This window comes from Microvirga sp. 3-52 (genome assembly GCF_018383585.1).
In the GTDB taxonomy this organism is placed as follows: domain Bacteria; phylum Pseudomonadota; class Alphaproteobacteria; order Rhizobiales; family Beijerinckiaceae; genus Microvirga.
In genome coordinates this window covers 57672-114784 of record NZ_JAHAMK010000016.1, presented here as the reverse complement: position 1 = coordinate 114784, position 57113 = coordinate 57672, and the positions used below count along the sequence as shown (strand labels likewise).

The window sequence follows — 57113 nt, the reverse complement described above, 5'->3', positions numbered from 1 at the left end:
CCTGCGGAGAACTCTTCGTCCGCGTCTCGACATTCTCTCTACGCCGCAAGCCGTTCGGACTCGAACGCATAGAAGCTGCAAAACGCTGCGGGTCGTCTCCGTGGCTCTCCCGCACTCCTTTCCATCTACCAAAGGCCCGCCTCACCTCCATGACCATCTCTCGAACTGCATTCCAAGGCATGTCAGTGCCCTATGCTGGCAGCTTCAGAAGCGCATCCTTCGATGCAGAAGCGTCGCAGCCGCGCCTCGCCCTTGCGGTAACCGCAATGTTTGCGCTGCTGCTGCTGGTGGCACTCGGCCCTTACGCGTCCGCCGACACGGTGCCCTCCGCAGGAGGCGGAAGCCTCCTGCGCCAGCTGAGTTATGGCATGGTCTTCATTGCTGCCGTGACGGCCATACGGGTCACGCATTATCCTCGACGTCTGCTGGCCATACCCGTCGGCGTGGCACTGACGCTCGGCTGGTGCTGGTTCAGCCTGACATGGGCGCTTGATCCGAGTGCCGCCGTGCGGCGCATCACGCTGACGACGCTGGTCATATGGACTATATTCATAGCCGTTCAGCAGCTGGGATACCAAAAGACGGTCAGCGTAATGCGTCGTGCGCTGCTTCTCGTTCTGATCGCCAATTATTGCGCCGTCATAACCTGGCCCAGCTTCGGCATCCATCAAGTCGCGCAGTTTGGAGATCCAGGGCTCGTCGGCAATTGGCGTGGCATCCTGATGCAAAAGAACTTCGCAGGCGCTATCTGTGCGTTTACCATCATCGCGTACGCATTCGATGCGCGAGGCATTCGTCCGATCCTGCGCTGGGCCGTCATCGCTGCGACCGCCTACTTCCTCTACATGACGAGTTCCAAGACTTCGATCCGTTTGACAGCGCTCGCCTTGGGGGCCGGCTATCTATATTCATTATATAATCCTCGTTACCTGCTGCCGCTGATCTGCGGCACCACGATGCTGAGCATCGTCCTCCTGGCACTTGGAGTGAGCTACTGGGAAGAACTGCTCGCACCGTTCGAGCGCCAGGAAGCCCTGACGGGACGAGGCGGCATCTGGTCGGTTCTGTTGTCCTATGCGAAGGACCACTGGCTGCTCGGCGCCGGTTATGGATCCTTCTGGAACATCGGTCCTGTTGGACCAGTCTATCGGTATGCCAACGACTGGGTCGTCGAGGTCGGCAACGGCCACAATGGATATCTCGACCTGCTCGTTCAGATCGGGGTGCCTGGCCTTATGCTCGCCATCGCGACCCTGATCGTGTGGCCGATCCTGAAGCTGGCGGCAGGAACGGCTACGCGGACGCGCGGCTCCATGCTCATGGCGTTCATGCTTTTCTGCGCCGGGCATAATATGACGGAAAGCAGTCTTCTGGACCGGGACAGCATTGTTCAAGTTTTCCTCGTCTTGACTATCGCTCTGATCGGGATGGAAACATCCCCACAGCCCGAATCTCCATCGCTGTCGCACGAGGTTCGTCATGGCTGAGGCACTGAACCTCGAAGTCAGGCACACTGACCTTCGCGGCCTTGCGCCGAGGATCGTTCGCTATGCGCTGGCGACAATCGGCCCTGTGGGAGCGGCCGGGACACAGTTCGTCTTGTCGCTCCAGCTGCTGCATCTTCTATCGCCGGCTTCGTTCGGGAGCTTCTCCTTCCTCCTCGTCATATCCCAGTTCAGTACAGGTCTCTGGAGCGCACTCTTCTGCGCCCCTCTGCCTATTGTGATGGCGCAGGACGAGAAAAGCGGCCAAGGACTGGTCAGCAGCCTTTTCGCCGTCAACCTGGTCCTTTCGTTGCTGGCATTCGGCGCATTCCTCATCCTGGGAGTGAGTCTGAAGGTGCCCGTCGCCGCAGCGGCACTGTTCGCAGGATACGCAGCCGTTGCGCTATTGCGCTGGGTTGCTCGTGCTCACGCCTATGCCTTAGGAGCGGGCCATCGGACTGTTGCCTCCGACCTCGTTTACAGCGCCGGGTTGCTGATAGGAATCGGGCTGGTTTCCATCCTCGGCGCGCACTCGCCGGATCTGCCGTATGGGGCGCTGCTGATCAGCGCTGCCATAAGCCTGCTGCCATTCGGGCGGCAATACTTTCTCACGCAGTTCGTTCGCGTCCGATTGTATCAGCTGCCGCGCTACGTCCATGTCTGGCGGCAGCATTCACGCTGGTCTCTCGTCGGCGTCATCACGACAGAGGCCACCGTCAACGCTCATGCCTATATCGTGACGCTGATCAGCGGTCCGCTGGCGTTTGCCCCGATCGCTGCCAGTGCCTTGATCATTCGTCCCATAAGCGTTGTGATAAACGCCCTGACCGAGTTCGAGCGTCCTCAAATGGCGCGGCAGATCGCGCGGAGAGATACCGCTTCAGTTCAACGCTCCGCTGGCACGTTCCTTCTTGTGCTGATTTTGACATGGGCGATGACCGTCGCGGCTGCTGTGCTGCTCATGGCGTATGATCCGGGAGCGATCTTTCCGAGCCATTATTCGCAGGCCTCGCTGGCTTTGGGCATGACCCTCTGGCTGGCCGTAATCCTCATGAGAATCCTGCGGACGCCTGACAGTGTCCTGCTTCAGGCAGCAGGAATGTTTCGATGGCTGGCTCATGCAAGCATCATCTCGTCAGTCGTATCGGTCGCCGCGGTAACCATGCTGCTCGTCCTAGGCGGCCCCCTGTGGTCCCTTGGAGGCGTATTGCTGGGTGAAGCCATATTCGCCGCTTGGACTTGGTACCAGGCAAGACGTTGGCGCGCGGCGGCTCGAGCGGTTCCTTCCCTCATGAGTAACGAGACACAGACATGATAGTGACGATTGGGATGAAGGCTTTCAACGAAGAGAAGCACATCGCCGCCGCTCTCTCGAGCGCGATCAAAGCGGTTCAACCCTTTGGCGGGGACGTTGTTCTCGCAGACAGCGGCTCGACCGATCGGACTATCGAAATCGCCAGGAATTTCCCTGTTCGGATTGTTCAGCTGGCGAATCCGTCCGAGCGCTCTTGCGGAGCGGGCGCTCAACTCGCCTTCCAGCATGCACGAGGGAAATACTTCTATCTCATGGACGGTGATATGGTCATCGATCCTGGCTTCTTTCCCGCGGCCATCGCCTTCCTTGACGCTCATCCCGAGATTGCCGGGGTTGGCGGTGAAGTTCGGGACGTGAACGTCTCCAATCAAGAGTTCGAGATTCGCGCGAACGAGATGCTCAAAGACAAGGCTTGGCGCCCTGGCATCGTCGATCGGTTGGATTGCGGCGGTCTCTACCGGGTGTCCGCTCTGCAGGAGATCGGCTATTTCGCGGATCGCAACCTGCATGCATTCGAGGAGTTCGACCTCGCTGCCCGGCTTCAGAGCCGGGGCTGGAAGCTGGCTCGTATCGATCGGCTCGCTGTGGAACACTACGGCCACCGAACCGACGGATATAAGTTGCTCTGGCGTCGGATCAGGACCGGCTATTCCGGTGGAGCAGGCGAGGTTCTAAGAGGAGCCGTCGGGCGTGATCATCTGCCGATCGTTCTGCGCAGGCTCGGCCATGTTCGCAATGGGCTCGCCGTGATGGCTTGGTGGGCGATGTTGCTTGTCTTGCCCTTCCTGGCGCTGTCAGGGCCCGCAAAGGCAGGATTGTTCCTGGTACTCCTGCTCGGACCGGTGGCGGCGCTTGCCGTTAGACGGTCATCACTCAATCTGGGCTTCTACTCGTTCGTCAGCTGGAATGCTCTTGCCCTGGGACTGGTGACGGGGTTCTTCCGGAAACGTGTTTCACCTGAGCAACCGCTGGCAGCCTTGATCCTGTCCAGTCCCGATGAACTCAAATCGCCGGCTTGATCCGCCGCATTTCCAGCAGGACCTGCGGGTCGACGGTACCGAGTAAAAGCCAGGACCTCGACCGTCCGACAGCCTTCGAATTCGATGCGAAACGTTACGTTAATGCCATTCCGCCCCCTTTGGCGAGGCTCGATGGCCGAAAGGTAGTTGTGAGATGAACATACATCATAAGGATCTTCTCGCTTCGTCGCGGGATGCTTGGGACGATGCGCCCCAAGTCTCGCCGAAGCATCTTCTCACCCTTGCCTGGAAGTGGAAGGGGACGTTGCTGGCTTCGTTCGTCGCCAGCAATGTGGCGGCTTGGGCAATATTCACCTCGATCACCCCGACATACGAAACGTCGTCATTCCTGATCGCACAGGCTGACCGTCGGCCGCAGATCGGGGACAGCAGCCAGAGCCAGTCCATTCTGCGCCAGGATCAGTTCCTGAACACGCAGGCGGAGATCATTCAGAGTGAGACTGTCCTCCGTGACTCGATCAAGCAGCTCGGAGCGGAAAGATTGTACGGTGCTTCCGAACCGCCGACGAGCGTGGTCGACCTGCTCACCGTAGCGAGCAATGCCGTAAACACCTGGCTCAAGACGTCGGAGAGGCCGAAGAGCCCGGCGGATCAGGCCTATGAGAGAGCGGCGAAGTCGATCTCCGTGAGGGTTGAGCCTCTGACAGATCTCATCCGCATCTCGTTTCGGCACCGGGACCCGAAGGTGGCTGCGGAGTTCGTGCAACAGGTCGTGAACAGCTTTCTGTCCAGGCAATCGCAACTGGCCGCGAGTTCCAGCGCCATGAAGTTCGTCGAAACACGGAAGCAGCGTTACAGTGGAGAGTTCGAGCGCGCCTCCGCGGAACTGAGCGATTACAGCCGCCGTAATGCAGTCTTCTCGATTGATAAGCAGAGGGATCTTCTCCTGAGCCAGCGCAGCAACCTGCTCACGTCTCTGGCTTCGACTCGAGGACAGATCTCCGAGAAGGAGGCCCAGGTCCGGGAGCTGGCCAAACAGCTGACGACCTTGAAGCTGACCAACATATCGCCTCAGATTGCAGCGCTTGCCAAGGAATCCCAGTCCTCGCGCGGGCAGGGCGACCAGAAGGACGCTACCTCCGACGTCAAGAACAGCGATCCACCATTGCTGCTGGTGCGTGTCTATCAGGATACGGTCCAGATGCTGGTTCGGACCAATGTTGATCTGGCAGGCCTGAACTCGCTGAGCGTGAGGCAGCAGGCTGAATTGGAAACGATCGGACGTGATCTGGAGAACCTCTCCGCCAAGGAAACTGAGTATTTGCGGCTGAAGCAGAACCTGGATGTTGCAAGTCACAGTTCCGAGCTGTTCGCGCGAAAGGCCGTTGAGCAGGAAGTGGACGCGGCTGCATTGAGTGCCCAGCAGTTCTCGAGGCTTCAAGTCGCACAGGAGGCCACCGTTCCTACGCGACCGAGTTCTCCGAAAGCCATCGTCTATTTGGCCGTGGGCGTCCTTGCCGGGTTGTTTTCGATCAGCGCGGTAATGCTGCTTCTGACGAGCCTCTCTACTCGCCGTCGAGTGGGGCTGGGCAATCACAGCGCGGAACTGATGCGGCGCGGTGGCGGCATGAGAGGCGCTGCGTAGTCAGATACGCAGAATAGGGGACCAGCCGGGATGCGGGAGCCGCATGTCACCCGGCATGGTTGCGGGACGATGATCGAGGGGCGATCCTGATGCATGAAGAAGGTTTGTTTTCGGAAAGGGCATATTCCCTGAAAGCTCCTCGCGCCGAACAGGTGAGGATGGAGGTTTTCGGCGTGCCGGTCGATGCCTATGCGAGCTTGGGTTCGTTCATATCGATGGTTCGGCTGAAGATCCGGTCCGGGGAGACATTCCTGACGACGTTCGTCAATCCAAGCTCGATCAAGCTGGCACGGCACAATCCCTCATTTGCGCAAGCGCTGGATCGTTTCGACGCCGTACTGCCCGATGGTGTCGGGGTTTCCCGTGCAATCGAGAAGCTTCAGAAGCGCGAGGCCTGCCGGATCAGTTTCGACAGCACGTCTGCGGCCCTGCCCATTTTCGAGCTTGCCAGCGATCTTGATCTCGGTGTCGCACTTGTCGGCGGGGGCGAGGGGGTTGCTGCACGGGCCGCATCTCAGCTTCAGCGTCACTTCCCGAAGCTGCGCATCGTTGCAGCGATGAGCGGCTATGGCGATCTTGAGGCGAAAAGAGAACACCTGTTGAGGGCCAACCCAGGCATCGTCGTGTGTGGAATGGGAAGCATCGCCCAAGAGGACTTCCTGATCTCGCTTGCTGATCAGGGATGGCGGGGGTGCGGCTTCACCTGTGGCGGGTATCTCGACCAACTCGATGGTGGATTGCAGTATTACCCGGGATGGGTGGACAGCCTCAACATACGGTTTGCGTATCGGATCTTCCGAGAGCCCCACCGGTTGTGGCGGCGCTATCTCGTCGACTACCGGGAGTTCTGTATTCTTTACCTCAAGGCGGCGCTGTTCGGGCTCCCCTCTCCGGCCACCTCTCTGGAGGACGGTGGAGGGCGGGAAAGCAAACCGGTTTGATCTTGTTGCAAGCATGCTGAACCGCTTGCCCCTTTGAGGATCAACCGGCACGGTTGCCGCAGGCTTACCAACCGGGCCGTTGGATTTTGCTCACTTGAACGGGTTCTTTTGGAACGTGGAGTTCGGCATGCTGAAAGGTGGGAAATCGATCGGCGTCCGAGCATGGGCGCTTGCTGTCCTTGGTCTTGCCTTCGGCAGCCTGCTTGCCGTCCTCATCCGTCTAGAGCCGACCAAGCCGGACGTTCTCGCCTCTTCGATCCAAGAGGTCGAGACGGTCCCACAGGCGAGCGCCGCCGCGGGAGGGGAGACTTATGCGTGGAAGCGCGTCGCCGTCGGGGGAGGCGGCTTCATCACAGGATATGACTCCGATCCGGCCGGAAGGACACGTGTGGTGCGCGCCGACGTGTACGGCGCTTATATCTGGCGTTCCGATCTGGATCGCTGGGTACAACTGGTCACCAGTTCGACAATGCCCGCGGAGTACCGCTCACAGAACGGGATGAACGAAGGCGTATTTGAGATCGTCACCTCGCCAACAAGGCCCGACCGGATCTATATGGCCGCCAAGGGCTGGGTGTTTCGATCCGACAATCAGGGCCGCAGCTTCGTTGATGCCTCCCGTTCGCTACCGACTCCTCTGATCTTTGACCCTAATAGCGACTTTCGGAATTTCGGGCCCTACATGGCGGTCAGTCCTGCGGATCCGGACCATATCCTGTTCGGAACACCCAATGACGGTTTATGGCGCTCGACCGATGCCGGCGAGACATGGGGCAGGGTCCCGTCGGTGCCCGCCTCCGCCGATCTTCAGCCGGAACCTGGCGTGCAGAGCCCAGGAACCATCATCTGGTTCGAGCCACGCGAAGGGCACCCGACCAAGCGAATCTGGGCCATGTCCCCGGGTCACGGCGTGTATGTATCGAGTGACAACGGGGACAGCTTCGAACCGCTTGTAGGGACCGGCGAGCCTCAACCCAGGCTCATCACTCAAGGGGCTTTCGCTCCCGACGGAACATTCTTCGCAGTCGATCGGGAAAGCCGCAGCTTGTGGCGGTTTCGAACCGGAACATGGACGAATCTGACGGAGCATTCCTGGACTTTGACGGGACGCTTCGTTGCCGTCGCGGTCAATCCGGCAACGTCGGACATCTTCGTTTTCGACGAGGGCGGTCGTGTCTACCGCTCGAGCAACGGCGGTGAGAACTGGTGGCCGCTGCTGCATCACTCCCGGGTCGGTGAGGGAGATCCGCCCTGGCTGCGCGTGAGCAACACGTCCTATTTCGCGATGGGCAGGGTTCAGTTCGATCCGGTGACGCCGAACCGTCTGTGGGTCGGGGCGGGAACGGGTGTCTACTATGCCGACATCCCGGAGAGTGTATTCTCGATCACCTGGATCAGCCAAGCCCGCGGCATCGAGGAACTCGTCGCCAACGACGTCATTCAACCACGTGGGCGCTCGCCCCTATTCGCCGCTCTGGATTTCGGCATCCACGTCAAGGATGATCTCGACGCGTACTCGACAACCTACGGTCCTAAGGAGCGTGTTCTGATTGCAGCTCAGCAACTCGCCTGGAGCCCATCGAATCCTGATTTCGTCGTCACGAATGCTTCGGACACCCGCACGTTCTGCTGCTCGCAGGATGGCGATGCGGTTCTTGCCGGGTACAGCCTTGATGGCGGGCGCAGCTGGGTGAAGTTTGCAAGCCTCCCACAGCCGCCTGGAACAAAGGTTGATGATCCGTGGCGGATGTCATTCGGAACGATCGCCGTCTCGTCGGGCGACATCGACAACATCATCTGGGCATCTTCCTTCAACCGATCTCCCTATTATACGACCGACAGGGGCAAAACCTGGACCCGGGTCGCGTTGACGGGTGAACGACTGCCCGCGACGGGCTCGCACTCGAGCTTCTACATGCAGCGCAAGACGCTGGCGGCCGACAGGGTTCAAACAGGAGTCTTCTATCTCGTCCATAGTGGCGAGGCCGACAACGCGGGTCTCACAGGCCTGTGGCGCACGCGTGACGGCGGTGCTCATTGGGAGCATGCCTTCATGGGCGAGATCGCCCCGCAAAGTCAGTATGCAGCCAAGTTGCGTGCCGTGCCTGGTCATGAGGGACATCTCTTCTTCACCTCCGGGGTCGCCGAAGGATCCGACACCTCACTCAGGCGCAGCCGCGACGGAGGCAGCTCATGGAGCATCGTCCACGGAATCGATCACGTGGACGATGTCGCTTTCGGAAAACCCGCGCCGGGCTCGCCTTATCCAGCGATCTTCATCTCAGGGAGGGTGCTTGGCCACTATGGCGTCTGGCGCTCGACCGACGATGCCGTGACATGGAAGCGTGTTGGAACTTTTCCGCTGGGATCCCTTGATCAGGTGACTGTCCTCGGAGCCGACCCGGATCGGTTCGGTCGGGTCTATCTCGGCTATAAAGGATCCGGCTGGATCTACGGGGAGCCCGCGCGTTGCACGGTCGCTCCCCATCAATTTCCGAACGAGACGGAATGTGTCGGGGTGGATTGAGGTTTCGCCGGCAAATTTCGTCTATGCAGGTCTCGCAAGTTCCATCCCGGCCTGCTTCTGCCAACCGTTCAGGACACCACGCGGGCGGTTTGGGTAGGGGCGGGCGCCGGCAACGGCCGCCGCCGCTCGGGTGTTCACGCCGAAATAGCGAAAGATCGCCGCCATGTGGATCTTTACGGTTCCTTCGACAAGCTTGAGGGCGAGCGCGATTTCCTTGTTGGTCTTTCCCTGGACGAGAAGATCGAGAACCTCCCGCTGCCGTGCTGTCAGTAGGTGCACCGGGGCGGTGTGATGGGCGGTCTGCTGAGGGGGGGACACTTCGCTCCACTGTCGAACCGGCTCAGTCGGCTCGGGTGAAAGATCCGCAAGGCATGGAGGCACGTACACTCCGCCTTCGAGAATGGTCGCTAGGCCCTTCACCAGTTCTGCGACGGGGAGGTTCTTCAACATATATCCATGCACGCCTGCCTCTAAGGCCAGGAGGATGTCGCGCCGTGACGCCGACATGGAAACGGCAGCAATGCGTACGCTCGGGAAGGATTCCCGCATGGAGCGAAGATTGGTCGGAGTTTGCGCCCCTTGCATCGATAGGTCCAGCAGAGCGGCTCCGATTTGACAGTTCTCAGTCAACTGCTCCAACGCCTCGTCGAGTGACGACGCCTCCACGATCTCTGTGAAGCCGAAGTGTTGGGTGAGTATTGCAGACGCAGCAACACGGAAATATGAGTCCTTATCGGCAATGAGCCCCACGCGGCTGCCCGTACTCATTGTGATATGCCCCAGAATTTTCATCGTTGCCGTTACTTTATGGCGCCTCGATTAATTTTCTGTATTCGTCGAAAACCAATTCGTTGCAGGCAGTCATTCTTACGCTTTGATTTTAGATAACATTTCATTATTGTCAGGTGCTGTCGTTTATCGAAGCAGAATTACTTCAATCCTCGGTTTCATTCACCCTCATAGACAGAAGGGCACTCAACGGATCCAAAATCACGGCTGTCGGTTGTGCTCTGAGATCCCAATCGCGAGTGATGCTGACTGCTTATGGAGATCGTGTCCGCCTTCCAGGTCCTGTCCTCCGGCGACGACGAGAAGCCGGGTGCCTATGCGGTGTTTCCCTACGACCGTGACCTGGTGCGGCGGTTCCGCGACAGCTTTCCGCGGGCACGCTGGCGGGTCGGGGAGGAGCGGTGGTTCGTTCCGGGAACCACGGCCGTGCAGCGGCTCAACGCCTGGATGGCGCAGGAGCTGGAGACCCTCGATCGGCATGCGGACGCCAAGGGGCGGGACGCCTTCGTCTTCGAGCCGCTCGAAAGCCGCTATCTGACGGTCGCAGACGATCTGCAGGTGCGCACCCCCTATTCGCGGACCATCGTGGAGGCTCTGCGGTCGATCCCCTGGGCCCATTGGGATTCCGAGGAAAGAATCTGGCGGGTGCCCTTCCGCTCCTACGAGGAATTGAAGTCGCGCTGGACCGAAATCGAGGGCGCGGCGCGCCGCAACGAACCGGAGGCCCGCAGGAAGCGTCGGGAGGAGCAGAAGGCGCAAGCCCCGGAAGAGGCAAGTCGGATCCAGGCGGAGCGGCGCCGCAGCCGCTATCCCGTAACGGGCGGTGACCCGCCGCCTCTGGGGTTTCCGGTGTCGACGATCCGGTGGGGTGTCGTGGTGTTCGAGGCCGTCGACCTGGACCCCATCGATGAACCGTCGGCAGCGGCGCTTTACGCTCACGTGCAGGGTGACCCTTCACGCTATGTATGGGCTCACTGGCGGATGCCCACGCTGCAGGAAATCTACCGCACCAAGCCGGTGCAGGCCGAGGAGGTTCCGGAGGCCCGGTTCGCTCGAGGCTGGTGGTGGGCGAGCCGCGACGAACTGCGGGAGCGGGCACGAAAGCTGCGCGAGGTGGAGCGGGCCCAGCGCTCCCGGGAGCTGACACGGAAGGCGTCGGTCGGGCTTTGAGAAGCCACCCGTGCGCAAGTACAAAAAATCCGGGCATGAAGCCCGGATTCTGAAAGCATGGAATTGAACCGTCTTTTAGAACGGAATGTCGTCGTCGAAATCGCTGTGCCGGGAACCGCCGGCCGGCTCGGGCCTGCGTTCCATCGGTGACGATCGTCCGAAATCTCCGCCTCGGGCGATCTGTCCCGGCTCCTCGTCGCCGTACTCCGCCGCGCCGCCGCCCTGGCGGCTGTCCAGGATCGTCAGCTCGCCGCGGAAGCGCTGCAGCACCACCNGACGATCGTCCGAAATCTCCGCCTCGGGCGATCTGTCCCGGCTCCTCGTCGCCGTACTCCGCCGCGCCGCCGCCCTGGCGGCTGTCCAGGATCGTCAGCTCGCCGCGGAAGCGCTGCAGCACCACCTCGGTGGAATACTTCTCCTGGCCGGATTGATCGGTCCATTTGCGCGTCTGCAGCTGGCCCTCCACGTACACCTTCGAGCCCTTCTTCAGGTACTGCTCCGCCACCCGGGCCAGGTTCTCGTTGAAGATCACCACCGAGTGCCACTCGGTCTTCTCCTTGCGCTCGCCCGTGCCCTTGTCCTTCCAGGTCTCCGACGTGGCAAGGCGCAGGTTCACCACCGGCTCCCCGTTCGACAGACGCCGAACCTCCGGGTCCCGCCCCAGATTCCCAACCAATATCACCTTGTTCACACTGCCTGCCATNTGCCCTTGTCCTTCCAGGTCTCCGACGTGGCAAGGCGCAGGTTCACCACCGGCTCCCCGTTCGACAGACGCCGAACCTCCGGGTCCCGCCCCAGATTCCCAACCAATATCACCTTGTTCACACTGCCTGCCATGACAGCCTCTCCAATTCATCTCTCCTGAACGGCTGAAGCATCAGGGATGCCACACGTTTTCAGGTCGGTTGCACATTCCTGCCCGGTGAGTGGCATCACCTATTGTTCTATATTTGTTCCACGTGAAACACAAGAGGGGAGGCGGCAGAGGATCTGGCATCGCGAGCCCGCCGGTACGCCGGCATCTCTCCAGTTGCGAAGGGAAATCCCATGGCCTGTAATGCCGGAGCCCGAGCCTCAGGAGCCTGCCCTTGACCGACACGATCTTGGACGAAGCGGCTGTTGCCGCGGCATGGGACCGAAACGCGGAATTCTGGACCCAGGACGTCCGGAGCGGGTTCGATCTGTACCGTGAGCTCTATACGCTTCCCGCCTTCCTCAGCTTCATGCCTCCCATTGTAGGAAAGCGCGTCATCGATCTGGGGTGCGGCGAGGGCTCCAATACCCGTCGTTTTGCGCGGCTGGGTGGCTCGATGACGGGTCTTGATCTCTCACCTGAGATGATCAGGCGCGCGCGACAGGAGGAGAACAAGGAGCCTCTTGGGATCGCCTATGAGATCGGTTCCTTCGCTGAACTCTCGCCCTTCGCCGAGGAGGAGTTCGATTGCGCCTTGTCCACCATGGCGCTCATGGACGGACCGGACCTGCCGGCCGCGTTGCGGGCCACGTCGCGTGTGCTCAAGCCCGGCGGGACCTTGTGCTTCAGCATTCTGCATCCCTGCTTCATCACCCCGGCCGTTCAGTGGCTGACCGACGAAGCAGGCGCTCATCTCGGCCTTCGTGTTGGGCGCTATTTCGAACGAGCGCCCTTTGTCGATTACTGGCGCTTCCGCAGACGGCTGGAGAGGGGTGAATCGCAGGCCTGCGGGGAGCCCTTCGAGGTGCCGCGCTTTCCGCGAACTCTCTCGGATTACATCAACGCCGTTGTCGACGCGGGCTTTCGCATCATGAGGGTGGAGGAGCCCCGACCAAGCGACGAGATGGCACGGAACCACGAGTGGCTGAACCGCTGGTACCAGCATGCTCCGCTCGTCCTGTTCGTCTCGGCTGTCAAGGCATGAGCGTCATGAGCGTGCGGGCATGAAAAAAGCGGTGACCAGGTCACCGCTGTCGAGTGGTCTGGTTTACTCCGCCGCCTGGAGATAGACGACCCGCGATTGCTCGCCCTGAACCTCGCGCAGGGTGCGCGCCATATAGTTCAGTTGCTCGATGGCCTTGTTGAGGTCGAGCTTGGTGCCCTCCTCGAGATCGTAGGCCTGGCGCCCCCGATAGAGCCGGTTGACCTGGCTCTCCATCTCGGCGGCAGCCTCGCGGATGCGGTGGACGAGGTTATCGGCAATGACATTGGCGTTGTCATCGACAACGCAGAAGCCGACATCGCTTGCGCGGACCTTAGCCATGGGGTGATACCTCTTCTTGTTGTTTCGTCTTCAGGCAACGGCCCGCTGTGCATGCTCTGCGTAAACGCCGAGCCGGCGAGCCAGGGAATGTTTCGTCACGGGTCCCACCCAGGGCAGCGTCGCGAGAAAGCGCAGCTTGTCGGGACTCGCGTTGTACTCGTCGAACAGGCGCTCACGCTCGCTCCAGATCCTATCGATCGCCTCGGCCTTCGCGGGATGGCGGAACCCGATGCGAACCGTCGATCCCAGGCTGAGCGCGCGCATGCAGCGCTCGAAGGTGCGGCGCCCGACGCTCGGCGTCACGCTCGCATGGCAGACCGCCTCGATGACATGCTGCGCAAACTCATCGGGCATTACGGGAGATGTCGTCTCCGCTCCGGAGATATCTCCCTGAAAAGCATTCGCGCCATAACGCATCGCCTCTTCGAGTCCGAAGCTCGACATTCATCTCACCGTATGTTCCAGGCGGCCTGCAGCAGCCGAACGAGCTTTGTCCCTGTCTTGCGAATCCGGCGCTGCGCCCGCCATGGAAGGTCGGCTTCGCGCGCGAGGCTCGGGTGTTCGGGACGGTTACGCGGGTTCTTCAGAAACGGGCGCGCGCCCGTTTGAGGGCGTATGCGCCAGACATCGCCTGGGCTCCGAAAACCTTGACCATTCAACGGTTTCTCTGAAGAGCGCGGCTCGATTAAAATGGGGTTTGAGCCCTGCGGATGCAAGGTCCGTGGGATGAGCGGAACGGGGTTTGACCTCCGTTTGGCCTCCCTGGCAACCTTCGGCCAGGGCGAGATCTCGCAGCGCGCCATCCTGAAGGTTTGCGCCAGCTCCGCGCCTGTCGTGACCCCATAGACGGATGCCGCACAGGAGAAGGCTTCGGAGAAGGGCTGCATGGCACACCAGCTCTTCTCGGCCATGTGCAGCGGCCATGTCCACAGGCCGTCCTCCCGGCGCTGGCCGAGGCTCTCGCGGTCGATGAAATACCCGGTTCGCTTGTGCTCCAGTCCGCTTTCGATCACGAGCCATTCCTCGTTCTCGAAGATCGGGCGTTCGTCCGTCATGACGGTCATTGCAGGATCCTTTGCGGCGGTGAGGCGCAGCTGCCCTAATGGCGTCACATCCACGACGCATACAGAGGATGCGAACAAACCAAGAACATACTCCCGGCGGCCGCTGTGTCAAGCAAAGTCCGCAGTTTGGGACTGTAATCTTGGAGTAACCGATACTATGTGGAGGGTCCGGTGCCAGGATTGAAGAGATTGCGCTTGAACCCGCCGAAAAAGAGGCAAAGTCGTTGCGGCGAAATATCGCTGACGATACCTGAAGCTAGGCCATTTCATCGCAGCGGATTCGACACGCCATGACCAACCTGACCCGCCTTGAAACAGACCAGCTCCGGCGCTTGGAAGAGATGCGCAAGACCTTCGACAAGCTTCGGGCGGAGCGGATCCGCGCCGAGGGCGAGGTCGAACGCCTGACGCGCGAACTCGAAGAGGCGAGGGCACTGGCCTTGTCGGAACTGGGTACGGACGACGAGGGACGGATCCAGGCCCTGATCGAGCAGGCGCAGGCTAAGAATGCCAAGCTTGCCGACGAATTCGGCGCGTCGCTGCGCGAGGTCGAAACGCGTCTCAAGCAGCTTGGAGACGAGCGTTGACAGGGCATTCCATCGATCATGACGTCGCGCGCACGCAAGCGTCGCTTGCGCGCCTGGAGGGGCGGCGCGATGCCCTGCAGGTACGACGCGAGGAGCTGACGCGCGCGATCGAGCTCGCCAAAGGGCGCCTTGCCGTCAAGGACGAGGTGGAGGCCTTCATCGAAGCGGTACACGGCTCTGCCAGCCGCCGCAGCCTGTCTGCGTTCGAAACCCTTTTGACCGCATTGGTGCAGGAGGTTCTGCCGGGTGAGAAGCCTGTGGCCCTGGATCTCTCGACCGAGCGCGGTCTGGCCTCTCTTGACATCTGCGTGCGCCGTCAGGACGGCACGCTCGAGGACGTGCTGGAGGACAATGGCGGCGCGCTGACCAATGTGGTCGGCATGGCGCTGCGGCTGATCGCGGTGGTCAAGGCGGATGTCGCCCGGTTCCTCGCTCTCGACGAGGCGGATTGCTGGATCGCGCCGGATCGCGTCTCGTCCTTCTACAGGGTGCTGGAGGACGGCGCGGCGCGTCTTGGCGTGCAGTGCCTCGCCGTTTCGCACCACGACCTGTCCCAGTTCTCCGGCAAGTTCCACATCGCCCGCATTGCCGGTGAGCCTGTCTCCGGCGTCGACGTGCAGTCCTCCGACACCAGCGCCGCATGGGACGACGGACAACCGGGATTGCGCTTCATCCGCCTCGTCAATGTGCAGGCCTACAAGGACGCGACGCTTCCCTTGAGCCCGGGGGTGAATGCGCTGATCGGCCCGAACAACCGCGGCAAGTCCACTTTCATCCGGGCCTTGCGCGCCGTGTTCTATGGCGAGGCCCGCGACAGCCTCGTGCGGGCGGGCGCAAAGGCGGCCGGCATCGAGATCGGCGTTGCCGGCCGCCGGGTCTTGCGCTTCACGCGCCAGCCCCGCCGATCGCCCGTCAACATCTGGTCCCTGCACGAAGCGGACGGCTCCATCGTCGAGGAACAGGGCATGCGCTACGAGACAGGCGGGCGCACCGTGCCGGATTGGGTTACCGACCTCATCCGCATCCGCAAGGTGGAAGACCTCGACGTCCACATCGCGCATCAGAAGTTTCCCGTGTTCCTTCTCGGCGAGACGGCGTCCCGCCGCTCCGCCGTTCTGTCGATCGGTCAGGAGGCGGGCTACATCCGCGACATGCTCGTCATTCATCGCGAACGCTGCCGGCGGGACAACGATCTCGTGCGCAACGGCGAGCGGGAACTGATCGCGCTCGGCGAGACCCTTGAAGGGCTGAAGGATCTCGATGCTCTCAAGGACAAGCTGTCGACCATCCGCAGCCTGGGGGACAATCTCAAGGACACCTCGGCCCACCTGCAGAGACTGCAGCAGCGCGCGTCGCAGCTCGCCGATCTCACGCGCCGCTTGGAGAGGGCACAGGCGCGGGCCGCGATCACGGCAAAGCTACTCGAGGGCGAGCAGCTGACCCGGCTCACGCGCATGGTGGAGCGCTCCCGCGAGCGCGAGCGGCTGGGAGAACGCGTTGTCGGGCTCAGTCGCGGCCTTGCCCGGAGTAAGGCGCGGCTTGCGGCGCTGGAGAGCCTGCCTGCGGCTCTTCCAGCCCTTGAAAACATCGCGTCGGCACAAAACATCCTGAAGCGCATGAACGATCTTCGCTCTGCGGCTCTGATCGCGCAGAGCCGGATCGCACAGGTCGACGGTGGACTGACCTCCCTCCAGGCTGAAATGGCGCGCCTCGTCGAGGAGACAGGTGGGCTATGCCCCACCTGCGGCTCGCCGGTGAAGCCCGAGACCCTGCTGGACCATCACGCCCATTCCTCTCTTACCTCCACGCCGTCGGAGCGGCTGACCGCATGATCCTGTCCGGAGATCGTCTTCCCCCGATCGCCTGCAACGGTGTCCTCGTGATCGGGGATCCGCATGTGGGCTCAAGGCGCCCGGGACGGCGCAAGGATGTCGTCTGGCCGCAGGCCGTGCTCGGCAAGCTGGAGCGCTGTGTCGCTATAGCCAACGAGCGACAGCTTGCCGTCGTGATCCTGGGCGACCTGTTCGATCGGCCGGTCGAGACCGACGTGGCGCTCAAGAACCAGCTCGTCCGCGTTCTGAAGGGCTTCCGCCATCGTCCGATCGTCAATGTGGGCAATCACGACATCCAGCATACGACGCTCACGGACAGCGACTCGCTGGCGCTGCTGGGTTTGTGCGATGTGGTCGACGTGGTCGCCACGTCGGCGCCCGTGACCGAATTCCAGATCGGTGCGCGGCGGATCGGCGTCGGCATGACACCCTACGGTCAGGCGATTCCGACCGATGCGCGCGGCTCCTTCACGGGTGTCGATCTCCACGCATGGTTCACGCACCACGACATCGCCTTCGATGGCGGCTATCCGGGAGCGGTGCCGCCGTTTGCGGTCGAGGGATGCGATGTGCTCGTCAACGGCCACATCCACAAGACCCAGAAATCCGTTCTCGCCGGGCGGACGCGCTGGATGAATCCCGGCAATATCACCCGCCAGTCAGTCGATCTCGTGGATCATGTTCCCCGCGCCTGGATTCTGGATGGCAGCGGCGCGCTGGAGCCGCAGGCTCTGCCGTTCGAGAGCAATGTCTTCGATCTCACGGGACGCGTGGTCGACGCGGCCGACGGCGATGCTGTCGCCCGGCAGGTCGAGAGCGCTTTCGTCACGCTGCTGCAGGCTGAATCCTCGACCGAACTGAAGCGGAGCGGCGACGGGTCCATCATCCGAGACGAGATCGAAGCCAAGTTCACCGACGACGACACGTCGGAAGCCGTGCGCGCCATCGTTCGCTCGCTCCTCAGCGAGGCGGTGGAGCGCCACGCCGCCCAGTCTTAAAACGCGAACGGATCCGCGTAGGGCAGGCGGCGCCGTCGCACCTGCGTTTCCGGCAGGATCGGACGGCTGATGTCGACCGCGATCAGCCCCTCGCAGGCCAGCGCCAGAACGGCCGCCACGCCGTCCTGCGTGTTCATGACCGCACTGGCGCAGTCCACCAGCCGCATGGTGCCCATCTCGTCGAGCTGATGCAGGACCCGCACCCGATCTCCCGCGGTCACGGGAGTGCGCTTGCAGGCCAGGATGAGGCGCATGGTCGTGAATCGCGGCTCGGCCCGGATGCTGGCGGCCGTTTCGATCAGGAACGGGCGGCCATCCGATGAGGTGATGCCATGGATCGCCGCGGCACGCAGGGGATGCTTCAGCAGGTCGTCGTCGGTCACCACGTCGACCAGATAGGCGCCGCCATCCTTCACGATCTCGAAATCCGCCACGTGTGCGACGGTTTCGTCCCCAACGGCGAACTCGGCCGGGTCCGCCGGCGCGCGCAGGGACTCCACCTCCGCATCAAGCTCGCAGAGCGCCAGGTAGTCGGCGATCAGGGCATTGCGCGTGAGGGGCGCGGACGGACGCCTCTGGGTCCGGCGGGTTCCCGGGCGCCGGGTGGGACGCCGGTCCGAAAGGTCGAGGAGCGCTTGCGCGGACATCGGGGCCTCCAGCTAGGCTTTCAAAGGGATGGGCGGGCCGCTGGGCATCCCGGCAGCTCTTGAGCACGGTCGTATGACGAGAACATATATAGAACGCAATGATCCTGGTCAAACTTTCCGCGCTTACGGGAGAGGAGCCTCCTGAGGACGAGGTCAAGGCTGCCCCCTGCAAGCTTGAGACAAAATGGCACATGGAGTAAGTCTTTGATTTAAAAGCCGGTATTGGCTCATATCACGCAGCTGAAAGTGGACCGGAAGGTCAAAATTTGATATAGAACAAATAACGAACGCGCCCGCCGGGACAAGGCTGCGACAAGAGCGCGTGACCGACTTGCGGGCTCCTGAGAAAGTTAGGAACGAGGATGAATACGACGGACAAGAAGATTTCCGAGGTGCTCGCGAAATTCGGCGAGCCGATGGCCGGGAACGTCTGGCGCGTCCAGGGCACAGCCGTCATCTATCACAAGACCCTCGAGCGCATTGCCGCCCAGGCGAAGGTCGTCTTCGACGAACCCAAGATCATTCGCGCCGAGCGGGACGAGGCCGTCATCCAGGTGACCGGTCGCATGGGTGATCGTGTCGAGTGGTCGATCGGCGAGGCACTGATCGGCGTGAACTACCGCGTCTCCGGCAAGCAGGCGGCCTATGTCTACGCCATGGCGGAGAAGCGGGCGAAGGACCGCGTGATCCTCAAGCTGATCGAACTGCATGGCTACGTCTACTCCGAGGAGGAGGCCGACGAGTTCAAGCAGGGCCGGCCGGGCTATGCCGACCCGCACGTGGAGCTCGAGAAGACCGAGCCGCAGAAGGGCAAGGTCGAAGCGGCGGCGGCCGACGGCAAGATCGAGGACGATCTGAAGACGAAGATCAAGAAGGCCAAGACCATCAATGCGGTCACGGACCTGATGCTCCACGCCGACACGCAGAAGGTGCTCGCCGATCTGCCGGAAGGCATTCGCGACGAGATCCGCGACTTCGCCAAGGCCCGCCTCGTCGAACTCGGCTGGCCGACCAAGAAGGCAGCCTAAATTTCGCTGCGATCATGGACGAGACGGATTGATGCCGCCTCGTCCTTTTTTATTCTCAATGGCGTCCCGGCGCTCGTGGTCCCGCTGATTGATGCCGAAATCCTCCGCCGTCACTGCTTCCAGCCAGGACGCCCTGTCCCTCTCCGAACACCTCGTCGGCTCCATCGAGCGGGTGACGTTCCACAACGACGAGACCGGCTTCTGCGTGCTGCGCGTCAAGGCGCGGGGACACCGCAGGCCCGTTGCCGTCGTCGGCCATGCTCCATCGGTCGCCATCGGGGAAGTCGTCGAGGCGAGCGGTGAATGGCTGCACGATCGCAATCATGGGGTTCAGTTCCGGGCCGGTGAGCTGAAGACCTCGGCACCGACCACGGCGGAAGACCTGCAGCGCTTTCTCGGATCCGGGCTCCTGAAGGGCGTCGGTCCTGCCGTCGCGCAACGGCTCATCGCCTCCTTCGGATCGCGCATTCTAGACGTCATCGAAAGGAAGCCGCACGAGCTGACGCGCGTGCACGGCATCGGGATGGCGAAGGCTCTCAGCATCGGCGAAGCCTGGGCCGAGCATCGTACCCTCAAGGACATTGCGGCTTTCCTGAATGCCCACGGCATCGGCGGCTTCCTGCTCACGCGCATCTACCGCGCCTATGGTGTCGGAGCCATCGACATCATCTCGGCCAATCCCTACCGGCTTGCTCTCGACATTCCCGGTTTCGAATTCGCGCTGGCCGATCAAGTGGCCATGCGGCTCTCCATCGAGCCGACAGCCGAGATACGGCTGCAGGCCGGTCTCGCCACCATCCTGTCGGACGCGGTGAAGGATGGGCATTCCGGATTGCCGGTTGATGAGCTCCTGCAGCAGGCGGGCATTCTGCTCGACGTGCCGACGGCTCGGCTGGCGCCCGTGCTCGATGCGCAATGTGCGGCAGGCCAGCTTGCGGCGGATGAACTCGATGGTCATCGCTGCATCTTCCTCAAGAGCCTCTACGGTGCCGAGCTTTTCATCGCACAGCGCCTGAAGGAGATCGCGCAAGGCTTCCATCCCTGGCGCGGGCTTGATCCTGCACAGGTGATCGCCGAGGCCGAGGCTGCCACGGGAGTCTCCTATTCGGCCAGTCAGCGCGAGGCGCTCATCGCCTCCTGCCGGGCAAAGGTGCTTGTCGTCACCGGCGGCCCGGGTGTCGGCAAGACCACCCTCATCCGGAGCCTGACGCATCTCTGTGCGAAGCATGAATTGCGGGTTGCTCTTTGCGCGCCGACCGGCCGGGCCGCGAAACGGCTGGCCGAGAGCACGGGCTTTGCCGCCAAGACCGTGCACCGGCTTCTGGAAGCCTCCGAGGGTGGGTTCCGGCGAAACGGCAAGGCGCCGCTCGACTGCAATCTTCTCGTCGTGGACGAGGCTTCGATGCTCGATATCCGGCTCATGGCGGCTCTGCTGCGCGCCTTGCCGGACGAGGCCTGCCTGCTCCTTGTCGGCGACGTCGACCAGCTTCCCTCCATCGGGCCCGGACAGATCCTCTCCGACATCATCGCGTCCGGCGCCGTTCCGGTCGTGCACCTCCGCGAAGTCTTTCGTCAGGAACGCGAAAGCCGTATCATCACGGTGGCGCACGCCATCAATCGCGGCCTCGTGCCCGATCTGGTGCATCGACCGGATTCCGACTTCTACTTCGTGGAGGCGGATGCGCCCGCGGACGCGACGGCCAAGATGACGATCCTCATGCGCGATCGCATCCCGAGAAAGTTCGGTCTCGATCCCGTGCGCGACGTCCAGGTCCTGTGCCCGATGAACCGCGGGCGGCTCGGCACGCATATGCTGAACGGTGAACTGCAGCAGATCTTCAATCCCCCGGGGCCGGAGAGCCTGCACCGTGCCGGATGGATCTACGGTCCCGGCGACAAGGTCATGCAGGTCAGGAACGACTACGAGCGCGATGTCTATAACGGAGAAGTCGGCATCGTCCGCGAGGTAAGCCGCACGGACGGCGAACTCACGGTCGCATTCGACGACAGGCTCGTGGTCTACACCCTCAGGGAACTCGACGAGCTGGCACTCGCCTATGCGGTGACGATCCATAAGGCGCAGGGATCGGAATATCCGGCGGTGATCATTCCCGTGGCACTGCAGCAAGCCTCCATGCTGCGGCGCAAGCTCCTCTATACGGGCGTGACGCGCGCAAGCCGCCTCGTCATCCTGGTCGGAAGCCGCGCCGCGCTGGCTCAGGCCGTCTCCCAGGAGGAAGAGCCGCGCCTCTCCAGGCTGCGGAACTGGCTGCAGGCCTGATGTCTTTTCCTTGGACGCGGAGCGCTCTATGTTGGCTCTTCAGCAGCCGCCTTTGAAGGATACGAATACGTGAGTGCGGGAACCGGACAAGCCGAGCGGCAGGAGTGGAGAGTCCGTGCGGGCCTTCTGGCCGGTGCGGTCCTGTGTCTGGTCGCATCAGGCGGCCTCCTCTGGTGGCGCTACGGTGGCGCCGTCTTCAACGACCTGATGTCGAGCACCCTGGCCTGGTGCTTCTGAACGATGCCGCTCCGCGACGTCCGGGCGTGGCCATGGCTCGTCTTGTTCCAGCGGAACGTTGCAGTGGCCAACTCCCACAAACCTCTCCAGGCCGCGAGGCTGACAAGCCCATAATAGAACGGCAGCAGCGGCACCCATGGCAGAAGCCGCCAGAGCCGTCGTCTGTACAGGCCGATGCAAGCCGGAGCGAAGATGGCAATCGCTCCAGAGAAGAACAGTGTCAGGCTGTAAGCATGCCCCATGAGCTCCCATCGCGAAGCGGAAGCCCCCGTCGTTCCGGAAAGCCATGAGGTCAGGAACAGTGCGGAGAAGATCGGATAGACCACGGCGCTGAGCACGATGCCCCAGGTCAGAACAAGAGCACCGTAAAAGCGCCAGATGCCCAATTGCCGGAGCACAACCCCAAGCTTGCGTGAATGGCTGGTTGCGGTCTGGGCGTAACCTTTCATCCACCGGGTTCGCTGCCGCATCCAGATTCCCAGATTGCTCGGTGCCTCCTCGAGGGTCGAGGAAGGAAGATCCCTGACGTCGTAGCCCAGCCGCGCCAGACGGATGCCGAGATCGGCATCTTCGGTGACGTTCCAGGCATCCCAGCCGTGGATCGCTTTCAGGACCGAGGTGCGGAAATGGTTCGAGGTGCCGCCCAGGGGGATAGGGCTTCCGATCTCCGCCAGGCCTGGATTGAGCACATCGAACAAGGCCGCATACTCGATGGTGAAAAGCCGTGTGAGCCAGGAATCGTCCGTGTTGTCGATGGTCAGGCGCGCCTGAAGGCAGGCGACGTTCTGCGGCAGACCGGCAAATCGGGCCGCGGCCAGACGCAACTGGCCGGGATCAGGTACGTCCTCGGCATCGTAGATGACCGTATAGCGGCCCCGTGTCAGGGGCAGGGCGACGTTGAGCGCCCGCGGCTTGGTGCGCGGCTCGCCCCTGGGGGCGACGATGATTTCCACATTGCCCGGCAGTTCGATGGCCTGAAGAGCTTCCAGGGTTTCCCGGTCATCGGCTTCGAGCACGAGCTTGATGTCGAGCTTCGCCGCAGGGTAATCGAGCCGCGACAGGGCGTGGGTGAGCCGGGCAACCACCCGCTTTTCCCGGTAGAGTGCCGCGATGATCGTATAAACCGGCAGATCGGCATCCTCGGCGCGGGATGACCGGATTGTCGGCTCGATGGGAGTGTTCATGATCGAGGCCGCGAGCCGCAGGACGATCATCCCCAGGAACAGCGGCCCCAGGGCGACCCCCATGGTTGCGACCGTCGGCCCGGGAGCGTGGCAGATGCCGAACGAGACGAGCGCAACACCGATGAACAGAACGGCGATCTGCGCATAACTGAGGTCGGTTGCCAGATTGGGACTTCGTTCAGCCAAATCGGACGCGGCTCGATGGGCGATCCACGGGCCTTGCGCGCGAAAGACCGCTTTTCGCAAGCGCGACGGTGAGGTGACGGCCAGCGGCCAGCCACGAGGGGGCGTTCTCAGGACACGGGCGAGCGCCTCGGCACGAGGGGCCATCACGAAGCCGGAATTCCGGTCGGCCAAGGGGGCGATGCCGGCCAGGACGCTGTTCGGGTAATGGGCCGATCGCGACAGGCGAGGGGCCGCCAGAAAAGGCAGCTGGAGTTCGGCCCCAAGGGCGCGGTAGAAATCATCCTCGCCGACGAGGTTGTGTTTCAGCACAAATTCATCGGCCGGCACCCCGGCCGATTGAGCGAGGATCGCGGCTTGGCGCAAGGTTTCCGGCGGATGCCCGTGATGGGCCAGGAAGCCGATCTCGACCGGCAGTGCTGTTGACTGTGAGCTTGGCTCCGCTAGACCCTGCCTCATGAGCACAGGACGCTTTTGGAAGGCGCTCTTGATGGGTGCCGGGTCGTGTGCAAGAGAATATCATTCAATGTTTCAGCATATTATTACATTGGTTGCGCGCTTCGCCTCCAAGATCAAGCCCCTCGGGGTTGTCTGGGGCTTATCGGCTCTCCTGTTGATGCCGAGCCCTGGGCAGGCCCAGGGGGTGACCATTCCGAACTTCTGGGATCCCAAGGCGCAGCTCGACCGGCCCGACCTGCCGACCACCCGGACGATCCGTTTTCTCGTCGATGACGATTTCCCGCCGCTTCACTTTCCGGGGCTGGACGGCAATCCGACCGGCCTGTCGGTGGAACTCGCCCGCGCCGCCTGCGAGCGCCTCGGCATCACCTGCACCATCCAGGTCCGCCGTTTCGACATGCTGCTCGACGCCCTGAACGAACGGCAGGGCGACGTGGTGGCTGCCGCCATTCCCATAACCGCGGATCTGCGGCGGCGCTTCGCGGTGACGGCCCCCTATTTCAAGATTCCGGCGCGCTTTGCCGTGCGCAAGGACCGCAATCAGCCGGCTCCCGAAGCCAAGGTCCTTCAGGGAAAGACCATCGGCGTCGTCGGCGGCATGGCCCATGAGGCCTTCGCCAAAACCTTCATGGCGGGCGGTACCCTCAAGCCCTTTCCGGAGCTGGCCGCTGCTCAGGCTGCCCTGAAGGCAGGCGAAATCGACTACTTGTTCGCCGATGGTCTCGGTCTTGCGCTCTGGATCGGGGGTGAGGACGCGGGCGGATGCTGCGACTTCTCCGGTGGGCCCTACCTGGAGAGCCGCTTCTTCGGGGAAGGGATCGGCTTCATTGCCCGGACCGAGGATGAGAACCTGCGCCGCGGCCTGGATTTCGCCCTGCAGCAGTTGTGGAAGGAAGGGAAGTACGCCGAGCTTTATCTGCGCTTCTTCCCGATCAGCCCGTTCTGACCATTCCTCAATCTCCCGTCGGACGGGTTTGCCGCATTGTCCCTCGCGGGTCTCATCCCGCGCATTGTGCGGACCCGGAGGGCCGCGTCGGCGAACCGCAGGGCCACGCCAGTGAAAAGTGGCTCCGATTTCCCGCCCCGGACGACGCGCTCTTTGAAAAATGGGGCATCGAATGGGCTCCAAAAGTGCATTCCACTTTTGGGTTCGATGCTCTAGTGTGCCGCGCTTCCGGAAGCATTTCCCTGCAAGCACTAGGCCCATGTCTCACCCTCTGACCCTTGATCCTGCTTTGATTGAAGCCGCCCAGACTGCCAATGCCTGGCCTTTCGAGGAGGCGCGCAAGCTCATCGAGCGGCTCAAACGGACGGGAAAGAAAGAGGCTCTGTTCGAGACGGGTTACGGTCCCTCGGGCCTGCCGCATATCGGGACCTTCGGCGAGGTCGCCCGCACCAGCATGGTGCGCCATGCGTTCCGGGTGCTGACCGGAGACAGCATTCCCACGCGCCTCGTTGCCTTCTCGGACGATATGGACGGCCTGCGCAAGGTGCCGGACAACATCCCGAACAAGGATCTCGTCGCCTCGGCCCTCGGCAAGCCGCTGACCCAGGTGCCGGACCCGTTCGGCACCCATGAGAGCTTCGCGCATCACAACAATGCGCGCCTGCGCGAATTCCTCGATGCCTTCGGTTTCGACTACGCGTTCATGTCAGCGACCGAGTGTTACAAGGCCGGCCGCTTCGACAAGACCCTGCTCACCGTGCTCGAGCGCTACGATGCCGTGATGGCGATCATGCTGCCTTCGCTGCGCGAGGAGCGGCAGCAATCCTACTCGCCCTTCCTGCCTGTCCACCCGAGGACCGGCATCGTCATGCAGGTGCCCATCGACGAGCGAAAGCTGGATGCCGGCACGATCGTCTGGCGCGATCCGGACACGGGCGAGCGTTTCGAGACGCCGGTGACGGGTGGCCATGCCAAGCTGCAATGGAAGCCCGACTGGGCCATGCGCTGGGTGGCGCTCGGCGTCGACTACGAGATGGCGGGCAAGGACCTGATCGACAGCGTGAAGCTGTCCGGCGAGATCGCCAAGGCTCTCGGCGGCCTGCCTCCGGATGGATTCAATTACGAGCTCTTCCTGGACGACAGGGGCCAGAAGATCTCCAAGTCGAAGGGCAACGGGCTCACCATCGATGAGTGGCTGACCTACGGCACGCCGGACAGCCTCAGGCTGTTCATGTTCAACAAGCCGCGCGAGGCGAAGAAGCTCTACTTCGATGTGATCCCGCGGCAGGTCGACGATTACCTGACCTTCCTGGAGAAGTATCCGGCGCAGGATGCCAAGGCGCGCCTGATGAATCCGGTCTGGCATCTCCATGCAGGCGAGCCGCCGGCCCCTGAACTGGTGTCGTCCGACGGGGGCAATCAGCCCGGGACGACGATCTCCTTCGCCATGCTGCTCAACCTGGTGGCGGTGGCGAATTCTGAGGATCCCAATGTGCTGTGGGGCTTCATCCGCCGCTATGCGCCGGGTGTTTCACCCGAAACCCATCCGCGTCTCGACAGCCTCGTGAAGCGAGCCGTGCGTTACTTCGAAGATTTCGTGAAGCCGCAGAAGGCCTATCGCCTGGCGGATGAGGTCGAGGCGGCGTCCCTGCAGCGCCTGGAAGAGGTGCTCGGCTCCTTCGAGGCTGGAGACCGCCCGGCGACGGCGGAGGCGATCCAGGAAGAGATCTACAATGTGGGCCGGGCCGAACCGCGCTATCAGGATCTCAAGGCCAAGGGCGCAACGCCCGAGCGTCCCGGCGTGTCCATCGAGTGGTTCAACACGATCTATCAGGTGCTGCTGGGCGAGCCCCGCGGTCCGCGCTTCGGCTCGTTCGTCGCCCTCTACGGGGTGAAGGAGACGCGGGCGCTGATCCAAAAAGCGCTCAATGGCGATCTCGTGCGCGAGCACGAGGCTTTCCTGAGGGAGCGCGAGGCCGGCCGCGCGGCTTGAAGAGCGCCTACTGCCGCGCCCACATGATCCGGGCGGCCCAGGAGACCTCTTCGGTCGGGATCACCTGGTCTTCCTGATCCTTGGCAAGAGACGTCATTTCCAGAGTCTTGGCCGAGCGGCGCTTGAGCTCCTTGGCCAGAATTTCCCCATTGGTCGTGCACACGACGATCCGGTCGCCCTTGCGGGTGCTGGCCGTCGGCGAGACGATGAGGATATCGCCGTCGCGATAGAGTGGAGCCAGGGCATCGCCCGTGACTTCGAGAGCGAAAACCTTCTCCTGGCCGAAATCAGGGAACTCGATCTCGTCCCAGCCAGGGCCTTCGTTGGGCATGCCTTCTTCGTTGAAGACTTTGCCGACGGCCGCTTCCTCCATGCCGATCAACGGGATCATGGAACGGCGCAGGGAGCCGGAGGGCTCGACGAGGCGGAGAAAATCCTCCAGGGTTGCGCCGGTGGCTTTCAGGATTTTCGAGATGGACTCCGTGGAAGGCCATCGCTCCCGGCCTTCAGGACTCACGCGCTTCGACTTGTTGAAGCTGGTTGCGTCGAGACCGGCCTTGCGAGCCAGTCCTGATGCGGTCATGCCATGACGTGATGCCAACGCATCGATAGCAGCCCAGACCCGCTCGTGAGATAACATTGTACTAACCTTCGCTAGAGCGAAATATAATGAAAGCGAACCTATAATTAGGAATTAAATGTGACCGAAAGCTTAGACAACTGCCAACAATCTATTGAGACAATATGTCTAATTTGGGTTGCTCCTGATGTGACGCGCGGCTACTCAAGACTTCATGCACATTATTTACAAAATTTGCCCTGCTTTGCTTTGGCAGGAGGCTGAAAAGGCCGGATCCTTCGAAGGAGCACCCATCGATATCCAAGATGGGTACATCCATTTTTCAACAGCCAAACAGGTCCGTGAGACGGCTGAAAGGCATTTTGCCGGGCAGAACGACCTGCTGCTGGTTGCCGTCGATGTCGATTCGCTGGGCGAAGCTCTTCGCTATGAGCCTTCCCGCGGCGGAGACCTGTTCCCGCACCTCTATGCTCCGCTGCCCCTTTCCGCCGTTCGATGGGTGAAGCCACTGCCCCTCGGCCCGGATGGCCAGCACGTTTTTCCGGATCTTTCGCGATGATCGGCGCTCTCTTTTCCCTGGCCAAACCCGCACTTCATGCGCTCGATGCGGAGACGGCGCACCAGCTGACGATCCGTGGCTTGTCGCTGATGCCGATATCGCCGGCCCCCGTGGACGATGCACGTCTCTCGATGGACGTATTCGGCAAGCATTTTCCCAACCCCGTGGGACTTGCGGCAGGTTTCGACAAGCAATGTGAAGTGCCCGACCAGCTCCTCGGTCTCGGCTTCGGCTTCGTCGAACTCGGTGGCGTGGTGCCGAAACCGCAAGAGGGCAACCCGCGCCCTCGGGTTTTCCGGCTGACGCGCGATGAGGCCGTGATCAACCGGTTCGGCCTCAACAGCGAGGGGCTCGATGCAGCACGCCGGCGGCTCGCCAACCGCCGCGGACGTCCGGGCATCGTCGGTGTCAATATCGGGGCTAACAAAGATTCGACGGATCGCATCGCCGATTACGCTCTGTGCATCGAGCGCCTGTGCGGGCTGGCCGATTTTCTGACGATCAATGTGTCCTCTCCCAATACGCCGGGACTGCGCGACCTGCAGGGAGAGGCTTTCCTCGACGATCTCCTCGCCCGCAGCTTGGACGCGCGCGACAAGGCTGACCAGGGCAGGCGCAAGACCATCGTCCTGTTGAAGATCGCACCTGATATTTCGCTCGACACGCTCGATGCCATCGTTGCCACGGCGCTGAGGCGCGGCATCGACGGGCTGACCGTCTCCAACACCACCATTGCCCGGCCCGACAGCCTGAAGGAGAAGGCGCTCGCCTCGGAAACGGGCGGTCTGTCGGGCAGGCCCCTGTTCGTGCCGTCCACGAAACTTCTCGCCGAGACATTCCTGCGCGTGGAGCGCAAGATTCCGCTCATCGGCGTCGGCGGCGTCGACTCCGCTGAAGCGGCCTGGGCCAAGATCCGCGCCGGGGCGAGCCTGGTGCAGCTCTACTCGGCCATGGTCTACAAGGGCCCCGGCCTCATCGGCGACATCAAGCGCGGGCTGTTGCAGACACTCGAAAACGAAAGCACGTCGCTGGCGCAAGCCCTCGGTCGCGATGCATCGGCGTTCGCCCAGGGGCGGCTTTAAGATCCCCGCTCAAGACATGCTGGCGAAAGTCTTCCTCGCCAGCCTTGGATAAAGGATGAACTGGCCGAGGCCTCGAGCGCTGAGAAAGATCAGGAGGGCGATCCAGAGCGCCGTGTTGCCGAGATCACCGGCCACCAGAAGAACGGCTCCGTAGGCGATGAAGGCGATCACCATCAGGTCGCGCATGGATCGCGTCCAGGTCGCTCCCGTGTAGATGCCGTCGAAGGCGAAGGCCGCGGCACCGAAGAGCGGGGTCAGGGCAGCAAAGACCAGATAATCCCGCGCATAGGATCGCACCTCCGGGTTCGTCGACACGAAGTCGATGAAGAACCCCCCGCCGATCAGGAAGATGGCCGACACGGCGAGGCCGAAGCCGAGGCTCCACCCCAGGCTCAGGTGGATGGCGCGCCGGAAGCTCCGTTCGTCGCGGGCGCCGATGCTCTGGCCGCACAGGGTTTCGGCCGCGGTGGCGAAGCCGTCGAGGAAATAGCCGCCGATCAGGAACATGTTGTAGAGCACCGCATTCGCCGCGAGCGTCACATCTCCGGACCGTGCTCCGAGGGCGCTGAAGATCGAGAAGGCGAGGATCAGCGCCACGTTGCGGATCATGATGTCCCGGTTCATGGCCAGTGTCTGCACCATCGCGGCCCGGCTCAGGACTTCATGCCACGTGACCGCCAGCGGGTTCGAGCCGAGGCGGCGCAGAACCACGATGCCGAGGCCTACGCCGAGCACCTCGGCGAGTGCCGTGCCGATGGCAGCACCCGCAATACTGAGACCGAAGCCGAGGACCAGCGCCATCGTGAAAACGATATTGGCCACATTGATCGCCACCTGCAGCAACAGGCCGAGATCCGTGCGGCCGCGCCCCAGGGTCGACCCGAGGATCACATAGTTCGCCAGGGTGAACGGCGCCGCCCAGATACGGATGAAGAAGTAGGTCGAGAGGGCATCCGTCACCGCCTGGCTCGCGCCCGCCATGGAAAAGGCCAGCGTCGCGATGGGCCATTGCAGCAGGATCAGCAGGAGGCCCGTCACGCCGGCCACCAGGAAGGCCCGGGCGAGCGTCAGGTCGACCTCATGCCGGTTGCCGGCGCCTGTCGCCTGGGCGGTCAGGCCGGCGGTCGCCATGCGCAAGGACCCGAAGCTCCAGAACACGAAGTCGAAAATCACGGCGCCCAGCGCGACCGCTCCGAGCAGATGCGCCTCGCCGAGCCGTCCGATCACCGTGGCATCGACGAGCCCCAGGAGGGGCGTCGTCACATGCGACAGGGTCATCGGCAGCGCGAGGGCCAGGATGCGGCGATGGGAGATGTCCAGCCGCCGAGCGGTCGCTGAGCCGTCCATGATGGTCCTCGAAGGTCTCAGCGCCGGCTGCCGAACAATCGCGAGATGAGCCAGAGCGGCACGACGATGACCGCCCCGTACAGAATCCAGCGTCCCACATCGAGAACAGTCTCGAGGCTGAGATCGAGAACCGAGGCGATCCAGTTGAACAAGCCTTCGATCAGTCCGACAGGCGTGATGTCGAGAAATGCCAGGAAGGCGCCGACGAGCAGGGACAGGAAAATCAGCTTCACCAGCACGGAGCCGGGGGAGCCGCCGAGAAAGCGGTTCAGATTGGACATGTCCTCATCTCGTCAGAAAGCGTCACTGGAAGAAAGCGCAATAGACTTGGGGTCGTTGCGTGTGCTTCATCGCAAGGGCCGGCGACGAACGCAACCCAATCCGAGCTTCGCATGATCGATCCAGCCCTTTTCGACTCCTCCGCCATCAGCGACGAGATCCACGCCCAAAACGCGGACATCGTGGCGAAGCTCGCCGTGCTGCCCGATCCGATGTCGGTGCCCCCGGCCGTGGTGCGGGAGCGGCGGCGCCAAGGGCTCGGTCCTTTCCCCCTGATGCCGTCGAGCCACCGGGCTCGGACCATTTCCATCGATGGGCCGGCCGGTCCCATTCCCCTGCGCATCATCGCTCCCGACAACCCGCGCGGCGTCTATGTCCATATCCATGGCGGCGGCTGGACCTGGGGTACGGCGGACGAGCAGGACCCGTGGCTCGACCGCCTGGCGGAACGCTGCGGGCTGGCGGTCGTCTCCGTGGAGTATCGCCTGGCGCCCGAACACCCCTATCCGGCCGCGCCCGACGATTGCGAGGCGGCCGCTCTCTGGGTCATCCGGGAGATGGAGAGCCGGTTTGGCACCTCCCGCCTGTTCATCGGCGGCGAGTCGGCGGGCGCCCATCTCTCGGCGGTGACGATCCTGCGGCTGCGGGGCAGGCACGGTCTGACCCCCTTCCGGGGCGCGAACCTGTTCGCCGGCTGCTACGATCTCACCCTGACGCCGAGCGTCCGGCACTGGGGCAGCGAGCGACTGATCCTCAACACGAACGACGTGAAGGTCTTCGCCGAGAATTTCTGTGGCGGGGTCCCCGACCGGCGTGACCCCGACATCTCGCCTCTCTATGCCGACCTGACGGGTCTGCCGCCGGCCCTGTTCTCCGTCGGCACCAGGGACATGCTCCTCGACGACAGCCTCTTCATGGCCTCCCGCTGGGCCGCTGCCGGCAACAGGACGGACCTCGCCGTCTGGCCCGGCGGCTGCCACGTGTTTATCCGCTTCGACAGCGCTCTGGCGGAGCAGGCGCTGTCGCGGATCGATGGGTTCATCGAGGGGCTCTAGCGCATCGTGCGGAAAAGGGGACCCGGTTTTCGCTGACGCGGCCCTCTGGGTCCGCGCCGAACGATGCGCTCACCAAAGGAGGAAGCATCGGATCAATCCCAAAAAGTGGATTCCACTTTTGGGTCCGATGCTCTAGTCGGCGCCGGCCGGGGAGGGGCGCTGGGTCACGCCGATCTTCGAGGCCGCGATCACCGCCTGCGTGCGGCTGTCGACGCCGAGCTTGTCGAGAATGGCCGACACATGAGCCTTCACGGTGGCTTCCGAGACGCCGAGCTCGTAGGCGATCTGCTTGTTGAGCAGGCCCTCGGACAGCATGGTCAGGACGCGGACCTGCTGCGGGGTCAGCGTGCCGAGGCGGCGGACGAGATCGGCGGTTTCTGCATCTTCGGAAGCGGAGAGGTCCACGTCCGGCGGGGTCCAGGTGTCGCCGGCCAGCACCGCCTGGATGGCGCCGCCGATGCTGTCGGTGTCGATGGATTTCGGGATGAAGCCGGAGGCGCCGAAGTCCATGGCGCGGCGGATCACGGTGGGCTCTTCCGTTGCGGAAACAATCACGACGGGCAGTTCCGGGTATTGGGCCCTCAGCGACATCAGACCGGAAAAGCCCTGCACGCCCGGCATCGTCAGATCGAGCAGGATCAGGTCGACGTCCCGCTCCTGAGTCAGCGTGGCGTTCAAGTCATCCATGCCGCTCGCCTCGATGACCCGGACCTGGGGCATGGTGGAGGCGACGGCCTGCCTCAATGCCCCGCGAAACAACGGATGGTCATCGGCAATGATGATCGTGGTGGTTTGACTTTGCACGTGTGCCTTCTCCCACGAGACGCTTGCTTGAGCCTAGAGCTGTTTCCACGCGGTGGAACCATCTCTCCTCTTTGCTCTGCCCCATTTTTGACGGCGAACTGGATCCACTTCGCTGAAAATGCTCTAGCCGCATCCCCGATGAAATAGCAAGGCGGCAATCGAAGACCTTGGCTATTCTAAGGGAAAGTACGGAGGCGTCACACTCGATCATAGGGACTATGCCCCGATCAGGTGAACAATAAGATCCCGGCGATGAGGCCTGTCCCGGTGCTCGGCGAGGTAGATCCCCTGCCAAGTGCCCAAGCCCATCCGGCTCTCCGTCACCGGGATGCTCAGGGAGACGCCCGAGATCACGGTCCGGATATGGGCCGGCATGTCGTCCGGGCCCTCGGTCGAGTGGACATAGCCAGCGTCCCGCGGCGCCAGACGATCGAAGGCACGCAGCAGATCCCGGCGGACATCCGGATCGGCATTCTCCTGGATCAGGAGCGAGGCCGAGGTGTGGCGGCAGAAAATGGTCAAAAGCCCGTGCCGGATGCCGGTGCCGGACACCCAAGCCGCCACCGCATCCGTGATCTCGGTGAAGCCCTGACCCCGCGTATCGACGCCGAGCCTTCCGCTGGCCTGCCGCGTGATCCCACCTTCGGACAGGGTTTCGATCCTCATCCCTTCTGCCTCTTCGGTTCCTTGTCGTGCAGGGGATAGACCTCCTTCTCGCCCCGCTCCAGGATCTTTTCGAGGGTCTCGATCCGATCCGCCTCCGCCGCGGGCTTGTCCCAGCGGATGCGGTTGATGCGGGGAAAGCGCATGGCGACACCGGATTTGTGCCGGGTCGAGCGCTGCAGCCCCTCGAAGGCCACCTCCAGCACCAGGCCTCGGTCCTTGCCGTATTCCACCTCCCGCACAGGCCCGAAGCGGTTGACCGTGTGGTTGCGGACGTACCGGTCGAGCTTCACCAACTCCTCGTCGGTGAAGCCGTGATAGGCCTTGCCCACCGGCACCAGCTCTTCGCCCCCCGGCCCGTCGCGCCAGACCCCGAAGGTGTAGTCGGAATAGAAGGACGAGCGCTTCCCGTGGCCGCGCTGGCCGTACATCATGACGGCGTCGACGAGATACGGATCGCGCTTCCACTTGTACCAGTAGCCCTTGGGGCGGCCAGGCAGATAGGGGCTGTTCGCCCGCTTGATCATGCAGCCCTCGATGGCATCCGCGTCGGGACCGGCACCGACGGTAGCCGGATCGGCGCGGGCGGCGGCGAGATCCTCCCAGGTCGCGAAGGGCACCATGGGCGAGAGATCGATGCGCGGATCGTCGATGCGGGCGACGAGCGCCTCCAGGCGCTTGCGCCGCTCGGCGAAGGGGAGCCCGCGCAGGTCTTCTTCGCCCTCGAACAGGATGTCGTAGACGCGCAGGTGTGCCGGAAACTCCGCGATGAGCTTCGGCGTCACGGCCTTCCGGTTCAGGCGCTGCTGCAGCACGTTGAAGCTCTGGACCCGGCCCTCGCGGACGATCAGCAATTCCCCATCGATGGCGCCTTCGAAGGTCAGCGCCTCCACGAGATCCGGAAACGCGCGGGAGACGTCCTCGCCGGTGCGGGAATAGATCCGCTTCACCGGGCGCCCGTCGCTGCCATGGCCGGCGGCGGCCTGGAGGCGGATGCCGTCCCATTTCCACTCGGCCAGGAACTCGGACGCTTCGAGCTTGGCGAAATCCTCGTCCTCCAGCGGATGCGACAGCATCGAGGGGCGAAACGGGGCGGGGTTGCCCGATTCGGGCTTCGGTCCCTCTCCTTCGACCCAGGCGAACAGGTCCTCGTATGGCGCCTCGAGCCCGTGCCAGATCAGCTCGACCTCGTCGGGCTCGATCTGCCCGAGTTGGGCGACCGCCGTCTTGGCGAGCCTGGCCGAGACGCCGACGCGCAGCTCCCGGGTGATCAGCTTGATCAGCGCCCAGCGTCCGGTCTCGTCGAGGGCGTCCATCCACTCGGCGACCCGGGCGGGCAGGTCGCTCTTGCTCGTGGTCGCGAGCGTCTCGATCACCTCGGTAAGGGTCGGAACATGGGGCGGCGGGTTGTTGTGGCCGATAGCCGGAGCGTCTGAGGCGGGAGCCACGCTCTCGTGCCCCGGCGCAGGCCAGATCAGGGCCACGGTTTCGGCGAGATCCCCCACATAGTGATAGGACATGCGGAACAGTTCCGGATCGGTTCGCTCCTCGACGAGGCCGCGGATCAGGCCGGGCTTGGCCTCCTTGAACATGAGCGCTCCGGTCATGGCGGCCAGCGCATAGCCCCGGTCCGGGTCCGGGGTGTGGCGGAAATAGTCCACGAGCAGCCGCAGCTTCGCGTTGCGGCGGGGCTCGTAGCCGAGGCGGTCAAGGAGGGCGGCGAAGCGGTTCATGCGGCGCCTCCCGCTTCTGCGGTGGCCGCGGGCGGCTCCTCCGCCTCGCCCTCGTCGCCATAGCCCAGCATGTGCAGGGGGCGCGCCTTGATGCCGTGGGTGGTGCACCAATGGACAAGCGCGTCCTCCTGGCCATGGGTGACCCAGACCTCGCCGGCGCCGGTTTCCCGGATCGTGCGGCAGAGATCGTCCCAGTCGGAATGGTCGGAGATCACCAGCGGCAGCTCCACGCCCTTCTGCCGCGCCCGTGCCCGCACCCGCATCCAGCCGGAGGCGAAGCAGGTGACGGGATCGGGAAAGCGGCGGGACCACAGGTCCTGGATCGAGGGGGGCGGGCAGATCACGATGGCGCCGGCGAGCTTCGACCGCTCCGAGGCCACGACCTTGGGCGTCTCCCCCAGGGGGATTCCTTCCGACTTGTAGAATTCGGTCAGGCGCTCCATGGCGCCGTGCAGATGGATCGGCTGATCGTAGCCCTCCTCGCGCAGGAGAGCCATGACCCGCTGCGCCTTGCCGAGTGCATAGGCGCCGACGATATGGGCACGCTCGGGGAACAGGGCGACGGAATCGAGGAGCTTGCGCACCTCGGCGCGCGTGTCCGGATGGCGGAAGACCGGCAGGCCGAAGGTCGCCTCGGTGATGAAGACGTCGCAGGGCACGACCTCGTAGGGCAGGCAGGTCGGGTCCTCCGCCCGCTTGTAGTCGCCCGACACCACGACGCGGGTGCCTCCCGCCTCGATGGCGATCTGCGCCGAGCCCAGCACATGGCCGGCGGGCGTGAAGCGCACGGTCACGTCGCCGACGCGCAGGCTCTCGCTTAAGCGAGCCTCCTGCGTGGCGCCTGCGAAATCCGCCCCGTAGCGGACGGCCATGATGAGCAGGGTTTCCCGCGTCGCGAGGACGGAACGGTGCCCGGAGCGGGCATGATCCGAATGGCCATGGGTGACGAGCGCCCGCTTCACGGGACGGACCGGATCGATGTGGAAGTCGCCGAGGGGGCAATAGAGCCCTTGCGGGGTCTGGGTGAGGATGTCGGTGGAACGCAGTGCCATGGGTGAGAATATAGGGTCCGGCCGGTCGATGTCAGGCCGAGGAGAAGCGCTGTCCTCGATGAGATTCTCCGTTGCCATCCCGGACGGCGCAGGCGATCCGGGAATGCGGGCAGGATGGGGCGCTTGAACCCCGACATTGTCATTCCCCGCGCAGAGGGATTCAGAACCCCTATCGGGGCAGGGTGGAGTGCCGTCGCGGTTATGGATCCCGGCCTTCGGGGGGATGACGGTGCGAGGCTGGTTTTCACGATCCCAGATCGGCTTGCCCCGTCCGGCCCTGGCGTTCTCCAACGTCATCACCGGGCTTGTCCCGGTGATCCCGATGCCTGAAGCGCCGCGCCTCACAGCATCGGGATGGCCGGGTCAAGCCCGGTGATGACGGCAGAGGGGGTGACGAAGGACGGTCGACCAAGGAGGGTGTACGAAGGCGGGTGTGACCCAAGGACAGTGTCCTGCCCGACCGGAGTGGGCGAAAGCGCTCGCAGGGAAGAGGATGCATAGCGCCGAGCTTGATCCCGGAACCCGGCCCGGCCGACAGCTGCCGGAATACGATGCGACCGCGTGGTGCGTTTGCTCGACGGGGACAACACCCTGGGCACGCGATCCCCGATTGCCAGCGGATCCAGGCTGACGCGGGCGCGCCATTGACAGCTCCTCCACTCTCCCGCATCCAAAAGCCATGCCGCAGCCCTCGAATGTCCGATCCACCGGCGATTTTCGCGCCGACCGCCGCTACGAATATGCCCGCGCGGCCTTCGATGAGAGGGACTTCGAGGCTGCCGCCGATCTGGCCCGGCAGGTGATCGAGCTCGCACCGGACTTTGCCCCCGCCCAGGCCATGCTCGGCCGCTCGGCTGCCGAACTGGGTTCGCAGGAGGAGGCGGTGGAGGCGTTGCGTTGGGCCCTCACGCTCGAGCCCGAGGATGCCTTGGGCGTGCGTGTCGATCTCGCCAGGCTCGGCGCGCTTGCGCCCGACGAGGCGATCACCGATGGCTACGTGCGGGCGCTTTTCGACGATTACGCGCCCAAATTCGACCAGCACCTGACCAAGAGCCTCGCCTATCGTGGCCCTGAGCTGATCGCCGATGCCCTGCGCCGAGCCTGCTCCCAGCGGATGCGGGATTACCGGTTCGGACTGACCCTCGATCTCGGCTGCGGCACCGGTCTGATGGCGCAGCAGCTCGCAGGGTCTTGCGCCGCCATCGAGGGCGTCGATCTCTCGCCGCGCATGCTGGAGAAGGCGGAGAAGACAAAGCTCTACGATGCCCTGCACGAAGGCGAGCTCGTCACTTTCCTGAACAGTCGTCGGATGGGCGAGGCCGATCTCGTCGTGGCGGCCGACGTGTTCGTCTACATGGCGGCGCTCGATCCGGTTTTCCGCGAGGCGCATCGGGTGCTGGAGCACGAAGGGCTCTTCGCCTTCACCGTCCAGGCGCACGGGGGCGAGGGCTTCGTCCTCGGCGAGGATGCCCGATACGCGCATGGCGAATCCTATCTGCGCGGGCTCGCGGAAAGAGAAGGATTCACCCTCGTCATCTTCGAGCGCGTCTCGACCCGGGAGGATCGCGGCGTGCCGGTTCCCGGGTTCTTGTGCGTGCTGCAGCGCGCATCGTGACCTGAAGAGCACTCGTTTTTCCCTCCCCCTTGTGGGGAGGGATCAAGGGTGGGGGTGCCGGCGCCTGAGCTTGATAGGCTATCGCCCACACCCCCACCTCCAACTCCTCCCCACAAGGGGGAGGAGGGCTACCGGCGCTTTATCGGCCAGATTTTCAGGGTGAGGTTGTCTGTATGAAATGCGGTTATTGCGGCGGCGTCGAAGGGTGCGGCGCGCTCTCATAGCAGCCGGCCACCGACTGGTCGAAATCGATCACCGAGCCGGTCATCATGCCGGATTCGCTGCTCGTCAGAAAAGCCACGGCCCGTGCGACCTCCTTCGGATCCAGCAGGCGGCCGAAGGGCTGCTGCTTCGCGGCCTTCTCGAGCCAGCCGTCCTCGGCATCGTGATAGGTCTTCATGATCCGGTCCTCGCCCGGCGTGTTCATCCAGCCGATGTTGAGGGCGTTCACGCGGATGCGCCAGGGCATGAGGCTGAAGGCGGCGTTCTTGGTGAGCGTGGCGAGCGCGCCCTTCGACCCGCTATAGGCGGTGATGAAGGGCTGGCCGCCATGGGCCGACATGGACAGGATGTTGACCATCGCGCCTTCGATCTTCTCGCGCCGCATGATCTTGGCGGCCTCCTGCATGAGGAAGAAGGGGGCGCGCACATTGACCGCGAACATGCGGTCGAAGAGCTCCGGGCTGGTGTCGAAGATCGTGCCGCGATCGGTGATGCCGGCCGCGTTCACCAGCACGTCGACCCGTCCGAACACGCTGTCCGCCCGCGCGGTCACCTGGCGGGCCTCCTCGACGCTTTCCAGGTCGGCCTGCACGAATTCCGTTTGGCAGCCCTGGTTCGAGATCTCCCGCGCCACGGCATGCCCACGCTCCGTGTTGCGCCCGCAGATCACGAGGCCCTTGGCGCCGCGCTCGGCGAAGGTGCGGGCGATGGCCTCGCCCAACCCCTGCGTGCCCCCGGTGACGACGGCGACGGCATTCTGAAACTGGAAATCATCGGGCATGGCGTTTTGCCTTTTCGTTCTCGGTGCTGGCGTTGCCCAAGCTGAAATGATCTTCTGAGAGATGGCAAGAGGGACGATGAGCGTGACTCACACCTGGAGGTCCTTCACCATTTCCCAGCAGGCCACCGGGACCGGCCCGCTCCGGGTCTCCGCTTCCTCGACGATGTCGGCCGCATGGCGCCAGCCGCAGCGTTCATAGAATGTGCGGGCGGCATCGTTGCCGACGAGGCACAGGAGACGGGCCCGGTCGAAGCCGCTTGCCCAGATCGCGTGTTCGCTCGCCAGCAGCAGGGCGCGGCCGAGGCCGAGCTTCCGCCCTTCCGGCGCGATATAGAGCTGGCCGAGCGTGTTGTCCGCCCAGGCGGCGAAACCCAGGAGTCTGCCCTCGAAATAGGCCGCGAGGGGCGGCACGGGAAAGCGCCTCACCCGTTCGATGAAGAAAGCCTCGTCGCGATAGGCCGCCACGCCCGCCGGCTGAAGAGGAGCCTGCGTTTCCCGCCAGACGGCATGGTAGAGCCTGCCGATTTCTTCGAGTTCATTCCGTTCGGCCGCGCGAAGCCCGCCATTCATGCCATCCCCTCCGGCGCCCTTGAATATGTAATCCTGTTTCGGACGATAAGGAAGTCTCTGGCGAAAGTGCCTCGGGGCCTTATGTTGAGGACAGATGTCGCAAGTCCCCGTTTCCCTTCTCCCCAAAACCTTCCGTGACTGGTTCAAGCACCGTGGCTGGGCGCCCCGGGACCACCAGCTCGAACTGCTCGCCAAGGCCGGGCAGGGCCGCTCCGTGCTGCTCGTGGCGCCGACCGGCGCGGGCAAGACGCTCGCCGGCTTCCTGCCGAGCCTGGTGGAGCTGGCCGAGCGGGGAGGGGGAAGGCCGAAGGAGAAGCGAGGGCTTCACACCCTCTACATCTCACCTCTCAAGGCGCTCGCCACCGACATCGCCCGCAACCTCGAAGCGCCGGTTGCGGAGATGGACCTTCCCATCCGCATCGAGACGCGCACGGGCGACACGCCGTCCCACAAGCGGGCGCGGCAGATCGAACGCCCGCCGGACATCCTGCTGACCACACCGGAGCAGCTGGCGCTGCTCCTCGCCCATGCGGAGGCGCGGGAGTTTTTCAAGGACCTGCGCCGCGTGGTGCTCGACGAGCTGCACTCGCTCGTTACGTCGAAGCGCGGCGATCTCTTGTCCTTAGGCCTCGCGCGGCTCATGACCATCGCCCCGCAGGCGACCGCGGTCGGCCTGTCGGCGACGGTGCGCAAACCGGACGATCTGCGGCGCTATCTGGTGCCGCAGCGGACGCACGCCCTGGCCGACCTCGTCGTCGTGCAGGGCGGCGCGCAGCCCGACATCCGCATGCTCGAACTCGACGAGCGCCTGCCGCTCGCGGGTCACACGGCTTCGCTCTCGATGCCGGCGATCTATGATCTCATCCGCGGTCACAAGACGACCCTGGTCTTCGTCAACACGCGCCTGCAGGCGGAATACACGTTCCAGGAACTCTGGAAGCTCAACGACGACAACCTCGCCATCGCGCTCCATCACGGCTCCCTCGACGTGTCGCAGCGCCGTCGCGTGGAGGAGGCGATGGCGGCGGGGAGGCTGAAGGCGGTGGTGTGCACAGCGACCCTCGATCTCGGCATCGACTGGGGCGACGTTGACCTCGTGGTGAATGTGGGCGCGCCGAAAGGCGCCTCGCGCATCATGCAGCGCATCGGCCGCTCGAACCACCGCATGGACGAGCCGTCGGAGGCCTATCTCGTGCCGGCGAACCGCTTCGAGATCCTCGAATGCCGCGCGGCGCTGGATGCGGTGCACGAGGCGGCGCAGGATACGCCGGATGCGCGCATCGGCGCCCTCGACGTGCTGTGCCAGCACATCCTCGGCATGGCCTGCGCCGAGCCGTTCAAGCTCGATGAACTCTATGAGGAGATCCGCTCGGCCTCGCCCTATGCCGACCTGACCTGGGAGGATTTCGAGGCCTGCGTGGCCTTCGTCGCCACGGGCGGCTACGCCCTTCGCGCCTACGAGCGCTTCGCCAAGATCGTGAAGGGCAAGGACGATCTGTGGCGCGTGCGCGATGCCAGGATCGCGCAGCAATACCGGCTGAATGTCGGCACTATCGTTGAGTCCAGCATGATCAAGGTGCGGCTGGGCAGGACTGCGCGCTCGCGGCCCGGCACCGTGCTGCCGCGCGGAAGAATCCTCGGCGAGATCGAGGAATACTTTGCCGAGACGCTGACCCCGGGCGATACGTTCCTGTTCGCCGGGGAGGTGCTGCGCTTCGAGGGCATCTCCGAGGACGAGGTGCTGGCAACGCGCGCAGGCTCCGGCGCCGATCCGATGATCCCGTCCTACGAGGGCGGCAAGTTTCCCCTCTCGACCTTTCTCGCCGCGCGGGTGCGGGAGATCCTGGCCGATCCGTTCGAGTGGGACCGCCTGCCGGCGCAGATGACCGAGTGGCTGCTGCATCAGCGCCGCCGCTCCATCGTGCCGGGGCCCCGCGACCTGCTCGTCGAGACCTTTCCCCGAGGCAACCGCTTCTACATGACGTGCTTTCCCTTCGAGGGGAGGCTGGCGCACCAGACCCTCGGCATGCTGCTGACCCGGCGCCTGGAGCGGGCGAAGCTCAAGCCGCTAGGGTTCGTCGCCAACGATTACGGCATCGCGGTCTATGCCTCGGGCGATATTGCGGCCCGTGCCGGTCGTGATCCCAATTTCATGGATGACCTCTTCTCCGAGGACATGCTCGGCGACGATCTGGAGGATTGGCTCGCCGAATCCTCCCTCATGAAGCGCACGTTCCGACAATGCGCCGTCATCGCCGGGCTCATCGAGCGCCGCTTTCCAGGGGAGAAGAAGACCGGCCGGCAGGTCACGATCTCGACCGACCTCGTCTACGACGTGCTGCGCAAGCACGAGCCCGACCACGTGCTGCTCCGCGCCGCGCGGGCGGATGCGGCAACGGGACTCCTCGACGTGAGGCGCCTCGGCATGATGCTAGAGCGGATCCGGGGGCGAATCATCCACAAGCCGCTCGACCGGGTTTCTCCTTTGAGCGTGTCCGTCATGCTGGAGATCGGCCGCGAGCGCGTCTATAGCGACAACGCGGACGAGATTCTGGCCGAGGCGGAAGCGGCGCTTCTCGACGAGGCTTTGGCGTGACGGCATTGCGGAAGAACAAACAGACAACCCACGAGATCGCGCTGTCCGGGCAGCTGGCGCTCCTCGACCTGACGGGAGCGATGTATCTGCCCGCGCACGACGCGCTGCTCGTGGCCGATCTCCATTTCGAGAAGGGCTCGTCCTTCGCCCGGCGCGGCATGATGCTGCCGCCCTACGACACCCGCGAGACGCTTCTGGCGCTCGCCGACGCGGTGTTCCGCTTCGACCCGAAGACCGTCATCGCGCTCGGCGACAGCTTCCACGACATCGGCGGGCCGGACCGGCTCGGGGACGAGGAGCGCGCAACGCTCGGCGACGTGCAGAAGGGGCGCGACTGGATCTGGGTCACGGGGAACCACGACCGCATCCTGCCCGACAGCATCGGCGGGCAGGTGGTCGAGGAGATTGCGCTCGGATCCCTCACCCTGCGCCATGAGCCTGCGGCAGGAGAGCAGGCTGAGATCGCAGGCCACCTGCACCCGGTCGGCAAGGTGGTCATGCGCGGGCGCGCAACACGCCGCCGCTGCTTTCTCACCGACGGCTCTCGCTGCGTCATGCCCGCCCTCGGCGCCTATGCGGGGGGACTCAACGCCTGCGATGCCGCCTTCAAGCCGCTCTTCCCGAAGGGCTTCACCGCCCATCTCATCGGCACCGAGCGCATCTTCGCCATCGCCAAGGCGATGCTCTGCCGGGATTGAAAGCAGCTCATCCCATCCTTTCAGCCGTCATGGCCGGGCCTGTCCCGGCCATCCCGATGATGTGACGCGCGGCGCCTCTCGCTATCGGGATCACCGGCACGAGGCCGGTGATGACGCGAGCGTCGATGATCCGCCCGCATGCCCGCCCAATCCCCATTCCTCCTTCCGTTGCGCGCCCTTCAGTGAATGACTCGAGTCATTCCGCCTTCACCACAGGCGCCTCCGAGAAGCGTGCCTGCCGTGGGGCGAGCTCATGGCCCTGCGGCTGCGTGAGAAGACCGTAGAGCTCCGGACGGCGGCCGCGGATCCAGCGCCGTCCCGTGGCGAGCGGCAGGAGGTCGAGGTCGAGATCGGCCACCACGAGGGCATCCTGCGCTTTCCACGTTTCCGCGACGATCCGTCCATAGCAGTCGATGATCATGGCATTGCCCATGCGGACCTCCCCGTCGTCCTCCCCGACGCCGTTGGCAAACAGCAGGAAATAGCCATTGTCGTGCGCGCGCGCCGGCAGCCAGCGCAGCAGCCATTCGCGCCCTTTCGGTCCCCGGAATTCCGCCTCGATGGCTTCCGGATTGCTGTGCCGGTTCTCCCAGAGGGTAGGGTCGATGAGGCCCATGGCCTGGGGGCTGCGCGAATGGCAGCCGCCGGTCTGGTGCGGCGCCATGACGATGTCGGCGCCGAGCAACGCGGTGGCGCGGGCGTTCTCCACCAGGTTGTTGTCCCAGCAGATGAGGACGCCGACCTTCACCCCCCACGGCGTGTCGAAAACCGTGTAGCTGTCGCCGCTCGCAATATCGTCGCTCTCGAAGGCATGGAGCTTGCGGTGGCGGTGGACCTGCCCGTCGGGCAGGCAGACCACATAGGTGTTGAAGAGACGCCCATCCTCTCCGCGCTCGATCAGGCCGACGCCGATGGCCATGCCGTACCGGGCCGACAGGGAGACGACGGCCTGGGTGGAGGGACCGGACGGCACAGGCTCGGCAAGCGCCTCCAGGCGCTCCCGCCCGAGATTGCGTACGTGCCAGTAGCCGGTCAGGCACATTTCCGGAAAGGCCAGGATCTTGACCCGGCTCTCGGCGGCTTCGCGGCAGAACCGCTCGACAACCGCCATGTTGTAGGCCTTGTCATCGGCTTTGTGGTGGAACTGAACCGTTCCGCACCTGAGCATCATCGTGCATCCCCGGGTTGAGCATGACGCAGGATCGCCTGACGATCCTCGCGGGTAAAGAGCCGAGCGTGAGACGGTAGCTCAATCCCGCCGGAAGATCGTGCTGGCGAGCCAGCCGAAGAAGAGGGCGAGCGCGGCGGTCGACAGGCCGTAGGCGAGGGACCAGTCTCGGGCGATGACCCCGACCCGCTCCTCGAAGCCGGTCTTGACCAGCTCGAAATGCGTCTGCGTCCGGGCCAGGATCACGGTATCGGCAAAGAGCGTCACATCGACATCGTAGTTGCCCGGCGGGGCCGTTGCCGGCAGCGCGATGCCGGCGCGGAAAATCTCGGGCGTCAGGAACGTCACGCCGCGCCCGTCTTCGAGATAGAGGCCTTCCTGCGCTTTGAGCCGATGAAGGGCATCCCGGAAGGGCTGGTCCGCGCCGTCACGATTGAGCGTGAAGTCGGCGGCATTGATGATGGCGCTCAGGCCGACTTTCTGGCGCTGGCGCAGTTGATCGCTCGTGATCTCGTCGATGGGCCGGGAGCTGAGGACGTTCAGGTAAGCCGGTGCGGTCGGGAACTTCTGCTGCTCCTGGTTGATCCAGACGGGCCCGAGCCGCTCCTTCTCGCGCACGGTGAGAAACTGGCGCGGGCCGCGAACCGTGACGACCACGTCGTAGGCCGTCGCGCGCGCGACCGTCTGGGCGTCCCGCTCGATGGCGCCGAACACGGCAATCTGCGTTCCCGTGTAGTTGGAGTTGATCAGCACTCTGTGGTTCGACAGCGACGTGATCAGGGTTTCCGCTCGCGCGCAGACCATCGTGCCGACGAGGATCAGGAGGGCGCCGACGATCCTCACGTGCGCGTCTCCTGCGTGGTGATGGAGAAGGGCTCTTCGGGCTTCAGCACGAGTTCGAGGCCGAAGCGAAGCCCCACCGCCAGGAGCAGGATGGCGAGCAGGAAGCGGAACAATTCTGCCCGCAGATGACGCCCCATGCGCGCCCCGAACTGTGCTCCGAAGACGCCTCCCACGATGAGGAGGATCGCCAGGACCATGTCGACCGCCTGGTTCGTGACGGCATGGAGGATGAGGGCGACGAGGGTGGTGCAGACGATTTGGAACTGGGAGGTCCCCACGACCACGGTGGTCGGCACCCGGAAGATGTAGAGAAGCGCCGGCACCACGATGAAGCCGCCGCCGATGCCGAGCAGCGCACCGGCAAAGCCGATGAACAGCGAAAGCCCGAGAATCGGGATGATGCTTACATAGAGCTTCGAGCGGTAGAAACGCATGCGCAGGGGCCAGCCGAGATAGGGTGCATGCTCGCCGGCCCTGCGCCGCAGGCGCACCGCGCCGCCCTTCCGCCGGCTCCAGAATTCCCGGATGCTCTCCTTGAGCATCAGGCTGCCCACGATGGTGAAGAGCGTCACGTAGGAGATGACGATGACGAGGTCGAGCTGGCCTGCCCGTCTCGCCGCCGCAAAGAACCATACGCCCAGCGCCGATCCCACGAATCCGCCCGCCACCAATATGGCGCCGAGCTTGTGATCGAGGGCATTGCGGCGCAGCGCCCCGAGCACGCTCGTCGTGGAGGAGGCGACGATCTGCGCGGATTGAGTCGCCACCGCGACGGCCGGGGGGATTCCGAGGAAGATCAGGAGCGGCGTCATCAGAAAGCCGCCGCCGATGCCGAAGAGCCCTGAAATGAAGCCTACCGCCGCACCCATCCCCAGGATGAGAAGAACGCTCACAGGCATCTCAGCAATCGGCAAATAGATTTGCAACCCGGTTCCCCCAATGGCCGGTGCAGCCACGTCGTTGTTACAGCATCATGCAGGCCGTGTAACGGTCATGTTCTGAACGGAAGATGACAAAGCCTGCTTGAAGCGCCGGGCCCGAGAGTGGAATCCCCTGTCGGGTCCGAAGTCCCTCTTCGATGAGCGCACCGTTCGGAGCGAAAGATCAGGTCCCCTTTCCGCGCGGTGCGTTAGGCTTAACTCCGGTTGCCCGGCGTTCGATCCAGAGCGGCGGTCCGGCCTTGACGGAACACGGGCGGCTGGTTGGCAACGGGATCGACGGCCCGCGGTCGCCAGAGTTCGAGAGCCGCCCTGGCGGCCTTCATTTCGGCCGCGCTCAGGCGTCCGGCCATCTCGTCCCGCTTCTGGGCGGCCTCCGCGTCTCCCTGGTCTGCCGCGAGGGAGAACCACTGGAAGGCCTTGGTCTGGTCGGGCTTTGCCCCGATGCCGCCGGCGAGCAGGATTGCCACGTTGTACTGGCTGTCCCGCAGGCCGCATTCGGCGGCTTCGCCGTACCAGCGCAGGGCCGCGGGGTAATCCGGCTTCCCGTTCTTGCCGGAGGCGAGAAGGGTGGCGAGATTGTGCATAGCGCGAATGTTGCCGCCCAAAGCCGCACGCTCGTACCAGAACGCGGCCTGCTTGAGATCGAGCGGAACACCGTCCCCCTTCGCATGCATCATGGCGAGCCGTTCCTGGGCGGGAGGAAGTCCCGCTTGAGAGGCCCGCTCGAAAAGGTGGGCGGCGATGGTCATGTCCTTGGCCATGCCGCGTCCTTCGGCGGCCCGGGATGCGATCTCGTAGAGAGCAGCCGCATCGCCGGAGAGAGCCGCCTGCTGCAGCTCAGCCGGTGCATCCGCCGGGATCCCGCCGATCGTCGCGGGATCGACGAGGAATTGTCCAGCTGGCAGAGGGGCGACAGGATTGGATCCCGTGGCAAGGCTCGATGTCTGAAAGACGCTGGTGCCATCGCCCAGGGAAGAATGGTTCACCTCGGCAGGCCGAGCTGCTTCCTGCTGTTTCCCCGCCTGTGTTGACGTCAGCTCAGGGGAGCCCCGCTCGCCGGACAATATCTGGAACGTCCCGGCGGTCAGGATCAGGAAGGCCAGTCCGAAAAGAAGCGGACGGCGATGGCTGTCGAAGCTCTGACGCACACGCTCGAAGAAGGACGTGAAGGACGGGGTCGGTTCGTTCGCCTCCGGCTCTTCCGCTTCGGCCGCCTGCTCCGCCTCCTCCCTCGAGAGGGAGAGGGTTGCGGGGAAAGCCGGTTCCGGTACCGCATTGTGCGCGGCCCGCCGGGCCGCGGCGATGAAGCTGGCGCGGACATTGCTGCGATCGGCTTCCACGACGGCCGGCATGGTCGAGCCGGTCTGTGGGACCTCGGGGGTCGAGACATTCAGAGCTTCACAAGGCGCCATGTCCAAGGAACGAGGCGCGACTTCTTCGATCTGCGACAGGGTGGCTGCATGGAGTCTGCGCACGGCGGCTTCGAGACGATCGGCCGGCGGCAATGGAGTGGATGGCGCGGCCAGCCCGGTGCCAGACGTCTCGCTGGTGGCGGATGGGCGCTGGTTCGGCAGGCGTGAGACGAGGGCTTCCAGAGCATCGTGGACGGCGCGCAAGGTTTCCTGTGTCTTCTTGTCGGACCGATTGTGCAACGCCTTCAGCTCGACGAAGCCGTGCTTGAGCGCATCGAGATCGCCGGAATTCGGCAGGGAGGGGCGGATGTCGTTCAGTACGGTTCTGGCGGCGCGCTCGGCAATGCCGACGGCCTCGTCCTGAAGGTTCTTGAGATGCCCAGCCGCCTCGTTCAGGGTCCTGTGCAGAGCCTCTCCGGGCATCTGCTCGAAGCGTTCGGCCAGGGCCATGACCTGCCGTTCGAGGGCATCGAGGCCTGCGGGGTGAGGCGGCGTCCGCTCGAGCTTCTCGTCGATGGAGCGCAGCATCTGCTCCGTTCCCGAGGTGTCTGTCCGCCGGCCGAACTCGCGCAATTCCTGCTCGATGCGGTCGAACCTCTGCATCAGAGGCTCGTGGGACGACGCCTCCTGTCCGGCAACGGCCTCGAGCCGCGAGGACAGCCGTTCGATCGTTCCGGTCAGCTCGTGGCTGTTCTCGGTGCGGCCGTCGGAAAGGCTGGCCATTCGCTCGGTCAGGAGCGCGAGCTGCTCGCTGATCGGGGTGAGATCGGCCGGTGCCGGCTCGGGCCGGCGGGCGAGGACGTCGATACGCCGGCCCAGGCTCTCCAGCTGCTCGGGGATCTTGCTCGTCTCCTGCGCCGTGGCGGTAACGAAGAGAGCCGAGCAGACATCGTCGAGGGACATCTTCAGAGCGGTGAAATCGCTCTTGCTCACCTGATGGAGGCGAAGCTCCGAAACCTGACGGCCGAGGATCTCGATGCCGTCGGAGAGCCGGGCAATCTGCTGCGGCTCGGCCCGATGCGCCAGATCCTGGCGCATATCGGCGATCTGGCTGCTGAGGAAATCGACGACGGAGCGGTCTATTCCCGTCTCGGCCATCGCGTCGATCCTGCCTTTGATGTGGTCGATCTCATGGCCGATGCGCCGGTGCAATCCTTCGCTCACTTCTCCCGAAAGGGATTGGATCCGCTCGTAGAGAACGGTGATCGAGCTGGCGAGGGTACGGAGATCCTTCGTCGTCGGGCCCTGCTCGAGGTCCTTGGCAATCGACCCGAGAGCGGCGTCGAGAGCGGCGATCTCCTCGCGGGTTGCAAGACTTTCGATGCCGCAGCGCAGCCTGTCGATCTCGGCGCGGATGCCTTCGATGGAAGGGCCCCAGGTGGAATTGGGCTCTTCCAGAGCCGTGGCGAGGCGCGACATGTCGGCTCGCATGCCGGCGAGCGTCGCGGAAATGGGGGCGAGCGCCTTGAGCGCCTCCTCCACCGGAAATTCGATGCGCGGCGGAGCAACCCGTTCCGAGAGGACCCGATGCTCCACGGTGTCAAGGCGATCCTTGAGGGACGACAAGGCCTGGGACAGCACGGCGGCGATTCGGTCCTGCTGATCCGCAGAGCTGCGGGCGGCGTCGTTCAGGCGGATTTCGGCCTGCTCGATCCAACTGGCCATGGATTCGAGCGCGATGGCCGTCTGGGAGGCCTGATCCCGAGCCTGACGCTCGCCTTCGGCTGCCACGGCAGCCATCAGGGCCTCGTAGTCCCGCTTGGGCTGGGACCGGGGCGGAGGAGACATCCGGGCGATCAGGCTCTCAAGATCGCTGCCGGCCTTCCGGCGGGAAGGGGCGGGCCTGTCCTGCCTCTCTTCGAGCACGGCTGCGGCCCATTCCTCAAGGCTCATGCCGGCCCGGCGAGCCGCGGCGGCGATCAACTCGCGGGCGTCAAGGTCCAGGTCATCAGGTCTCGAGAAGACGTGTCGTCTCATGGTTGGGCTCGCGGGGATACGCGTGAACTCCTGTGGCGGACTCCGGCCCCGTGCCGATGCTCACCTGCGGGCCAGAAGGCTGAAAGAGGCGAATCACCACCTCTCAATTCCTTTGCCTGACGCCGCAACTTTTGTCCGGCATAGTAAAAAACCCGTTAAACGGAGGGGATTTAGAGCCAAATCCTGCCGGGAGCCCAGCTAGCTTCCCTATCGGAATCTCCGAAAGAGGATTTTCTTTTGCCCCAGCGGCAGATGGAGCGTTCAAGACCCTTGCAACGTCCTGATCATGTGTTGTATTATATCATTACTGAAGGTGAAGTGTTCGCACCGAACCTGTATTGAAGAAATAACGGGGCGTTCCATGGATCAATTTGCAGGCGGTACCCATGCCGGCGAGACCGGAGAGGGTGCAAAACTTTATACGATCGGCGATCTCGCACGGGAGTTCGGAGTAACCCTCCGCACTCTGCGGTTCTATGAAGACCGCGGTCTTCTGTCCCCGCGTCGGGACGGAACGGCCCGCATCTACGATGCCCGCGACCGCGAGCGTCTCTCGGTTATCCTCAAGGGCAAGCAGCTTGGCTTCACCCTGACTGAAATCCGCGCCATGCTGGCGGAGGAGCGGTCAGGCAATGGAGCGGCTATGAATCTCAAGCTCTCCCTTGACCAGATCGAGGACCAGATCCGCCATCTCGAGCAGCAGAAGATCGAGATCGAAGAGGCGCTGGCTGAACTCCATACCCGGCGTGCGGGCGTGGCGGTGGCAGCCTGAACTGCAGCATCTCAAGAACCTGATCTTTCGAGGACGCCCACCCGGCAGCAGACGACATGCCTGCTGCCGGGTGGGCGTTTCCATTTGGGTCGTGTGGAACCGAAGGACTGATCGGGCTTCCTAGTGGATATGGTTTCGACGTGGCCAGAAATCGGCTTCGGTGCTTCCACCAAAGTTTTCGCACCCTACCTCTTTCAAAAACGGCAAGATGGTTTATATGTGAACTATCTACTTGGCCGGTGCGCTTCCTTAACGGAAGTTTTGATGCCGGTGTCCGATCTGGGAGAGTCCGAATGCCGGTCTACAAGGCCCCCGTCGAAGACGTCATGTTCCTCCTGAGCGACGTTTTCCCGATTGAGCGTCACAATAACCTGCCCGGCTTTGCCGACGCGACGCCCGACACGGTGGAGGCCATCCTCGCGGAGGGCGCCAAGCTCTGCGAGGAGGTGTTTACGCCCCTGAACCTCTCCGGCGACCAGGAGGGCTGCACCCGAAATCCCGACGGCTCGGTGACCACGCCGAAGGGATTCAGGCAAGCTTACGAAGCTTACGCCGCCGGCGGCTGGATGGGGCTCGCCGCGCCGGAGGAATATGGCGGGCAGGGGCTGCCTTCCGTTCTCAACACCATCATGCAGGAATTCGTCTCGTCGGCGAACCTGGCGCTCGGCATGTATCCGGGCCTGACGCAGGGCGCGATTGCGGCGCTGCTGGAGCACGGCACCGAGGAGCAGAAGAAGACCTATCTGCCCAAGATGGTCGAGGGTGCCTGGACCGGCACCATGAACCTCACCGAGCCCCATTGCGGCACGGATCTGGGCCTGCTCAAGACCAAGGCCGTGCCGAACGGCGACGGCTCCTATGCGATCTCGGGCACCAAGATCTTCATCTCCGCCGGCGAACACGACATGGCGGAGAACATCGTCCATCTGGTGCTCGCCCGCATCGAAGGCGCTCCGCAGGGCACCAAAGGAATCTCGCTCTTCGTGGTGCCGAAATTCCTCGTCAACGGTGACGGTTCGCCAGGCGACCGCAACGGCGTCTCCTGCGGCTCCCTCGAGCACAAGATGGGCATTCACGGCAACGCCACCTGCGTCATGAACTATGACGGCGCGAGGGGCTGGCTCGTGGGCCAGGAGAACCGCGGACTCAATGCCATGTTCGTGATGATGAACGAGGCGCGTCTGGCGGTGGGTGTGCAGGGCCTCTCACAATCCGAGGTCGCCTATCAGAATGCGGTGGCCTACGCAATGGACCGCCTGCAAGGACGTGCTCTCACGGGGGCGAAGTTCCCCGACAGGCCGGCCGATCCGATCATCGTGCACCCCGACGTGCGCCGCACGCTGCTCTCCATCAAGGCGTTCAACGAAGCGGCGCGCGCGCTCATCGTCTGGACGGGGCTGAACAGCGACATCGCGCATCGCTCTTCCGACGATGCCCAGCGCCAGACCGCCGAGGATTACATGGGCCTGATGACCCCCGTGGTGAAAGGCGTGCTCACCGATCTCGGCTTCGACAATGCCGTCAAGGCGCAGCAGATGTTCGGCGGCCACGGCTATATCGAGGAATGGGGGATGTCGCAGTTCGTGCGCGACGCCCGCATCACGCAGATCTACGAGGGCGCCAACGGCATCCAGGCCATGGACCTGGTCGGCCGCAAGCTCGGCAAGGACGGCGGGCGCGCCGTCATGACCTTCTTCAACGAGGTTGGCGCCTTCTGCCAGGAGAATGCCGGTGACGAGAGCCTGAAGGCCTATACCGCGCCTCTGCAGGAGGGCCTGGGTCATCTGCAGCAGGCCACCATGTGGTTCATGCAGAACGCCATGGCAAAGCCCGACAATGCCGGCGCCGGCGCGACCGATTACATGCATCTCTTCGGCCTCGTGGCTATGGGCTACATGTGGGCCAAGATGGCAAAGGCCGCGCAGGCGAGGAAGGCTCAAGGCGACGGCGACCCTGCCAAGATGGACGCCAAGCTCCTGACCGGCCGCTTCTTCATGGAGCGCCTGATGCCCGAGACAGGCACGCGCCTCGCCCGCATCTCCACGGGCGCGGACACGACCATGGCGCTCCCTGCCGAGGCGTTCTGATTGACAAGCATCATCCCGGCAACGCGCTGAGCCGGGATCGATGGACGCACAAAACGCTCTATTCTGATGACGGTCCCGATTCGCCCAGCGTCCGGGATGACAACCTGACCGGGAGGCCTCCATGGCTGAAGCCTATATCTATGACGCCGTTCGCACCCCGCGCGGCCGCGGCAAGCCAGACGGTTCGCTGCACGAGGTTCCGGCGGTCGATCTCGCCGTGACGGCGCTCGACGCCATCCGCAAGCGCAACGATCTCGATCCGATGCTGGTGGAGGACGTGGTGCTCGGCTGCGTCGATCCGATCGGTGAGGCGGGCGGCGACATCGCGCGGGCGGCCGCATTGAAGGCAGGCTTCGGCAAGGAGGTGCCGGGCGTGCAGATCAACCGCTTCTGCGCCTCGGGCCTCGACGCGGTGAACCTGGCTGCCGCACAGGTGATGTCGGGCATGAAGGACATCGCCATCGGCGGCGGCGTCGAATCCATGAGCCGCATCGGCATGGGCGCGTCGGGCGGTGCATGGCCCGTCGATCCGGGCATCGCCATTCCCACCTATTTCCTGCCGCAGGGTATCTCGGCCGACCTGATCGCGACGAAGTACGGCTTCACGCGCGACGATGTCGACGCCTATGCGGTCGAGTCGCAGAAGCGCGCGGCGAAGGCCTGGGACGAGGGGCGCTTCGCCAAATCCGTCGTGCCGGTGAAGGACGTGAATGGCCTCACCATCCTGGCCAAGGACGAGCACATGCGGCCGCAGACCGACATGCAGTCCCTCGGCCAGCTCAAGGCTGCCTTCGTGCAGATGGGCGAGATGGGCGGTTTCGATGCGGTGGCCATCGCGGCACATCCGGATGTGGAATCCGTCAATCACGTACACCATGCCGGCAACTCGTCCGGCATCGTCGACGGCGCCGCCGCGGTGCTGGTCGGCAGCAAGGAGGGCGGCACGAAGGCCGGACTGAAGCCGCGCGCCCGCATCAAGGGTTTTGCTTCCATCGGCTCCGATCTCGCGCTCATGCTCACCGGACCCATCGACGTGTCGGAGCTTGCGCTTCGCAAGGCCGGCATGACGAAGGACGATATCGATCTCTTCGAGATCAACGAGGCCTTCTCGTCGGTGGTGCTGCGCTACATGCAGGCGATGGATCTCGACCCTGCGAAGGTCAACGTGAATGGCGGCGCCATCGCCATGGGCCACCCCCTTGGCGCGACCGGCGCCATGATCCTGGGTACGGTGCTCGACGAACTGGAGCGCACCGACAAGCAGACGGCGCTGATCACGCTCTGTGTTGCCGCCGGCATGGGTACGGCAGCGATCATTGAGCGGGTTTGAGAACAGGCGGGAAGGGGATAACCACCATGACGAACTTCACCAATTTCCGCTTCGAGGTCGATGCCGACGGCATTGCGCTTGCGACCTGGGACATGCCTGGCCGCTCCATGAACGTGATCACCCCCGAGGTGATGGGCGAGCTGGAGCAGATCATCGAAGCCGTTTCCGGCGACGACGCCATCAAGGGCTGCGTCATCACCTCCGGCAAGGAGGCTTTCTCGGGCGGCGCCGATCTCACCATGCTCCAGGGGCTCGGCGCGGAGTACGCGCGGCTTGCGAAGGAGAAAGGCGAAGAGGCTGCGATGCAATTCTTCTTCGATGAATCGCGCAAGCTCTCGCTGCTCTATCGCCGCCTCGAGACCAGCGGCAAGCCGTTCGCCGCGGCGGTGCACGGCGTGTGCCTCGGCGGTGCTTTCGAGCTGGCGCTCGCCTGCCATTACCGGGTGCTGTCGGATGCGGATTCCACCCGCGTCGGCCTGCCGGAAGTGAAGGTCGGGCTCTTCCCCGGCGCCGGCGGCACGCAGCGCGTGGCGCGCCTGATGCAGACCGGCGATGCCCTGCAGATGCTGTTCAAGGGCGAGCAGCTCCGTCCGCTCATGGCGCGCAACATGGGCCTCACTCACGCGGTCGCGCCGCGCGATCAGATCGTGCAGACGGCGAAGGACTGGATCAAGAACGGTGGCTCTTCCGTCGCGCCGTGGGACCAGAAGGGCTACAAGCTGCCGTCCAACAAGGTCTTTTCCGCCGCCGGCATGCAGATCTGGCCTCCGGCCAACGCCATCTACCGCCGCGAGACGCAGGACAATTATCCGGCGATCCGCGCAATCCTCGAATCCGTCTATCAGGGCCTGCAGCTTCCGATGGATCTCGCCCTGAAGGTGGAATCGCGCTGGTTCGCCAAGATCCTGCGTTCGAAGGAGGCGGCGGCGATGATCCGCACGCTCTTCATCTCCATGCAGGATCTCAACAAGGGCGCGCGGCGTCCGAAGGACGTGCCGCCGACGAACCTCAGACGAGTCGGCGTCGTCGGAGCAGGCTTCATGGGCGCGAGCGTCGCCTATGTGACGGCCAATGCGGGCCTCGAGGTCGTGCTCATCGACCGTGACGTGGAAGCTGCGGAGAAGGGCAAGGCGCATTCGCACAAGCTCATGTCCGACCAGATCATGAAGGGTCGCGCAAAGACGGCGGATCGCGACGCGCTTCTTGCGCGCATCACACCGACTGCCGATTACAATGACCTGAAGGATTGCGACCTCGTCATCGAGGCGGTGTTCGAGGACCCCAAGGTCAAGGCCGAGGTGATTCAGAAGGTGGAGGCGGCGATCCGTCCGGACTGCATCTTCGCTTCCAACACCTCGACCCTGCCGATCACCGGTCTTGCCCAGCAATCGAAGAATGCAGGCCAGTTCATCGGCATCCATTTCTTCTCGCCGGTCGAGAAGATGATGCTCGTCGAGATCATCATGGGCAAGGAGACCGGTGACAAGGCGCTCGCCACCGCGCTCGATTACGTGCGCGCGATCAAGAAGACTCCGATCGTCGTCAACGATTCCCGCGGCTTCTTCGCCAATCGCTGCGTGCTTGCCTACATCCTCGAGGGCCATCTCATGTTCGCCGAGGGGCTGCCGGCGGCGATGATCGAGCAGGCGGGCAAGCAGGCCGGCATGCCGGTCGGGCCGCTCTCCCTCAACGACGAGGTCGGCGTCGATCTCGGCCTCAAGATCCTGCGCGCCACGAAGGCGCAACTGGGAGAGACGGCCATCGTGCCGGACCAGGAGGAGCTTCTCACGGCGCTGGTAGAGAAAGAGGGGCGGCTTGGCCGGAAGAACCGCAAGGGCTTCTACGATTATCCGGAAGGCGGGCAGAAGCGCCTGTGGCTGGGACTGAGGGATCTTCAGACGAAGCAGGTGGAGCCTGAACTCGTCGACATGCAGGAACTGAAAGCACGCCTGCTCGTCACACAGGCTCTGGAAGCCGCGCGCACGTTCGAGGAGGGCGTGATCACCGATCCACGCGAGGCGGATGTGGGATCGATCCTCGGCTTCGGCTTCGCGCCCTATACGGGCGGTGCGCTCTCCTACATCGATTTCATGGGCGCGAAGGCCTTCGTGGACCTGTGCAAGGGCCTGCAGTCCAAGCACGGCGACCGCTTCGCACCGCCGCGCATCCTCCTCGACATGGCGTCGAGCGGCGAGACCTTCTATGGTCGCGCCGCCGGGGCGAAGAAGGCGGCCTGAGGTTCCCTGGCACTCATCATCACCGGCCTTGTGCCGGTGATCTCGTTCCGAAAGGCTCCGCGCTGATCTGCTTGATTGGCCGGGACAGGCCCGGCCGGGGCGGAAAGAGTGATCGGAGGCCAAAGCTTGACCGATGCTCTGCCGCGTCACATGAATCGAGGGCAGTGACGACCCTGAAGGAGCCTTCCATGAAACCGCACTTCTCCATGATGGCGGGCTACAATGCGTGGTGCAACGAGCGCATCTATGACGTTGCGGGGCAACTTGCCGATGCGGATTACCGTGCGGATCGCGGGGCGTTCTTCAAGTCGGTTCACGGCACCCTGAACCATCTCCTCGTCACCGACCGCATCTGGTTGAAGCGCTTTTCCGGGCAGGGGGACGCACCGAACCGGCTCGATGCGATCCTGTTCGAGAATCTCGCTGGCCTTCGGGACGCGCGCCAGAAGGAGGATGAGCGGATCGTCGCCTATATTGAAAGTCTCTCCGACGCCCAGCTTGCTGGCCACATCCGCTACAGGACGATTACGAACCCGGCCGAAATCGAGCAGCCCCTGGCGCCGGCGCTGATCCACTTCTTCAACCACCAGACTCATCATCGTGGACAGGTCCACTGCCTGCTCACGGGCTTCGGCCTCGAGGCGCCGTCCCTCGACCTCATCCTGTTCCAACGCCAGACCGGACTAGGCCTTGCATGAACCTGTGGCTGCGCGTCCTTCACCTGATCATTACCTCCTTTTTCCAGCCGAAGCTCGATCCCGTCCGGGACGTATCGCGCCTGAGCTTCCGCGTCTGGCCGCACGATCTCGACACGTCCCTGCACATGAACAACGGGCGCTATTGGACGCTCATGGATCTCGGCCGCACCGACATCATGATCCGCTCCGGCCTGTGGCGGCCCGTCCTCAAGCATGGCTGGGTGCCCGTCGTGGGGGCGGGGCAGATCCGCTTCAGGCGAGAGCTCAGGCCTTTTCGCTCCTTCACGCTTGAGACCCGGATTCTCACCTGGTCCGACAGCCATGTGGTCATGGAGCACCGGCTGGTTTCGAAATCCAAGGACGGCAGCCCGATCATCAACGCCATCGCCCTTGTCAGGGCAGGCCTCTACGACCGCAAGGAGAGGTGCTTCGTCTCGGTGAGCCGCCTCATGCGCGAGGTCGGGGTTCAGGCGGAGGCGCCGGCGGCCGCGCCCGAGGTCAAGGCCTTCCTGAAAGCCGAAGAGACGTTGAAGAGCGTCGCCTGATGGTCCAAGGTGGGGCCCACGCCGTTCCGGCCTGACCAACCCCGAATCGGATTCCATGCCCCGCATCATCGACTATTATTTCTCCCTCGTGAGCCCCTGGGCCTATATCGGCCATGCGCCTTTCATGGAGATTGCGCAGAAGCATGGGGTCGAGATCAATTACAAGCCGGTGTTTCTCGGCCGGGTTTTCTCGGAGACGGGAGGCCTGCCGCTCGCCCAGCGCCATCCGGCGCGGCAGCGCTACCGGATCCTCGAGTTGCAGCGCTGGCGCGAGAAGCGCGGGTTGTCCTTCAATATCAGCCCGAAGCACTGGCCGTTCGACGTGAATCTCGCCGACCGCTTCGTCATTGCGATCACGGCGTCCGGCAGGAGCCCCGATGCTTTTCTGCGCCGGGCTTTCGCCGCCGTGTGGGAGGAGGAGCGCAATCTGGCCGATCCGCTCGTTCTGACGGAGCTGGCGGAGCAGGCGGGACTCGATTCGTCCGCCCTCATGGACGTGGTGACCGGCAGCACCACCGAGGCGATCTACGCTCTCAACCTCGAGAACGCCGTCGCGGGCGACGTTTTCGGCTCGCCCGCCTACGTGCTCGACGGCGAGGTGTTTTGGGGCCAGGACAGGCTCGAACTGCTGGACGATGCCTTGAGTTCCGGCCGCGCGCCCTACACGCCGAACCCGTGAACGGGCCATGAGACAGGCGACCATCGGCCTTATCGGCGGCATGAGCTGGGAAAGCTCGTCCGAATATTACCGCATCATCAATCAGGAGATGAACCGTCGGCTCGGCGGCGCGCATTCGGCGCAATGCCTGATGTATTCCCTTGATTTCGAGGGGATCAAGCGGCTGCAGCACGAGGGTGATTGGGAAAGCCTCGCGGAAGGGATGAAGGAAGCGGCGGTGCGGCTGGAGCGCGGCGGGGCGGACTTCATCGTGCTGTGCAC

The 57113-nt window shown here is 63.8% G+C and carries 49 protein-coding genes and 2 pseudogenes (1 of these 51 only partly in view); 29 read left to right on the top strand and 22 right to left on the bottom strand.

Features of this window, described 5'->3' with window-relative positions; translation table 11 throughout:
- Positions 1-179: 179 nt before the first annotated feature.
- The 6 genes from KHP60_RS14135 (at position 180) to KHP60_RS14110 (ending at position 8892) form a co-directional block, all read left to right on the top strand.
- Positions 180-1487, top strand: coding sequence for an O-antigen ligase (locus tag KHP60_RS14135; RefSeq protein WP_213564961.1), 1308 nt, complete (start codon positions 180-182; stop codon positions 1485-1487).
- Entirely contained in the window at positions 1480-2799 is a 1320-nt protein-coding gene (locus KHP60_RS14130; protein ID WP_213564960.1) for a hypothetical protein, read from the top strand. Before KHP60_RS14135 ends, KHP60_RS14130 begins: the two co-directional genes overlap by 8 nt.
- Entirely contained in the window at positions 2796-3818 is a 1023-nt protein-coding gene (locus KHP60_RS14125; RefSeq protein ID WP_213564959.1) for a glycosyltransferase family 2 protein, read from the top strand. The genes KHP60_RS14130 and KHP60_RS14125 overlap by 4 nt, the downstream gene beginning before the upstream one ends.
- 154 nt (positions 3819-3972) lie before the next feature.
- Positions 3973-5424, top strand: coding sequence for a hypothetical protein (locus tag KHP60_RS14120; RefSeq protein WP_213564958.1), 1452 nt, complete (start codon positions 3973-3975; stop codon positions 5422-5424).
- Positions 5425-5513: 89 nt separating this feature from the next.
- Positions 5514-6365, top strand: coding sequence for a WecB/TagA/CpsF family glycosyltransferase (locus KHP60_RS14115; RefSeq protein WP_213564957.1), 852 nt, complete (start codon positions 5514-5516; stop codon positions 6363-6365).
- 127 nt (positions 6366-6492) lie between these two features.
- Positions 6493-8892: a sialidase family protein gene (locus KHP60_RS14110; RefSeq protein ID WP_213564956.1), complete on the top strand. Its 2400-nt coding sequence runs from the start codon at positions 6493-6495 to the stop codon at positions 8890-8892.
- A gap of 21 nt (positions 8893-8913) precedes the next feature.
- Here the strand turns inward: KHP60_RS14110 and KHP60_RS14105 are convergent, their stop codons facing one another.
- Positions 8914-9660 carry a response regulator transcription factor gene (locus tag KHP60_RS14105; RefSeq protein WP_213564955.1) on the bottom strand — a complete coding sequence of 249 codons (747 nt, stop codon included), beginning with the start codon at positions 9658-9660 and terminating at the stop codon, positions 8914-8916.
- 276 nt (positions 9661-9936) lie between these two features.
- On the opposite strand from KHP60_RS14105, the gene KHP60_RS14100 reads away from it, so the two are divergent.
- A complete protein-coding gene (locus KHP60_RS14100; RefSeq protein WP_213564954.1) occupies positions 9937-10851 on the top strand; it encodes a hypothetical protein in 915 nt (304 codons plus the stop codon).
- Between the two features lie 75 nt (positions 10852-10926).
- On the opposite strand, the gene KHP60_RS14095 is transcribed toward KHP60_RS14100, so the two are convergent.
- From KHP60_RS14095 to KHP60_RS14085, 3 genes and pseudogenes are all read right to left on the bottom strand, one after another.
- Complete coding sequence (locus KHP60_RS14095) at positions 10927-11124, bottom strand: hypothetical protein (protein ID WP_409366287.1); 198 nt, start codon at positions 11122-11124, stop codon at positions 10927-10929.
- 10 nt (positions 11125-11134) lie between these two features.
- A pseudogene (ssb, locus tag KHP60_RS14090) lies at positions 11135-11554 on the bottom strand (single-stranded DNA-binding protein); the annotation flags it as partial.
- A gap of 17 nt (positions 11555-11571) precedes the next feature.
- A pseudogene (locus tag KHP60_RS14085) lies at positions 11572-11688 on the bottom strand (single-stranded DNA-binding protein); the annotation flags it as partial.
- 251 nt (positions 11689-11939) lie between these two features.
- Here KHP60_RS14085 and KHP60_RS14080 point away from each other — a divergent pair.
- Entirely contained in the window at positions 11940-12749 is an 810-nt protein-coding gene (locus KHP60_RS14080; protein WP_213564952.1) for a class I SAM-dependent methyltransferase, read from the top strand.
- Positions 12750-12812: 63 nt separating this feature from the next.
- Here KHP60_RS14080 and KHP60_RS14075 read toward each other — a convergent pair whose 3' ends face one another.
- From KHP60_RS14075 to KHP60_RS14065, 3 genes are all read right to left on the bottom strand, one after another.
- On the bottom strand, positions 12813-13088 hold the full coding sequence (locus KHP60_RS14075) for a hypothetical protein (RefSeq protein WP_213564951.1): 276 nt from the start codon (positions 13086-13088) through the stop codon (positions 12813-12815).
- Between the two features lie 30 nt (positions 13089-13118).
- Complete coding sequence (locus tag KHP60_RS14070; RefSeq protein WP_213564950.1) at positions 13119-13442, bottom strand: hypothetical protein; 324 nt, start codon at positions 13440-13442, stop codon at positions 13119-13121.
- Between the two features lie 95 nt (positions 13443-13537).
- Entirely contained in the window at positions 13538-14152 is a 615-nt protein-coding gene (locus tag KHP60_RS14065; RefSeq protein WP_213564949.1) for a hypothetical protein, read from the bottom strand.
- A gap of 290 nt (positions 14153-14442) precedes the next feature.
- Here KHP60_RS14065 and KHP60_RS14060 point away from each other — a divergent pair, with 290 nt between their 5' ends.
- Genes KHP60_RS14060 through KHP60_RS14050 form a run of 3 tightly spaced genes read left to right on the top strand, consistent with a single transcriptional unit; the run spans position 14443 to position 17569 of the window.
- Complete coding sequence (locus KHP60_RS14060) at positions 14443-14739, top strand: hypothetical protein (protein ID WP_213564948.1); 297 nt, start codon at positions 14443-14445, stop codon at positions 14737-14739.
- Complete coding sequence (locus KHP60_RS14055) at positions 14736-16571, top strand: AAA family ATPase (RefSeq protein WP_213564947.1); 1836 nt, start codon at positions 14736-14738, stop codon at positions 16569-16571. The genes KHP60_RS14060 and KHP60_RS14055 overlap by 4 nt, the downstream gene beginning before the upstream one ends.
- A complete protein-coding gene (locus KHP60_RS14050) occupies positions 16568-17569 on the top strand; it encodes a metallophosphoesterase (protein ID WP_213564946.1) in 1002 nt (333 codons plus the stop codon). Before KHP60_RS14055 ends, KHP60_RS14050 begins: the two co-directional genes overlap by 4 nt.
- Here KHP60_RS14050 and KHP60_RS14045 read toward each other — a convergent pair.
- The gene (locus KHP60_RS14045) at positions 17566-18216 is read right to left on the bottom strand and encodes a hypothetical protein (RefSeq protein ID WP_213564945.1); all 651 of its coding nucleotides are present in this window, start codon (positions 18214-18216) and stop codon (positions 17566-17568) included. The genes KHP60_RS14050 and KHP60_RS14045 overlap by 4 nt on opposite strands.
- Positions 18217-18578: 362 nt before the next feature.
- On the opposite strand from KHP60_RS14045, the gene KHP60_RS14040 reads away from it, so the two are divergent.
- Entirely contained in the window at positions 18579-19244 is a 666-nt protein-coding gene (locus tag KHP60_RS14040; RefSeq protein ID WP_213564944.1) for a trna delta -isopentenylpyrophosphate transferase, read from the top strand.
- Between the two features lie 91 nt (positions 19245-19335).
- Positions 19336-21525, top strand: a complete 2190-nt coding sequence (locus KHP60_RS14035) for an ATP-dependent RecD-like DNA helicase (protein WP_213564943.1) — start codon at positions 19336-19338, stop codon at positions 21523-21525.
- A 179-nt stretch (positions 21526-21704) separates the two neighbouring features.
- On the opposite strand, the gene KHP60_RS14030 is transcribed toward KHP60_RS14035, so the two are convergent.
- Positions 21705-23588 carry a glycosyltransferase gene (locus tag KHP60_RS14030; RefSeq protein ID WP_213564942.1) on the bottom strand — a complete coding sequence of 628 codons (1884 nt, stop codon included), beginning with the start codon at positions 23586-23588 and terminating at the stop codon, positions 21705-21707.
- Between the two features lie 157 nt (positions 23589-23745).
- Between KHP60_RS14030 and KHP60_RS14025 the strand changes: the two genes are divergently transcribed.
- Positions 23746-24534: a transporter substrate-binding domain-containing protein gene (locus tag KHP60_RS14025; RefSeq protein ID WP_249688781.1), complete on the top strand. Its 789-nt coding sequence runs from the start codon at positions 23746-23748 to the stop codon at positions 24532-24534.
- A gap of 259 nt (positions 24535-24793) precedes the next feature.
- Positions 24794-26527 carry a lysine--tRNA ligase gene (locus tag KHP60_RS14020; protein ID WP_213564940.1) on the top strand — a complete coding sequence of 578 codons (1734 nt, stop codon included), beginning with the start codon at positions 24794-24796 and terminating at the stop codon, positions 26525-26527.
- 7 nt (positions 26528-26534) lie between these two features.
- Here the strand turns inward: KHP60_RS14020 and KHP60_RS14015 are convergent, their stop codons facing one another.
- Positions 26535-27167, bottom strand: a complete 633-nt coding sequence (locus tag KHP60_RS14015; protein WP_213564939.1) for a helix-turn-helix transcriptional regulator — start codon at positions 27165-27167, stop codon at positions 26535-26537.
- Positions 27168-27321: 154 nt separating this feature from the next.
- Here KHP60_RS14015 and KHP60_RS14010 point away from each other — a divergent pair, with 154 nt between their 5' ends.
- Both KHP60_RS14010 and KHP60_RS14005 read left to right on the top strand, forming a co-directional pair.
- On the top strand, positions 27322-27666 hold the full coding sequence (locus tag KHP60_RS14010; RefSeq protein ID WP_213564938.1) for a DUF952 domain-containing protein: 345 nt from the start codon (positions 27322-27324) through the stop codon (positions 27664-27666).
- Complete coding sequence (locus tag KHP60_RS14005) at positions 27663-28748, top strand: quinone-dependent dihydroorotate dehydrogenase (protein WP_213564937.1); 1086 nt, start codon at positions 27663-27665, stop codon at positions 28746-28748. Before KHP60_RS14010 ends, KHP60_RS14005 begins: the two co-directional genes overlap by 4 nt.
- Positions 28749-28757: 9 nt before the next feature.
- Here KHP60_RS14005 and KHP60_RS14000 read toward each other — a convergent pair whose 3' ends face one another.
- Both KHP60_RS14000 and KHP60_RS13995 read right to left on the bottom strand, forming a co-directional pair.
- Positions 28758-30095, bottom strand: a complete 1338-nt coding sequence (locus KHP60_RS14000; RefSeq protein WP_213564936.1) for an MATE family efflux transporter — start codon at positions 30093-30095, stop codon at positions 28758-28760.
- Positions 30096-30112: 17 nt separating this feature from the next.
- Positions 30113-30376, bottom strand: a complete 264-nt coding sequence (locus tag KHP60_RS13995) for a DUF6460 domain-containing protein (protein ID WP_213564935.1) — start codon at positions 30374-30376, stop codon at positions 30113-30115.
- A 111-nt stretch (positions 30377-30487) separates the two neighbouring features.
- On the opposite strand from KHP60_RS13995, the gene KHP60_RS13990 reads away from it, so the two are divergent.
- Positions 30488-31429 (top strand): alpha/beta hydrolase, encoded by a 942-nt coding sequence (locus tag KHP60_RS13990; protein ID WP_213564934.1) that lies wholly within the window; start codon positions 30488-30490, stop codon positions 31427-31429.
- Between the two features lie 132 nt (positions 31430-31561).
- Here KHP60_RS13990 and KHP60_RS13985 read toward each other — a convergent pair whose 3' ends face one another.
- The 4 genes from KHP60_RS13985 to KHP60_RS13970 form a co-directional block, all read right to left on the bottom strand.
- Positions 31562-32233, bottom strand: coding sequence for a response regulator transcription factor (locus tag KHP60_RS13985; protein ID WP_213564933.1), 672 nt, complete (start codon positions 32231-32233; stop codon positions 31562-31564).
- Positions 32234-32449: 216 nt separating this feature from the next.
- Positions 32450-32899, bottom strand: coding sequence for a secondary thiamine-phosphate synthase enzyme YjbQ (locus tag KHP60_RS13980; RefSeq protein ID WP_213564932.1), 450 nt, complete (start codon positions 32897-32899; stop codon positions 32450-32452).
- Positions 32896-34629 carry a cisplatin damage response ATP-dependent DNA ligase gene (locus KHP60_RS13975; RefSeq protein WP_213564931.1) on the bottom strand — a complete coding sequence of 578 codons (1734 nt, stop codon included), beginning with the start codon at positions 34627-34629 and terminating at the stop codon, positions 32896-32898. Before KHP60_RS13975 ends, KHP60_RS13980 begins: the two co-directional genes overlap by 4 nt.
- Positions 34626-35681: a ligase-associated DNA damage response exonuclease gene (locus tag KHP60_RS13970; protein ID WP_213564930.1), complete on the bottom strand. Its 1056-nt coding sequence runs from the start codon at positions 35679-35681 to the stop codon at positions 34626-34628. The genes KHP60_RS13975 and KHP60_RS13970 overlap by 4 nt, the downstream gene beginning before the upstream one ends.
- A gap of 679 nt (positions 35682-36360) precedes the next feature.
- Here KHP60_RS13970 and KHP60_RS13965 point away from each other — a divergent pair.
- The gene (locus tag KHP60_RS13965) at positions 36361-37296 is read left to right on the top strand and encodes a class I SAM-dependent methyltransferase (RefSeq protein WP_213564929.1); all 936 of its coding nucleotides are present in this window, start codon (positions 36361-36363) and stop codon (positions 37294-37296) included.
- 184 nt (positions 37297-37480) lie between these two features.
- Here KHP60_RS13965 and KHP60_RS13960 read toward each other — a convergent pair whose 3' ends face one another.
- Entirely contained in the window at positions 37481-38299 is an 819-nt protein-coding gene (locus tag KHP60_RS13960) for an SDR family oxidoreductase (RefSeq protein WP_213564928.1), read from the bottom strand.
- An 87-nt stretch (positions 38300-38386) separates the two neighbouring features.
- Positions 38387-38869, bottom strand: coding sequence for a GNAT family N-acetyltransferase (locus KHP60_RS13955; protein ID WP_213564927.1), 483 nt, complete (start codon positions 38867-38869; stop codon positions 38387-38389).
- A 94-nt stretch (positions 38870-38963) separates the two neighbouring features.
- Between KHP60_RS13955 and KHP60_RS13950 the strand changes: the two genes are divergently transcribed.
- The gene (locus KHP60_RS13950) at positions 38964-41465 is read left to right on the top strand and encodes a ligase-associated DNA damage response DEXH box helicase (protein WP_213564926.1); all 2502 of its coding nucleotides are present in this window, start codon (positions 38964-38966) and stop codon (positions 41463-41465) included.
- Positions 41462-42163 (top strand): ligase-associated DNA damage response endonuclease PdeM, encoded by a 702-nt coding sequence (pdeM, locus tag KHP60_RS13945; protein WP_213564925.1) that lies wholly within the window; start codon positions 41462-41464, stop codon positions 42161-42163. The genes KHP60_RS13950 and pdeM overlap by 4 nt, the downstream gene beginning before the upstream one ends.
- A 196-nt stretch (positions 42164-42359) precedes the next feature.
- Here pdeM and KHP60_RS13940 read toward each other — a convergent pair whose 3' ends face one another.
- From KHP60_RS13940 to KHP60_RS13925, 4 genes are all read right to left on the bottom strand, one after another.
- The gene (locus KHP60_RS13940) at positions 42360-43334 is read right to left on the bottom strand and encodes a nitrilase family protein (protein ID WP_213564924.1); all 975 of its coding nucleotides are present in this window, start codon (positions 43332-43334) and stop codon (positions 42360-42362) included.
- Between the two features lie 78 nt (positions 43335-43412).
- Positions 43413-44174, bottom strand: a complete 762-nt coding sequence (locus tag KHP60_RS13935) for a TIGR02186 family protein (protein WP_213564923.1) — start codon at positions 44172-44174, stop codon at positions 43413-43415.
- Positions 44171-45100 (bottom strand): sulfite exporter TauE/SafE family protein, encoded by a 930-nt coding sequence (locus tag KHP60_RS13930; protein ID WP_213564922.1) that lies wholly within the window; start codon positions 45098-45100, stop codon positions 44171-44173. Before KHP60_RS13930 ends, KHP60_RS13935 begins: the two co-directional genes overlap by 4 nt.
- 209 nt (positions 45101-45309) lie before the next feature.
- Positions 45310-48504, bottom strand: coding sequence for an SEL1-like repeat protein (locus tag KHP60_RS13925; protein WP_213564921.1), 3195 nt, complete (start codon positions 48502-48504; stop codon positions 45310-45312).
- A 361-nt stretch (positions 48505-48865) separates the two neighbouring features.
- On the opposite strand from KHP60_RS13925, the gene KHP60_RS13920 reads away from it, so the two are divergent.
- The 8 genes from KHP60_RS13920 to KHP60_RS13885 all read left to right on the top strand — a co-directional run.
- Entirely contained in the window at positions 48866-49276 is a 411-nt protein-coding gene (locus KHP60_RS13920; protein WP_213564920.1) for a MerR family DNA-binding transcriptional regulator, read from the top strand.
- Between the two features lie 293 nt (positions 49277-49569).
- Positions 49570-51363: an acyl-CoA dehydrogenase C-terminal domain-containing protein gene (locus tag KHP60_RS13915; RefSeq protein ID WP_213564919.1), complete on the top strand. Its 1794-nt coding sequence runs from the start codon at positions 49570-49572 to the stop codon at positions 51361-51363.
- 121 nt (positions 51364-51484) lie between these two features.
- Positions 51485-52693: an acetyl-CoA C-acetyltransferase gene (locus tag KHP60_RS13910; protein WP_213564918.1), complete on the top strand. Its 1209-nt coding sequence runs from the start codon at positions 51485-51487 to the stop codon at positions 52691-52693.
- Between the two features lie 26 nt (positions 52694-52719).
- Entirely contained in the window at positions 52720-54930 is a 2211-nt protein-coding gene (locus KHP60_RS13905; protein ID WP_213564917.1) for an FAD-dependent oxidoreductase, read from the top strand.
- Between the two features lie 188 nt (positions 54931-55118).
- Positions 55119-55628 (top strand): DinB family protein, encoded by a 510-nt coding sequence (locus KHP60_RS13900; protein ID WP_213564916.1) that lies wholly within the window; start codon positions 55119-55121, stop codon positions 55626-55628.
- Positions 55625-56173: a thioesterase family protein gene (locus KHP60_RS13895; RefSeq protein ID WP_213564915.1), complete on the top strand. Its 549-nt coding sequence runs from the start codon at positions 55625-55627 to the stop codon at positions 56171-56173. The genes KHP60_RS13900 and KHP60_RS13895 overlap by 4 nt, the downstream gene beginning before the upstream one ends.
- A gap of 55 nt (positions 56174-56228) precedes the next feature.
- Positions 56229-56852 (top strand): 2-hydroxychromene-2-carboxylate isomerase, encoded by a 624-nt coding sequence (locus KHP60_RS13890; protein WP_213564914.1) that lies wholly within the window; start codon positions 56229-56231, stop codon positions 56850-56852.
- A gap of 7 nt (positions 56853-56859) precedes the next feature.
- Positions 56860-57113 carry the 5' portion of an aspartate/glutamate racemase family protein gene (locus KHP60_RS13885; protein ID WP_213564913.1) on the top strand. It continues 469 nt past the right edge of the window, so the window shows 254 of its 723 coding nt (coding positions 1-254); it begins with the start codon at positions 56860-56862; the stop codon falls past the right edge of the window.

Bases quoted from the DNA above. Each gene is read 5' to 3' on its own strand.
- KHP60_RS14135 (WP_213564961.1), top strand. From the start codon at position 180: ATGTCAGTGCCCTATGCTGGCAGCTTCAGAAGCGCATCCTTCGATGCA.
- KHP60_RS14130 (WP_213564960.1), top strand. From the start codon at position 1,480: ATGGCTGAGGCACTGAACCTCGAAGTCAGGCACACTGACCTTCGCGGC.
- KHP60_RS14125 (WP_213564959.1), top strand. From the start codon at position 2,796: ATGATAGTGACGATTGGGATGAAGGCTTTCAACGAAGAGAAGCACATC.
- KHP60_RS14120 (WP_213564958.1), top strand. From the start codon at position 3,973: ATGAACATACATCATAAGGATCTTCTCGCTTCGTCGCGGGATGCTTGG.
- KHP60_RS14115 (WP_213564957.1), top strand. From the start codon at position 5,514: ATGCATGAAGAAGGTTTGTTTTCGGAAAGGGCATATTCCCTGAAAGCT.
- KHP60_RS14110 (WP_213564956.1), top strand. From the start codon at position 6,493: ATGCTGAAAGGTGGGAAATCGATCGGCGTCCGAGCATGGGCGCTTGCT.
- KHP60_RS14105 (WP_213564955.1), bottom strand. From the start codon at position 9,660: ATGAGTACGGGCAGCCGCGTGGGGCTCATTGCCGATAAGGACTCATAT.
- KHP60_RS14100 (WP_213564954.1), top strand. From the start codon at position 9,937: ATGGAGATCGTGTCCGCCTTCCAGGTCCTGTCCTCCGGCGACGACGAG.
- KHP60_RS14075 (WP_213564951.1), bottom strand. From the start codon at position 13,088: ATGGCTAAGGTCCGCGCAAGCGATGTCGGCTTCTGCGTTGTCGATGAC.
- KHP60_RS14070 (WP_213564950.1), bottom strand. From the start codon at position 13,442: ATGCCCGATGAGTTTGCGCAGCATGTCATCGAGGCGGTCTGCCATGCG.
- KHP60_RS14065 (WP_213564949.1), bottom strand. From the start codon at position 14,152: ATGACCGTCATGACGGACGAACGCCCGATCTTCGAGAACGAGGAATGG.
- KHP60_RS14060 (WP_213564948.1), top strand. From the start codon at position 14,443: ATGACCAACCTGACCCGCCTTGAAACAGACCAGCTCCGGCGCTTGGAA.
- KHP60_RS14050 (WP_213564946.1), top strand. From the start codon at position 16,568: ATGATCCTGTCCGGAGATCGTCTTCCCCCGATCGCCTGCAACGGTGTC.
- KHP60_RS14045 (WP_213564945.1), bottom strand. From the start codon at position 18,216: ATGTCCGCGCAAGCGCTCCTCGACCTTTCGGACCGGCGTCCCACCCGG.
- KHP60_RS14040 (WP_213564944.1), top strand. From the start codon at position 18,579: ATGAATACGACGGACAAGAAGATTTCCGAGGTGCTCGCGAAATTCGGC.
- KHP60_RS14035 (WP_213564943.1), top strand. From the start codon at position 19,336: ATGCCGAAATCCTCCGCCGTCACTGCTTCCAGCCAGGACGCCCTGTCC.
- KHP60_RS14030 (WP_213564942.1), bottom strand. From the start codon at position 23,588: ATGAGGCAGGGTCTAGCGGAGCCAAGCTCACAGTCAACAGCACTGCCG.
- KHP60_RS14025 (WP_249688781.1), top strand. From the start codon at position 23,746: ATGCCGAGCCCTGGGCAGGCCCAGGGGGTGACCATTCCGAACTTCTGG.
- KHP60_RS14020 (WP_213564940.1), top strand. From the start codon at position 24,794: ATGTCTCACCCTCTGACCCTTGATCCTGCTTTGATTGAAGCCGCCCAG.
- KHP60_RS14015 (WP_213564939.1), bottom strand. From the start codon at position 27,167: ATGTTATCTCACGAGCGGGTCTGGGCTGCTATCGATGCGTTGGCATCA.
- KHP60_RS14010 (WP_213564938.1), top strand. From the start codon at position 27,322: ATGCACATTATTTACAAAATTTGCCCTGCTTTGCTTTGGCAGGAGGCT.
- KHP60_RS14005 (WP_213564937.1), top strand. From the start codon at position 27,663: ATGATCGGCGCTCTCTTTTCCCTGGCCAAACCCGCACTTCATGCGCTC.
- KHP60_RS14000 (WP_213564936.1), bottom strand. From the start codon at position 30,095: ATGGACGGCTCAGCGACCGCTCGGCGGCTGGACATCTCCCATCGCCGC.
- KHP60_RS13995 (WP_213564935.1), bottom strand. From the start codon at position 30,376: ATGTCCAATCTGAACCGCTTTCTCGGCGGCTCCCCCGGCTCCGTGCTG.
- KHP60_RS13990 (WP_213564934.1), top strand. From the start codon at position 30,488: ATGATCGATCCAGCCCTTTTCGACTCCTCCGCCATCAGCGACGAGATC.
- KHP60_RS13980 (WP_213564932.1), bottom strand. From the start codon at position 32,899: ATGAGGATCGAAACCCTGTCCGAAGGTGGGATCACGCGGCAGGCCAGC.
- KHP60_RS13975 (WP_213564931.1), bottom strand. From the start codon at position 34,629: ATGAACCGCTTCGCCGCCCTCCTTGACCGCCTCGGCTACGAGCCCCGC.
- KHP60_RS13970 (WP_213564930.1), bottom strand. From the start codon at position 35,681: ATGGCACTGCGTTCCACCGACATCCTCACCCAGACCCCGCAAGGGCTC.
- KHP60_RS13965 (WP_213564929.1), top strand. From the start codon at position 36,361: ATGCCGCAGCCCTCGAATGTCCGATCCACCGGCGATTTTCGCGCCGAC.
- KHP60_RS13960 (WP_213564928.1), bottom strand. From the start codon at position 38,299: ATGCCCGATGATTTCCAGTTTCAGAATGCCGTCGCCGTCGTCACCGGG.
- KHP60_RS13955 (WP_213564927.1), bottom strand. From the start codon at position 38,869: ATGAATGGCGGGCTTCGCGCGGCCGAACGGAATGAACTCGAAGAAATC.
- KHP60_RS13950 (WP_213564926.1), top strand. From the start codon at position 38,964: ATGTCGCAAGTCCCCGTTTCCCTTCTCCCCAAAACCTTCCGTGACTGG.
- KHP60_RS13940 (WP_213564924.1), bottom strand. From the start codon at position 43,334: ATGATGCTCAGGTGCGGAACGGTTCAGTTCCACCACAAAGCCGATGAC.
- KHP60_RS13925 (WP_213564921.1), bottom strand. From the start codon at position 48,504: ATGAGACGACACGTCTTCTCGAGACCTGATGACCTGGACCTTGACGCC.
- KHP60_RS13920 (WP_213564920.1), top strand. From the start codon at position 48,866: ATGGATCAATTTGCAGGCGGTACCCATGCCGGCGAGACCGGAGAGGGT.
- KHP60_RS13915 (WP_213564919.1), top strand. From the start codon at position 49,570: ATGCCGGTCTACAAGGCCCCCGTCGAAGACGTCATGTTCCTCCTGAGC.
- KHP60_RS13910 (WP_213564918.1), top strand. From the start codon at position 51,485: ATGGCTGAAGCCTATATCTATGACGCCGTTCGCACCCCGCGCGGCCGC.
- KHP60_RS13905 (WP_213564917.1), top strand. From the start codon at position 52,720: ATGACGAACTTCACCAATTTCCGCTTCGAGGTCGATGCCGACGGCATT.
- KHP60_RS13900 (WP_213564916.1), top strand. From the start codon at position 55,119: ATGAAACCGCACTTCTCCATGATGGCGGGCTACAATGCGTGGTGCAAC.
- KHP60_RS13895 (WP_213564915.1), top strand. From the start codon at position 55,625: ATGAACCTGTGGCTGCGCGTCCTTCACCTGATCATTACCTCCTTTTTC.
- KHP60_RS13890 (WP_213564914.1), top strand. From the start codon at position 56,229: ATGCCCCGCATCATCGACTATTATTTCTCCCTCGTGAGCCCCTGGGCC.